Genomic DNA, 56,259 nt, shown 5'->3' with positions numbered 1-56,259 from the left:
ACAGCCCGCCGAGACCGCGATAGGTTGGCAGTCCGGAGTCGGCGGAAAGCCCGGCCCCGGTGATGAACAGCACCCGCCCGGCCCGCGCGAGCAGACCCCGGGCGCGTGCCAGGGCGTCGGTCAATGATTCACCGTCAGGGCCAGCATCACCGACAGCTGGCAGAGCGGACGCCCGCTCTGTTCCTGCCAGAGGTTGAAGGCCTCCTGCATCTTCTGCCGGTCGCGCTTGGCGGTGGGCGCCTTGTCGAGGATGTTCTGCGCCTTGAGCGCCGTCACCACATCGTCGGTCGCCAGGAAGGTGTCCTTGCCGGCCATGCGCAGGAATCGCTGCGCCGACAGGCCACCCAGCTGGTTGCCACGCTTGGTCAGCAGCTCCCACAGGCCGACGATGTCCTCTGTCGGCCATTCGGCCAGCAACTGGCCGAAGCTGCCGTGGCTGTGCTGGAAGTCGAGCACCATCTGGGCGTTGATCGGCACGCTACGCAATTTGCCCAGGTGGCGGATCAGCCGCGCATCCTGCATCAGCCGCTCCAGGCGTTCGCCGCCCATGAGCACCACCTTCTCCGGATCGAAGCCGAAGAAGACCTCCTCGAAGGCCGGCCACTTGGCATCCACCAGGCTGTGCTTGAGTCCGGCGCGAAAGATGCGGCGGGTCAGCAGCGACAGATAGCGGTCATCGCCCACCGACCTCAGGGTCGCGGCGTCCACCGGTTGTGGCAGTCGCGCTTCCAGGGCCGCGCGCGAGCCACAGCGGTTGAGGGCGTATTCGAGCAGCCAGGCGTAGTCCCGCATCAGAGATTCATCACCTGGACGAAGCGCGGCGTCGCACTGTCATCGATCTTGAGACTGGCGAAGTCGAACAGCTCGCGATCGGCCAGCTGCGAGGGCACCACGTTCTGCAGGGCGCGGAACATGATCTCGGTGCGCCCCGGCGTCTTGCGCTCCCACTCCAGCAGCATCTCCTTGACCACCTTGCGCTGCAGGTTTTCCTGGGAGCCGCAGAGGTTGCAGGGAATGATGGGGAATTCGCGCAGGACGGCGTAGGCCTCGATGTCCTTCTCGTTGCAGTAGGCGAGCGGTCGGATCACCACATTGCGGCCGTCATCGGCGCGCAACTTGGGCGGCATGGCCTTGAGGGTGCCGCCATGGAACAAATTGAGGAAGAAGGTTTCTACCATGTCGTCGCGATGATGGCCGAGCGCCATCTTCGTCGCACCGATCTCGTCGGCGAAGGTATAGAGGATGCCCCGGCGCAGGCGCGAGCACAGCGAACAGGTGGTCTTGCCCTCGGGGATCTTTTCCTTCACCACGGAATAGGTATCACGTTCCAGAATGTGGTACTCGACCCCCAGTTCCTTCAGATACTGGGGTAAAACGTGTTCAGGAAAGCCCGGCTGCTTCTGGTCGAGGTTGACCGCCACGATCTCGAAGCGAATCGGCGCGACCTTCTGCAGATGGAGCAGCATGTCGAGCAGGGTGTAGCTGTCCTTGCCACCGGACAGGCAGACCATGACCTTGTCGCCGTCCTCGATCATGTTGTAGTCGGCGATGGCTTCGCCGGTAAGACGGCGCAGGCGTTTTTGCAGCTTGTTCTGGTTGACCGAAAGGGTGCCCATGGATGAATCCGCGAAAGGAAAAAACGAAAGGCCGGCATTTTACGCGCAAAGCTTCCGCCGCCCTACCCCGAACGTCAATCCGCGGCGACCGGCAGCCATGAGCGAAACCCAGGCGCTCATGACGGCGCTCCATCAGGAACTGCTCGGGGCCCAGACCAGCCTGTCGGAGCACGAGTTGCTGCAGGCCCTGCGCCGGGCGGGTTCTCCCCTCGTGCCCCCGCGCCCGGTGACCGACAACTACGAACTCTTCCGCCTGCATTTTCGCGTCTTCAACGCCCTCTACCAGCTGCGCGACCAGTTGCGTGCCGAGCAACGCGCCGAACTGGTCATCAGCGCCCTGCGTATCGAACTGCGGCCCTATCTGCGCGCCCGGCCCGGGCTGATCGTGGCCGATCCGCTGCGCGCCTATTACCTGGACCTCACCCAGCTGGAGACCACCACGCCGGAAGACGTGGCCAATCTGCTCAATCACTTCTGGGCGCTGGTCAACGGCGAGTCCGAACTGCTGGAAGCCCTGCGCCTGCTGGGCCTGGACCGTTCGGCGGACTACGGCCAGATCCGCCGCCGCTATCGCCAGCTCGCCAGTCGTCACCATCCGGATCGTGGCGGCAGCACCGGTCGGCTGCAGACCATCAACGCGGCCATGGATACGCTGAGGCGGCACTATGGCCACCAGCCGACCGCGGACGCTAGGGCGCAGGCACGAGCTTCGGCATAATCATCCGCCTCGCCAGAGGTTGCCCATGCCTGAACAACTCCACGCCCGGGTCGAAGACTGCTATCGGCAGTCCGAGGCCTTCTTCAAACGTCGCTTCCCACGCCCGGACGTCAGCCTGGCCCTGCGCGGCCAGCGCGCCGGCGTCGCCCATCTCACCGAGAACCGATTGAGATTCAACGGGCAGCTCTATCAGGAAAATCGCGCTCACTTTCTCGAACAAACCGTGGCCCACGAGGTGGCGCATCTGGTGGCGCACCAGCTGTTTGGCGGCAGCATCAGGCCGCATGGCGAGGAGTGGCAGCTGATCATGCGTGGCGTCTATGGCTTGCCACCGGATCGCTGCCACACCTACGAATTGCCGCAACGGGCCCGCACCCTGTACCTGTATCGCTGCAACTGTCCGGACGGTCGCTTCGAATTCACCGCCCAGCGTCATGCTCTGGTGCGCAAGGGACGACGCTATCTGTGCCGACGCTGCCGCGGCCCCCTGGATTTCACCCGGGAAGTCATCCGCGGCTGACCCTGCCCTGCCGGGCCCGACCCGGGTTCCGGCAGACAGCGAAGATCATCAGCCCTGGGCGAAGACTTCGTCGAACAGGTTGTGCATCGCCAGGAAGGCACGCTTGGCCACCACCGGGTGATATTGCTGCTTGCCCGGATTGTTGGCTTCGGGATCGGTGAAGGAATGCACCGCGCCGCCATAGCTCAGCAGTTGCCAATCCACCTGGGCGGCATCCATCTCCTGGCGGAAGCCGGTGAGTTGCTCGTCCGGCACCATCGGGTCGGCGGCGCCGTGCAGCACCAGCACCGGACCGGTGATACGGGCCGCATCGGCCGGGTTGGGCGTATCCAGATTGGCGTGGAAGGTCACCACGGCGCTCAGCCGGGCCCCGTCGCGCGCCAGTTCCAGCGCCGCGCAGCCGCCAAAACAGAAGCCGATGGCCGCGATCTGGTGGACGTCCACCGCCGCTGTCTCGGCCTGGGCAAGCAGCGCCGCATGAGCCGCCTGCATGCGCTGGCGCAACAGCGCGCGATCGCCGCGGATCGGCGTCATGGCCGCCAGGGACTCGTCGGCGTTCTGCGGACGCACGTTGCGACCGTAGAAATCCACTACCAGGTAAGCCAGGCCGTCGGCCTCGGCCAGCGCCTTGGCCTGCTCGACGGCGCCATGGGACACCCCCATCCAGTTGGGCGCGAAGAGCACGCCTGGACGGGTCGGATTACTGCTGGTGGCGTACACCAGCTGGCTCTCGAACGGCTGACCATCGATTTCGTAGGCAACGGGTTTTACAGTGACATCGACCATGGGGTCCTCCAGAGGGTGGATAAGAAGAAGCCCGCCGAGGCGGGCTTCTATCTTCAAGCGGACAATTCCACCAGCAGTTTGTTTAACCGGCGGACATAGGCGGCGGGGTCCTTGAGGCTGTCGCCTGCAGCCAGCGCAGCCTGATCGAACAGGATGTGCGACAGGTCGGCGAAGCGGTCCTCGTCGGGCTCGCCATCGAGCTTCTCGATCAGCGGGTGCTGCGGATTGATCTCGAAGATCGGCTTGGAATCCGGCGCCTTCTGACCGCTGGCTTCCAGGATGCGGCGCATCTGCAAGCCAAGGTCCTGCTCGCCGATCGCCAGGATCGCCGGCGAATCGGTCAAGCGATGGGAAACGCGGACTTCGCTGACCTGGGCATCCAGGGCCTGCTTGAGGCGCTCCACCAGGCCTTCCTTGGTCTTGGCGACCTCTTCCTGGGCCTGCTTGTCTTCTTCGCTGTCCAGCTTGCCGAGATCCAGATCGCCGCGGGCGACATCGACGAAGTGCTTGCCGTCGAATTCGGTGAGATAGCTCATCAGCCACTCGTCGATGCGATCGGTCAGCAGCAGCACCTCGACACCCTTCTTGCGGAAGACTTCCAGGTGCGGGCTGTTCTTGATCTGGGCATGGCTCTCGCCAGTCAGGTAGTAGATCTTGTCCTGACCTTCCTTCATCCGGCCGATGTAGTCGGCCAGGGACACGTTCTGCGCATCGTCGCCATTGTGGGTCGAGGCGAAACGCAGCAGGCCGGCGATCTTCTCGCGGTTGGCGAAGTCTTCCGCCGGACCTTCCTTGAGCACCTGGCCGAAGTGGCCCCAGAACGACGGGTACTTCTCCGGCTCGCTCTTGGCCAGCTTCTCGAGCATGTCCAGCACGCGCTTGGTCAGTGCCGACTTCATGGAGTCGATCACCGGATCCTTCTGCAGGATCTCGCGGGACACGTTCAGCGACAGGTCGTTGGAGTCCACCACACCCTTGATGAATCTCAGGTACAGCGGCAGGAACTGGTCGGCCTGGTCCATGATGAAGACGCGCTGCACATAGAGCTTCAGGCCCTTGGGCGCTTCACGCTGGTAGAGATCGAAGGGCGCACGGGCCGGCACGTACAGCAGCGAGGTGTATTCGAGCTTGCCTTCGACCTTGTTGTGGCTCCAGGTCAGCGGATTCTCGAAGTCATGGCCGACGTGCTTGTAGAACTCCTGGTAGTCCTCGTCCTTGAGTTCGGTACGCGGACGGGTCCAGAGCGCGCTGGCACGGTTGACGGTTTCCCACTCGGCTGCGGTCGGCTGCTCGTCCTCGCCCCCCTGCTGCTCCTTGGGCAGCTCGATGGGCAGGCCGATGTGGTCGGAGTACTTCTTGACCACGTTGCGCAGGCGCCAGCCATCGGCGAATTCGGTTTCCTCGGGCTTAAGGTGCAGCACGATGCGGGTACCGCGCTCGGGCTTGTCGACGTTCGCGACCTCGAACTCCCCTTCCCCCTTCGACGACCAGTGCACGCCTTCGGCGGCGGGCTGGCCGGCACGGCGGGTGTAGACGTCGACCTGATCGGCGACGATGAAGGCCGAGTAGAAGCCCACGCCAAACTGACCGATGAGGTTGGAATCCTTCTTCTGGTCACCGCTGAGATTCTTCAGGAAATCGGCGGTACCGGACTTGGCGATGGTGCCGAGGTGGGCGATCACCTCTTCGCGGCTCATGCCGATGCCGTTGTCTTCGAGGGTGACCGTGCCGGCCTCCTTATCGAAGCTCAGGCGAATCTTCAGCGTATCCCCGCCTTCGAGCAGTTCGGGCTTGGACAAGGCCTCGAATCTGAGCTTGTCGGCCGCGTCGGAGGCGTTGGAAATCAATTCGCGCAGGAAGATTTCCTTGTTGGAATACAGCGAGTGAATCATCAGGTGAAGCAGCTGCTTCACTTCGGTCTGGAAGCCTAGGGTTTCCTTTTGAGTCTCCACACTCATGCTACGAACTCCGCTATCGATAGGTACGCACCAGATGCCTGGCGATGTCGCGGAGATGGGGGCGCCCGGTGACATTTCAACCTTGGCGCGCTCGGTTCGCGATGCAGGTAGGAATTTGCGCGATGCTTGGGCTAGACGCGGAACTTAACTTTTAACGGTGCGCTCGAACGGCTGTCGTGTAGTTCATAAGGAGAAAACACATGAAAAAGCCCTTCGCCATCGCCCTGCTCTTCACTGCCGCCTTCGGCCTCGCCGCCTGTGACAAGCCTTCCGAAAACAAGGCTCAGGATGCTGCCAAGACCGAACAGAAAGCCCAGGAAAACCTGAACAAAGCCGCTGAGCAGAGCAACAAGGCTGCTGAGCAGCGCAACGAAGCCGCCAACGAGGCTGCCAAGGAGCAATCCAAAGGCGAAGCCACCTCGGTCAGCCCGGCCACCGGTACCGCCAACGGCAATGCGCCGGCTACCCAGCCCAAGCCGTAAGCTGTCTGGATACGAAAAAAGCCCGCTTATGCGGGCTTTTTTGTGGACGGCTGATTCAGGAGCGCGAGGGATCCGGTTCGGCCTCGTCCTCTTGGACGCGTTCGCCAGGCCGCAGGCTTTCCAGCGCCAGGGCGGCAAGGCCCACCACCACGGCCGGCAACAGCCAGCCCAGACCCGAGTCGGCCAGCGGCAGCCACTGCACGGCTCCGCTCAGATAGGGCACCGTCAGGTGCGCAGCCTGCAGGCCATCGAGGATGCCAAAGGCCAGGGCCACCAGCAGCACCGGCCCGAGGATGCGCCCGGGCGCCGCCCAGCGGGCGGTGAAGAAGCTCATCACCACCAGCGCGATGCAGGGCGGATAGATGGCGGTCAGGATCGGTACCGAGATCTGGATCAGCTGGGTCAGGCCCAGGTTGGACACCAGCAGCGAGAACGCCGCCAGCAGGACCACCAGGCTGCGATAGCTGAACGGCAGGAATTCGCTGAAGAACTCCGCGCAGGCGCAGGTCAGGCCCACCGCCGTGACCAGGCAGGCCAGGGTGATCAGCACCGCAAGGAAGTCGCTGCCGACGCTGCCGAAGGTGTGCTGCACATAGGCATGCAGGACCTCGGCGCCATTGCTGGCATGGGGCACCAGCACCCCGCTGCCGGCGCCGAGCTGGAACAGACTCAGGTAGACCAGCACCAGCCCTGCCCCGGCAATCAGCCCGGCGATGATGGTGTAGCGCGTCAGCAGCTGCGGCGCTGTCACGCCACGGGCACGAATGGCGTTGACGATGACGATGCCGAATACCAGGGCGCCCAGGGTATCCATGGTCAGGTAGCCGTTGACGAAGCCCTGGGACAGCGCCCGCGAGGCGTAGTCCGGTGCCGCCGTGGCAGGACCGCCAGCCGGCCAGAACAGCGCTGCGCCGCCCAGCACCGCCAGCGCCAGGATCTTCAGCGGACCGAGAAAGCGCCCCACGGTATCGAGCAGGCGTCCCGGATAGAGCGAGACCACCAGCACCACCAGGAAATAGGCCAGGCTGTAGAGGAACAGCGGTATGGGTCCGTTGCCCAGCAGCGGCGCGACGCCGACCTCGAAGGACACCGTGGCGGTGCGCGGCGTGGCGAACAGCGGGCCCACCGACAGGTAGCAGACGATGGCCAGGGTGCGGGCGGCGGTCTGGCCGAGCGGTTTGCTCAGGGCGTCCATGCCGCCCCCGACGCGCGCCAGGGCGATCAGCGTCAGCACCGGCAGGCCGACGGCGGTCAGCAGAAAGCCCAGGGCGGCGCTCCAGACGTGCTCGCCCGCCTGCAGACCGACGATCGGGGGAAAGATGATGTTGCCCGCGCCGACGAACAACGCGAACGTCATGAATCCAAGGGCCAGGACATCCCGGCTTTGCAAAGCTTTCATGGAAGGCAGTACCAGCAATGAGGAAAACAAGGCAGCCCGCCCTCATGGGAGCAGGTCTTGGCAGGGCCACGGCGTGGCCGTTGGAGCGGAAGGTTGCCATCCTAACGAATTACCGGCGAAAAGGCAGCCGGCAGCTGATGAGGCGTCGCGGTCGCGCCCATGAAAAAGGCCGCCCGAAGGCGGCCTTTTCTGCCGTCAGTCAGGCTCAGGCCTTCTTGACTTCCCAACCGGTCAGTTCGGCCAGGGCCTTGCCGATGTCGGCCAGGGAACGCACGGTCTTCACACCGGCGTCCTGCAGGGCAGCGAACTTCTCGTCCGCAGTACCCTTGCCGCCGGAGATGATGGCGCCGGCGTGGCCCATGCGCTTGCCGGGCGGTGCGGTGACACCGGCGATGTAGGACACCACCGGCTTGGTCACGTTGGCCTTGATGTAGGCCGCGGCTTCTTCTTCAGCGCTGCCGCCGATCTCGCCGATCATCACGATGGCTTCGGTCTGCGGATCTTCCTGGAACAGCTTCAGGATATCGATGAAGTTCGAACCCGGGATGGGGTCGCCGCCGATGCCCACGCAGGTGGACTGGCCGAAGCCGGCGTCGGTGGTCTGCTTCACGGCTTCATAGGTCAGGGTGCCGGAACGCGACACGATACCGACCTTGCCCGGCAGGTGGATGTGACCGGGCATGATGCCGATCTTGCACTCGCCGGGGGTGATGACGCCGGGGCAGTTCGGGCCGATCAGGCGTACGCCCAGTTCGTCGCACTTCACCTTGGCATCCAGCATGTCGAGGGTAGGGATACCCTCGGTGATGCAGACGATCAGCTTGATGCCGCCCAGCGCCGCTTCCATGATGGAGTCTTTGCAGAAGGGAGCCGGCACATAGATCACCGAAGCGTCGGCGCCAGTGGCTTCGACGGCTTCACGCACGGTGTTGAACACCGGCAGACCCAGGTGGGTGGAGCCGCCCTTGCCGGGGGTCACGCCGCCGACCATCTGGGTGCCGTAGGCGATGGCCTGTTCGGAGTGGAAGGTACCCTGGCTACCGGTGAAGCCCTGGCAGATGACCTTGGTGTCTTTGTTGATCAGGACGCTCATTACTTACCCTCCGCGGCCTTGACGACCTGCTGGGCAGCGTCGGTCAGGCTGGTTGCCGCGATGATGTTCAGGCCGCTTTCGGCCAGGACCTTGGCACCGAGTTCGGCGTTGTTGCCTTCCAGGCGAACCACGACCGGCACCTTCACGCCAACTTCTTTCACCGCACCGATGATGCCTTCGGCGATCATGTCGCAGCGCACGATGCCGCCGAAGATGTTGACCAGAACGGCCTTCACGTTGCTGTCGGACAGGATGATCTTGAACGCCTCAGTCACGCGCTCTTTGGTCGCGCCACCGCCGACGTCCAGGAAGTTGGCCGGCTTGCCGCCGTGCAGGTTGACGATGTCCATGGTACCCATGGCCAGACCGGCACCGTTGACCATGCAGCCGATGCTGCCTTCCAGGGCCACGTAGTTCAGTTCCCACTTCTGCGCATGGGCTTCACGGGCGTCGTCCTGCGACGGGTCGTGGAAGGCGCGCAGCTTGGGCTGACGGTAGATGGCGTTGCTGTCGATGTTGATCTTGGCATCCAGGCAGTGCAGGTTGCCGTCCTTCTTGATCACCAGCGGGTTCACTTCCAGCAGCGCCAGGTCGTAGTCCTGGAACAGCTTGGCCAGACCGACGAAGATCTGGGTGAACTGCTTGATCTGGTCACCTTTCAGGCCCAGCTGGAAAGCCAGGTCGCGACCCTGGTAGGGCTGAGCGCCCACCAGCGGATCGATGGTGGCCTTCAGAATCTTTTCCGGAGTGTCGTGAGCGACCTTCTCGATGTCCACGCCACCTTCGGTGGACGCCATGAACACGATACGGCGGCTGGAACGATCGACCACGGCGCCCAGATAGAGCTCCTGATCGATGTCGGTGCAGGATTCGACCAGGATCTTGGTGACCGGCTGACCGTTGGCGTCGGTCTGGTAGGTCACCAGACGCTGGCCCAGCCACTTGGCGGCGAATTCCTTGGCTTCTTCCTTGCTCTTGACCAGCTTCACACCACCGGCCTTGCCACGGCCACCGGCATGTACCTGGGCCTTGACGACCCACTCGTCGCCGCCGATACGGCCGCAAGCCTCGTAGGCCTCCTGGGGGGTGTCGACAGCGTAGCCTTTGGAAACGGGCAGGCCGTATTCAGCGAACAGCTGCTTACCCTGATACTCGTGGAGATTCATGCTTGTCTACCGTCTTCGTTGGGTATTGCGCATTCGACGCTGTGCGTTCTCCGAGCCGTCCTCCGGACGGTCGCGGGCACCGCGCCACCTGTGACCCCTGCCCTAGTGGGGTGTCTAACACCCCACTAACAAGAGTCCGAGGTGCCTTCCTGCGGTGGAGCCCTGCGGCTCCACGGCGGTCGGCAACCCCGTGGTTCCGTAAATCCCTTACCGCTTCTTGCGATTCACTGCGTGGATCGCATGACCGTTCACCGCCAGGGCCGCTTCGTGCAGCGCCTCGGACAGCGTCGGGTGCGAGAACACCATCATGCCCAGGTCTTCGGCGCTGGAGCCGAATTCCATGGCGATGGCGCCTTGCTGCACCAGCTCCGCCGCGCTCGGGCCGACCACATGGACGCCCAGGACGCGATCGGTCTTGGCATCCGCCACGACCTTGACGAAGCCGGCGGTGTCGTTGGCCGCCAGGGCACGACCGCTGACCGCGAAGGGGAAGGTGCCGACATTGACTTCGACGCCTTCGGCCTTCAGGGCCTGCTCGGTCTTGCCGACCCACGCGATTTCCGGGTGGGTGTAGATCACCGAGGGGACCAGATCATAGTTCATCTGGGCCTTGTGACCGGCGATGCGCTCGGCAACCATCACGCCCTCTTCCGAGGCCTTGTGGGCCAGCATCAGACCGCGCACGCAGTCACCGATGGCAAACACGCCCGGCACGCTGGTAGCGCAATGGTCGTCGACGTAGATGTAGCCACGCTCGTCGCTTTCCACGCCGCTGTCGGATGCCAGCAGGTCGGTGGTGACCGGACGACGGCCCACGGCGACGATCAGACGATCGAAGGTGATCTGCTTTTCTTCACCGGCTTCGGTGTAGTTGACGGTGACTTCTTCGCCGTTGACCTGGGAGCCGGTCACGCGAGCACCCATGCGAATGTTCAGACCCTGCTTGGAGAGGATCTTGTAGGCTTCCTTGGATACCTGCTCATCGGCGGCGACCAGGAACTTGTCCAGGGCTTCCAGCACGGTGACTTCGGCACCCAGGCGGGCCCAGACCGAACCCAGTTCCAGGCCGATGACGCCGGCACCGATCACGCCCAGACGCTTGGGCACGCTCTGGAATTCCAGGGCGCCGGTGGAATCGACGATGACCTTCTGGTCCACCGGAGCCGGCGGGATGTCAATGGGACGCGAGCCGGACGCCAGGATGACGTTCTCGGCCTCGACCACCTGGACGTTGCCGTCCAGACCGGTGACTTCGACCTTCTTGCCGGACAGCAGCTTGCCGTTGCCTTCCAGCAGGGTCACGCCGTTCGCCTTGAACAGGGTGGCCACGCCGCCGGTGAGGTTCTTCACGATCTGGTCCTTGCGGCCGATCATGGTGGGCACGTCGATGGTGACGTTCGGCGCGTCGATGCCGTGGACCTTAAAGCCCTCGTGGGCCTCGTGGTACTTGTAGGAGCTGTCCAGCAGCGCCTTGGAGGGAATGCAACCCACGTTCAGGCAGGTGCCGCCCAGGGCGACCTTGCCTTCCTTGCCCTTGTAGCGCTCGACACAGGCCGTCTTCAGACCGAGCTGCGCGGCGCGGATGGCGGCCACGTAGCCACCAGGGCCTGCGCCGATCACCACTACGTCGAATTTGTCGCTCATACACTAATCCCCTTGGAGCAGCTTCAGGCAGGAAAACTTGAAGCGGTGCGTGGCCCCTGCCCCGCACCGCGAGAGCCGGATCAGATGTCCAGCAGCAGACGAGCCGGGTCTTCCAGCAGGTCCTTCATGGTGACCAGGAAGGTCACGGCTTCCTTGCCATCGATCAGGCGATGGTCGTAGGACAGCGCAAGATACATCATCGGCAGGATCACGACCTGGCCGTTCACCGCCATGGGGCGCTCCTGGATCTTGTGCATGCCCAGGATCGCGGTCTGCGGCGGGTTGACGATGGGGGTGGACAGCAGCGAACCGAAGACACCACCGTTGGAGATGGTGAAAGTACCGCCCTGCATGTCTTCCATGGTCAGCTTGCCGGCCTTGGCCTTCTTGCCGAAGTCGGCGATGGTGCCTTCCACTTCCGCCAGGCTCATGAACTCGGCGTTGCGCAGCACCGGAACCACCAGGCCGCGGTCGCTGGACACGGCCACGCCGATGTCCTGATAACCGTGGTAGACGATGTCGTTGCCGTCGATGGAGGCATTGACGCCCGGCTGGCGCTTGAGCGCCTCGGTGGCGGCTTTGACGAAGAAGGACATGAAGCCCAGGCGCACGCCATTGTGCTTCTTCTCGAACATGTCCTTGTACTTGGAGCGCAGGTCCATGATCGGCTTCATGTTGACCTCGTTGAAGGTCGTCAGCATGGCCATGCTGGACTGGGCTTCCACCAGGCGCTCGGCGACCTTGGCCCGCAGGCGGGTCATGGGGACGCGCTTCTCGGTGCGGTCGCCAGCGGCGGTCACCACCGGAGCGGCGGCGGCAGCGGGCTTGGCAGCCGGAGCGGCGGCGCCGGACTTCTTGGCCTCGACGGCGGCGACGGCGTCTTCCTTGGTGATGCGACCGCCCTTGCCGGTACCGACCAGGGTAGCCGGGTCGATGCCGTTCTCTTCGGCGATCTTGCGTGCGGCAGGAGCCAGGATCGGGTCCTCTTCACCACCGCCGGCCGGCGCGGCAGCCGGAGCGCTGGCAGCGGTCGGCTGGGCAGCCGGCGCGGCGGCAGCAGTGGCACCCTCTTCCACGCGAGCGATGACTTCTTCGCTCAGCACGGTGTCGCCTTCGTTCTTCAGGACTTCGGCCAGGACGCCATCGACAGGCGCCACGACTTCCAGCACGACCTTGTCGGTCTCGATGTCAACCAGCAGTTCGTCACGCTTGACCGCTTCGCCCGGCTTCTTGTGCCAGGTGGCGACGGTGCCGTCAGCGACCGATTCCGGGAAGGTAGGGGCTTTGATCTCGATAGCCATTCTATGAATTTCCTTAGTGATCTCTAGTAGTCGCGTGGCGAATCAAACGGAGAAAGCATCGTGCAGCAGTTTTTCCTGCTGCTCGGCGTGCATGGAGGCATAGCCGCAGGCCGGCGCGGCGGACGCATCGCGACCGGCGTATTCCAGACCCAGGCCTTGCTTGTAGGCGGACACGGCGCGACGCATGTGATGCTGGCTGCAGTACCAGGCACCCTGGTTCATCGGCTCTTCCTGGCACCAGACCACGCGCTCGAGGTTCGGGTAGCCCGCCAGTACCTCGGCCAGGTCGTCTTCCGGGAACGGATAGAGCTGTTCCAGACGCACGATGGCGATGTCCTGACGATTCTCGCTGCGGCGCTTCTCTAGCAGATCGTAGTAGACCTTGCCGCTGCACAGGACCAGGCGCTTCACCTGCTGGGCGTCGAGGGTATCCAGTTCGTTGATCACGGTCTGGAAGGAGCCATGGGCCAGGTCTTCCAGGGTCGAGATGGCCAGCTTGTGGCGCAGCAGCGACTTGGGCGTGAGCACCACCAGCGGCTTGCGCAGCGGGCGGATCACCTGGCGACGCAGCAGATGATAGATCTGCGCCGGGGTGGTCGGGACGCAGACCTGGATGTTCTGCTCGGCGCACAGTTGCAGGTAGCGCTCCAGGCGGGCCGACGAGTGCTCCGGACCCTGGCCTTCATAGCCATGGGGCAGCAGCATGGTCAGGCCGCAGAGACGACCCCACTTGATCTCGCCGCTGGTGATGAACTGGTCGATGACGACCTGGGCACCGTTGGCGAAGTCACCGAACTGGGCTTCCCAGACCACCAGCGCATTGGGCGTGGTGGTGGCGTAGCCGTATTCGAAGCCCAGCACCGCTTCCTCGGAGAGGAAGGAGTCGTAGATCTCGAACGACGGCTGGTCTTCGGCCAGGTGCTGCAGGGGCACGTAGGGGACAGCGTCCTTCTGGTTGTGCAGCACCGCGTGACGGTGCGAGAAGGTGCCACGCCCGACGTCCTGACCGGTGATGCGGATCGGATGGCCCTCGTGCAACAGGGTGGCGTAGGCCATGGTCTCGGCGAAGCCCCAGTTCAGGGGCAGGCCGCCAGCAGTCATCTTCTGGCGGTCTTCGAGGATCTTGCCGACCTGACGCTGGACCACGACGCCTTCCGGAACCTGCAGCAGCTTGTTGGCCAGGTCCTGCAGGGTCTTGAGGTCGAAGCCGGTGTCGTGCCGGGCGGTCCAGGCATGACCGAGGTAGGGTTTCCAGTCGACGAACAGGTCGCGATTGGGCTCCTTGACCAGGCTGGCCACGACGTGACGGCCCTCGTCGAGGGCGCCGCGATAGGCTTCGAACTGTGCCTGTACCTGCTCGGCAGTGACGACGCCGGCCTGGGTCAGGGCATCCGCATAGAGATCGCGGGTGGTACGCTGCTTGGCGATCTGCTGGTACATCAGTGGCTGGGTGCCGCTCGGCTCGTCGGCCTCGTTGTGGCCGCGACGGCGGTAGCACACCAGGTCGATGACGATGTCACGCTTGAACTGCATGCGGTAATCGACCGCCAGCTGGGTGACGAACAGCACCGCTTCGGGATCGTCGCCGTTCACATGGAAGATCGGCGCCTGGATCATCTTGGCGACGTCGGTGGCGTACTCGGTGGAACGCGCGTCTTCCTGGCGGTTGGTGGTGAAGCCGACCTGGTTGTTGATGACGAGGTGCAGGGTGCCGCCGGTCTTGTAGGCCCGGGTCTGCGACATCTGGAAGGTTTCCATGACCACGCCCTGGCCCGCGAAGGCCGCGTCGCCGTGGATGGCGACGGGTACGACCTTGTCGCCGGAGCGATCGCCGCGGCGATCCTGGCGGGCACGCACCGAACCTTCCACCACCGGAGAGACGATCTCCAGGTGCGAGGGGTTGAACGCCAGCGCCAGGTGGACTTCGCCGCCCTGGGTCATGACGTTGGAGGAGAAGCCCTGGTGGTACTTGACGTCACCGGAGCCCAGCTCGACCAGCTTCTTGCCTTCGAACTCGTCGAACAGGTCGCGCGGGTTCTTGCCCAGGGTGTTGACCAGCACGTTCAGGCGGCCACGGTGGGCCATGCCGATCACCAGCTCCTTGACGCCATAGGAACCGGAACGCTGGATGATCTCGTCGATCAGCGGAATCAGGCTCTCGCCACCTTCCAGGCCGAAACGCTTGGTGCCCGGGTACTTGGTGCCCAGGTACTTTTCCAGGCCCTCGGCGGCGGTCAGGCGCTCCAGCAGATGGGTGCGGACTTCAGGGGAATACTGCGGGCGGCCACGGACGCTTTCCAGGCGCTGCAGGAACCAGCGGCGCTCTTCGGAATCGACGATGTGCATGAACTCCGCACCGACCGTGCGGCAATATGTCTCTTGCAGCGCATCCCTGATTTCGCGGAGAGTTGCTTCCTCTTTGCCGATGAACAATTCACCGGTGCGGAAGGTGGTATCCAGATCGGCGTCGGTCAACCCATAGTGGTTGAGCAGCAGATCGGCAGGCGGCTGACGCTTCCACAGACCCAGGGGGTCGAGTTGGGCAGCCTGATGACCCTGCAGACGATACGCCTGGATCAGACGCAGGACTTCGACCTGCTTCTTCTCGTGTTCGGAACTGACGGTACCGGCCGAGACCGGTTGAGCTCGCCGCTGGTTCTTGCCCAACAGCACGAAATGGTCACGGATCGCGGAATGCGCGACGTCCGGCGAATTGCCAGTGACCGCGGGCAACTTCTGGAAGTAGGTGCGCCACTCTTCCGGCACAGCGTTGGCATCGTGCAGAAACAGCTCATAGAGCTCTTCCACATAGGCAGCGTTACTGCCGGACAGGTGAGCGCTGTCCCACAGTTGCTGCATCTGACTTTCGTGCATCTAGTTCACCCCTTCGGCAGAGATAGCATCAGCCGATGACCAGTCTCGACGCGAGACCTGGCCTCCCTACGGCTGCGCCAATGCCCGGATGCTGTTCCGGGTATCCCTGAATGGACATTGGTTGAATCAAGCTATCGAGGTCGCTAACGAACCCGCCCGGCACAACTGGCCGGGCGGGACGTGGATCAGGTACCGCTCTGCAGCAGCATCGCCCGCACATGGCCAATGGCCTTGGTCGGGTTCAGCCCCTTGGGACAGACCGCCACGCAGTTCATGATCGACCGGCAGCGGAACACGCTGAACGGATCGTCCATGGCCGCCAGACGCTCCTGGGTCTTGGTGTCACGGCTGTCGGCCAGGAAGCGATAGGCCTGCAGCAGCGCGGCGGGGCCGAGGAACTTGTCGGGGTTCCACCAGAAGGACGGGCAGGACGTCGAGCAGCAGGCACACAGGATGCACTCGTACAGACCATCGATCTTCTCGCGGTCTTCCGGGCTCTGCAGGCGCTCGATGGCCGGGGCCGGAGTCTCGTTCTGCAGGAACGGCTTCACCTTCTCGTACTGCTTGTAGAAGATGCTCATGTCGACGACCAGGTCACGGATGACCGGCAGGCCGGGCAGCGGGCGCACGACCAGCTTGTCGTTCTTGACCACGGCCGACAGCGGCGTGATGCACGCCAGGCCGTTCTTGCCGTTGATGTTCATGCCGTCGGAGCCGCACACGCCTTCGCGGCAGGAACGACGGTAGGAGAAGCCTTCATCCTGCTCTTTGATCAGAGCCAGGACGTCCAGCACCATGAGGTCCTTCCCACCGGTATCGACCTGGAACTCCTGCATGGACGGCAGGCCGTCCTGATCCGGGTTGTAACGATAAACGCTGACTTTCAACATGGTGGTCACCTTTAGTAAGTCCGAACCTTGGGTTCGAACATCGGTACGGTCTTGGGCGCGAAGTTGACTCCACGCTTACTGACCCGCTTTTCACCGGGGAAATAGAGGGTGTGGCACAGCCAGTTCTCGTCGTCACGCTCTTCGAAGTCTTCACGGGCGTGAGCACCACGGGACTCCTTGCGGTTCTCGGCGGCGATGGCGGTCGCTTCGGCCACTTCCAGCAGGTTCTGCAACTCGAGCGCCTCGATACGGGCGGTGTTGAAGCCCTGGCTCTTGTCGTTGATCTTGACCTTGGCGATACGCTCGCGCAGATCGGCCAGCTCGGCGATGCCCTTCTGCATGTACTCGCCGGTGCGGAACACCCCGAAGTAGTTCTGCATGCAGGTCTGCAGCTGCTTGCGCAGCGTGGCGACGTCGTCGCCAGTGGTCCGCTCGTTGACGCCGGACAGACGCTGCAGCGAGGCTTCCAGGTCGCTTTCCGAGGCACCGCGGTGCTCGATGCCGTCCTTGAGCGCCTTCTCCAGGTGCAGACCGGCCGCACGACCGAAGACCACCAGGTCCAGCAGCGAGTTGCCACCCAGACGGTTGGCGCCGTGCACGGACACGCAAGCCACTTCGCCCACGGCGAACAGGCCTTCGATGATCCTGTCGTTGCCATTGGCATCCTGAGTGATGGCCTGACCATGAATGTTGGTGGCGATGCCGCCCATCATATAGTGGCAGGTGGGGATCACGGGCACTGGTGCGACGACCGGGTCGACGTGGGCAAAGGTCTTGGATAGTTCGCAGATACCGGGCAGACGGCTGTGCAGCACGTCTTCACCCAGGTGGTCCAGCTTCAGCAGCACGTGGTCGCCATCCGGACCGCAACCGTTGCCGGCCAGCACTTCCTTGACCATGGAACGGGCGACCACGTCACGGCCGGCCAGGTCCTTGGCGTTGGGCGCATAGCGCTCCATGAAGCGCTCGCCGTGCTTGTTGATCAGATAGCCACCCTCACCGCGGCAACCCTCGGTGACCAGCACCCCGGCGCCGGCGATGCCGGTGGGGTGGAACTGCCACATCTCGATGTCCTGCACCGGCACACCGGCGCGCAGCGCCATGCCGACACCGTCACCGGTGTTGATCAGGGCGTTGGTGGTGGAGGCATAGATACGGCCCGCGCCGCCGGTGGCCAGCACGGTGGCCTTGGCCTTGACGTAGACGGTCTCGCCGGTCTCGATGCAGATGGCGATGACCCCGACGATGACGCCGTCCTGGTTCTTCACCAGATCCACGGCGTACCACTCGTTGAGGAACACCGTGTTGTTCTTCAGGTTGCCCTGATAGAGGGTGTGCAGCAGGGCGTGACCGGTACGGTCGGCCGCGGCGCAGGTCCGCGCGGCCTGGCCGCCCTTGCCGTAGTCCTTGGACTGGCCGCCGAAGGGACGCTGATAGATGCGGCCCTGCTCGGTGCGGGAGAACGGCAGACCCATGTGCTCGAGCTCGAAGACCGCTTCCGGGCCTACGGAGCACATGTACTCGATGGCGTCCTGGTCACCGATGTAGTCCGACCCCTTGACGGTGTCGTACATGTGCCAGCGCCAGTCATCGTTCGGGTCGGCCGAGGCGATGGCGCAGGTGATGCCGCCCTGGGCGGACACGGTGTGGGAACGGGTCGGAAAGACCTTGGTGATCACCGCGGTCTTGTGACCGGACTGGGCCAGCTGCAGCGCTGCGCGCATACCGGCGCCGCCGCCACCTACGATGATGGCATCAAACGAGATATGACGAATTGTGGACATAGATCAAACACCCCAGAAGATCTGCACGCCCCAGACGAAGAACGCGAACATCGCGAACCCGCATACCGCCTGGAAGAGGAAACGCACGGCGGTAGCGCCCTTGCCGATAGCCATGGTGGTCAGGTAGTCGGTGGAGATGGTCCACATACCAACCCAGGCATGAACGCAGACGGACACCAGCGCCAGCAGGCTGAAGATGCGCATCAGGGTGTGGGAGAACAGGCCGTGCCATTGCTCGAAGGTGAGCCCTGGATGAAGGATCAGGTAGCCGATGATAAAGAGGAAGTAGACCGCGAGGACGACTGCCGAGACCCGTTGAGCCATCCAGTCATAGAGACCGGAACGCGAAAGATTGGTGACGTTGGTTACCATACCCAAACCCCTGCCAGAATGATCAGAACTGCGGAAATGACCAGCACAAGCTGCGCACCCAGCTTGCCGCCCTGCAGGGTTTCGCCGGCGCCACCATCCATGATCAGGTGCCGAATGCCGGCGACCAGGTGGTAGAGCAATGCAGACAGCAGACCCCAGATCACGAGCTTGACCAGCGGATAGGCCAGAAAAGCTTTCACTTGGCCGAAGCCTTCCGGACTGCCCAGGGACAGGTGCAGGCCATAGAGCATGACTGCAATGCCGAGGAACAGGATGACGCCGGAGATACGGTGAAGAATCGAGGTATAAGCTGTGATAGGTAGTTTGATGGTCCTGAGATCTAGGTTTACAGGTCGTTTGCTATTCACGGCTTCTTTCACACTGAGGGCCCAATTGCGGTCGGGCTAGTTATAGGAGATTCCACATCTGCTACGCGCTTCCTGTTGGAAGCGTCTCGACCGCTCGGCATCAGCTCGCCGACCCGGTACGGTCGGGCGAGAATTATAGACAGTTAGCCTACTCATGACAAACGCGGATGCCCGATTCCGACGTCGCCAGCTGATATTCAGAAGCCTGCGTGTTAAGGTCTTTTCGCCGCACAATCCGCCCAGAAAGAGCCTTTAGGGTGATATTTTCGTAAATTGACTTTCAAATTTATCCCTCTATAGTGGGCGAGGCCCTGAGTGGAGGGTTTATTGATGATTTCAAAGCAAAATAAGGAGGCCTAATGGCTGACAAGAAAGCGCAGTTGATCATCTCGGGAGCGGATCCGGTTGACCTGCCCGTTATGTCCGGCACCCTTGGCCCGGACGTGATCGATGTTCGCAACCTCACCTCCACTGGTGTGTTCACCTTCGACCCGGGCTTCATGTCCACTGCCTCGTGCGAGTCCAAGATCACCTATATCGACGGTGACAAGGGCATCCTGCTGCACCGGGGCTACCCGATCGAGCAACTGGCGGAGAAATCCGACTACCTCGAGACCTGTTACCTGCTGCTCAAGGGTGAATTGCCGAACGCGCAAGAAAAGGCGCAGTTCGTTGATACCATCAAGAACCACACCATGGTTCACGAGCAACTGAAGAACTTCTTCAACGGCTTCCGCCGCGATGCGCACCCCATGGCGATCATGTGCGGTGTGGTCGGCGCCCTCTCGGCCTTCTATCACGACTCCCTGGACATCACCGATCCGCAGCACCGCGAGATTTCGGCGATGCGCCTGATCGCCAAGATGCCGACCCTGGCAGCCATGGTGCACAAGTACTCCATGGGTCAGCCGATGATGTATCCCCGCAACAACCTGGGATACGCGGAAAACTTCCTGCACATGATGTTCAACACCCCGTGCGAGGAAAAACCGATCAGCCCGGTGCTGGCCCGCGCCATGGATCGCATCTTCATCCTGCATGCCGATCACGAGCAGAACGCCTCCACCTCCACCGTCCGCCTGGCCGGTTCGTCGGGCGCCAACCCCTTCGCCTGTATCGCTGCCGGTATCGCCGCCCTCTGGGGCCCGGCGCACGGCGGTGCCAACGAAGCGGTATTGAAGATGCTGGACGAGATCGGCGATGTGGCCAACATCGACAAGTTCGTGGCCAAGGCCAAGGACAAGAACGATCCGTTCAAGCTGATGGGCTTCGGCCATCGCGTCTACAAGAACTTCGATCCGCGCGCCACGGTGATGAAGCAGACCTGCGACGAAGTCCTGGCCGAGCTCGGCATCAACGATCCGCAGCTGGAACTGGCCATGCGCCTCGAAGAACTAGCCCGCAAGGACCCCTACTTCGTCGAGCGCAACCTCTACCCGAACGTGGACTTCTACTCCGGCATCATCCTCAAGGCGATCGGCATCCCGACCAGCATGTTCACCGTGATCTTCGCCATGGCGCGGACCGTCGGCTGGATCTCGCACTGGCAGGAAATGCTGTCCGGTCCCTACAAGATCGGCCGGCCGCGCCAGCTGTACACCGGCGTTGCCCAACGCGACATCTCGGACGATCGCGGCTGATCGATCCGCCAGGAAGAACCCCGCTTCGGCGGGGTTTTTTTATGCCTGCAGGACCTGGATCGAAGTCGGACACTAGAAACGCCAGGCATGAAAAAGCCCGCACAAGGCGGGCTTTTTCGAGTCTGGATCAGGCAGCTTACTTGGCCTGAGCTTCGACTTCGGCTTCTACGCGACGGTTGACGGCGCGACCGGCTTCGGTGGCGTTGTCAGCAACCGGGCGGGATTCGCCGTAACCAACAGCGTTCACGCGGCCGCCCTGCACGCCGTACTGGTTAACCAGGACGTTACGCACGGCGTTGGCACGACGCTCGGACAGCTTCTGGTTGTAGGCGTCGGTGCCGACGGAGTCGGTGTGGCCTTCAACGGTGGTCGAGGTCTGCGGGTACTGCTGCATGAAATCAGCCAGGTTCTTGATGTCGGCGTAGCTGTTGGGCTTGACCACGGCCTTGTCGAAATCGAATTTCACGTCCAGCTCGACGCGAACGGTTTCGGCAGCAGCCGGGCAGCCGGTAGCGTCAACGGTGACGTTGGCCGGGGTGTTCGGGCACTTGTCGACGTTGTCGCAGACGCCGTCGTTGTCGGAATCGGTGCAGACGTCAGCAACGGGGGCCGGAGCCGGAGCCGGAGCGACTTCTTTCTTGGTGGAACCACCGAAGTTCAGACCAACACCTACAGCAGCGCTCCACTCGGTGTCGCCGTAGTCGATGTTGTAGTTAGCTTGCACGCCGGTACGGGCATACAGGTTCTCGGTGAAGTAGTACTTCAGGCCGGCACCTAGGTTGGCGTAGGTGGAGCGGTCACGACCACCTTCGTTGATGTCGCGGTTGCTGATGGACTGGTGAGCGAAGCCACCGGACACGTACGGACGCAGGCCGACGCCGGGCTGACCGAAGTGGTAGTAGGCATCCAGAGCGGCCAGGCTGCCCTTGATGTTCTTGTGACCCAGGTCGTGGTCGCCACGGGCGTTGTGGTACTCACCGTAGGACAACGCCAGCTCAACGTCATCGGTCAGGAAGTAGCCAACGGAACCGCCGTACAGGTCAGCGTTGGTCATGTTGCGCTGGCTGTCGGTGAACAGACGGCTGCCGAACAGCTCGGTCTCGACGGCGCCTTGACCTTGTGCCAGGGCGCTCAGCGAGGCGCTTGCCAGCAGGGAGCCGATAACGACGCCCAAGGTGCTCTTCAGTTTCATCCTTTGTATCCCCATTTTAGTGGTACTAATTCCGGCAATCTCCGGAGGCTTCGACAACAAGTTTTCGTGAAGTTCAAAAACTTACGGCTGACACATCCGGTCAGCCCTCAACTTCAGCTGCGAACTTGTCACGCAGTTTGTCGAGTGCCCGCTTGTACCGCATCTTGGTGGCACTGAGGCCCATGCGCATGATGTCGGCGATCTCCTGGAACTCCAGCTCTGCGACGAAGCGCAGCACCAGGATCTCCCGATCGACCTGACCCACATGGACCAGCCAGCGATCCATCCCTCCCTTCTCTTCCAGCTTCGGCGCCCGTTCCTCGGAGGCTTCCTCCATCGGATCCAGACTTAATGCCTCCACCAGCCGCCGCTTGCGGCGTTCCTTGCGGTACTGAGTGATGCACTCGTTGTAGGTGATGCTGTACAGCCAGGTCTTGAATTTCGATTTCCCCTCGAAATTCTTCAAACCGTAAAGCACCTTCAGCATGATCTCCTGGCAGACATCGTCTGCATCCCGGTCGTTCCCCAGGTAGCGGGCACAGACGTTGAACAGGGTGCGCTGATAACGGCGCATCAGTTCTTCGTAGGCTCGCGTCACGTGGAAGAGTTCACCATGCGCACGCTGGACCAGCTCTTCATCACTGAGCGTAGTCGGGTCGTAGGCATGAGGGGCAGGCTTGTTCAAGACGGAGTTGGCTACCAAAAAGTGGCGGGCATGATAGCCATCTCCGCGGCGCCTGTCAGCGGCTGCGCACCTGAGCCTCCAGCAATAGACGGTTCGGAACCGAAACGATATCGCCTTCCTCGGTCATGATGAGGGTCTTGGCGGTCCCGATTTCCTCGATCTCGCCTTCGACGTCCGCCAGGGTCACCCACTGGCCGACTTCGTAGAGTTCGCGCACATAGATGCCGGCCAGAATCTGCGACACCAGCCCCCGGCTGCCCAGACCCAGGGCCAGGGCGGCGGCCAGGGCGAAGGCGGTGAGCACGATGGCGATGACCAGGTTCAGCAGCTCGGTCTTGATCTCCAGCTGACCGACCGCGACCGAAATCGAAATGATGATGACCAGGCCCTGGGCCAGGCGCCCAAGCCCCGCGGCGTAGTCCAGGCCGACACCCTCGGCGGCGCCGTGGACCAGGCCACTGACCAGTTGCGCCAGCAGCACGCCAACGATGAGCACCAGGGCCGCACCAAAGATCTTGGGCACATAGAGCGCCATGACGTCCAGGGTGGAGGACACGCGCTGCAGGCCCAGGGATTCGGCGGCCGACACCAGGAACACCAGCAGGACAAACCAGTAGACGATCCGGCCGATCAGGGTGGTGACCGGGATGCGGATGCCGATCTTGGCCAGTTGCTTGGTCACACCGGCACCGGCAAGGATGCGATCCAGGCCGAGCTTGGCGAGTACCTTCGACAGCACGGTGTCGAGAATCTTGGCGACGGCGAAGCCGGCGAGGATCACCACCAGGGCGCCGAAGACGTTGGGAATGAAACCGGCCACCTTGCTCCACAGGGTGGTCATGGCGGACAGCAGACTCTGGGTCCAGATATCGAATTCCATCTACTTCAGGATCTCCGGGGAAGATTCGCTACGCCGGGTGCGACGGGAGCGCGGCTTCAGATGAGGGGCACCGTTGCCCAGCGCCAGCAGCAGCACCGATACCCAGTGCCGCCCGATCAGATCGAACAGCGCACCCGCGCCCACCTGACGGTTGGCGGTCTTGAGCACCCGGTGCAAGCGCGCCTGGTCATCGCCCTCCTCGTCCTGAGCGTTGGCCGGGGTATTGAGGAGCGCCTTGAGGGACGCTTCGAAAGGATCGTGCATAAGCACCTCGCTGGTCGTTTCCTCTTGACGCAACGAGGTGGAGGCGGGTCACAGCCAGCGCAGTCGGCGAAACAGCCAGACCTGGAAGATCGACACCGCCGCGATCAGCAGGCAGGCGGCCACGAAGCCGAAGGGAGACGACGAACCCGGCAGGCCGCCCATGTTCATCCCCAGCAGACCGGTGATGAAGCTGATGGGCAGGAAGAAGCCGGTGATGATGGCCAACAGATAGAGGGTGCGATTGGTCTTTTCCGTGGTCGCCCGCTGTTCGGCGTCCTGTAGCAGCGCCACCCGCTCGCGCATCACCTCGAGCTCTTCCAGGTTGCGCACCAGGCTGTTGTGCAATTCGCTCCAGTAGCCCTGACTGGCCGCCTCGACGAACCAGGCGGGCTTGCCACGGGCCAGATCGCCATAGATGTCGCGCTGCGGGGCCAGGTAACGGCGCAGCCCGGTCGCACGACGCCTGAGGGTGAGCACCTGGGCATGGTCGGGCAGGCTGTTCTCGTCCTGGTCGACCTGCTCTTCGAGACCATCGAGCTGGTCGGACAGACCGCGCACCAGGTCATCGACCCGGCTGGTCATGTAGCTGGCGAGATAGAGCACCAGTTCCTCGGCGCTCTGGGCGCCGATGCCCGCTTCCAGGTCTTCCTGGACCTCGGCGGCAGCCTTCATGGGTCTCATGCGCAGCGAGATCACCCGGCGCTTGTCGACGAATACCCGCAGCGACACCATGTCTTCGGGCACGGCGCCGGGATTGAGGTTCACCCCGCGCAGGAACAGCAGCAGGCTGTCGTCGGGCTGATTGACCAGCCGCGGGCGGGTCGCCTCTTCCAGCAGCAGGTCGCAGGCGAATTCGCTCAGGCCGCTGGATTGCCGGAGCCAGGCCTGGGCTTCGGGAACGCTGCGATCCCAGTGCAGCCAGAGCACTTCGCCGGGGCCCGGCTCGGCCTCGGCCAGCTCCCGGCGACTCAGGCGTCTTCCGCCGCCACGGCCATCGAGGAGATAGCCATAGATGAGGCCCTGTTCCACATCGCTGTCGTACTGCTGCATCTGAGATCTCGTGCAGGGATCGCGACCGCTTCCGGTCAAGCAATCCGGCAAAGGCGGCCCTGGGCAGGGCGCAGGCGCCACCTTCGTGGGGAATGAGGGAATTAATCCTGGAAAGGCTCACCCCGCCGTTGCCCGGCGGGGTGAGCCCCGGGATCAGGCGTTGCCTTCAGCCAGGAAGAACCAGGTGTCGAGCACGGAGTCGGGGTTGAGCGAGACGCTCTCGATGCCCTGCTCCATCAGCCACTTGGCCAGGTCTGGGTGATCCGAGGGACCCTGACCGCAGATGCCGATGTACTTGCCGGCCCGGTTGCAGGCGGCGATGGCATTGGCCAGCAGCTTCTTGACCGCCGGATTACGCTCGTCAAACAGGTGGGCGATGATGCCGGAGTCGCGATCCAGGCCCAGGGTGAGCTGGGTCAGGTCGTTGGAGCCGATGGAGAAGCCGTCGAAGTGCTCGAGGAACTCGTCCGCCAACAGGGCGTTGGAGGGCAGCTCGCACATCATGATCACGCGCAGGTCGTTCTCGCCGCGCTTGAGGCCGTTCTCGCCGAGCAGCTCGACCACGCGCGCCGCCTCGTCCAGGGTGCGCACGAAGGGCACCATGAGCTCGACGTTGGTCAGGCCCATCTCTTCACGCACCTTCTTCATGGCGCGACATTCCAGCTCGAAGCAGTCGCGGAAGTTCTCGCTGATGTAGCGGGAAGCGCCGCGGAAGCCCAGCATGGGGTTCTCTTCCTCGGGTTCGTAGAGCTTGCCGCCGATCAGGTTGGCGTACTCGTTGGACTTGAAGTCCGACAGGCGCACGATGACCTTTTTCGGCCAGAAGGCGGCGGCCAGGGTAGAGACCCCTTCCACCAGCTTCTCGACATAGAAGCCGACCGGATCCGAGTACCCGGCGATGCGCTTGTCGACGCTTTCCTTCACCTCGAAGGGCAGGCTGTCGTAGTTCAGCAGCGCCTTGGGGTGCACGCCGATCATGCGATTGATGATGAATTCGAGGCGCGCCAGACCCACGCCGGCGTTGGGCAGCTGGGCGAAATCGAAGGCACGGTCGGGGTTGCCGACGTTCATCATGATCTTGAACGGCAACTCGGGCATGGCATCCACCGAGCTCTTGCGGATGTCGAAATCCAGCTCACCTTCGTAGATCAGGCCGGTATCGCCCTCGGCGCAGGAGACGGTGACGGTCTGGCCTTCCTTGAGCAGGCTGGTGGCATTGCCGCAGCCGACCACCGCCGGGATACCCAGCTCGCGGGCGATGATGGCGGCGTGGCAGGTACGACCGCCACGGTTGGTGACGATGGCACTGGCGCGCTTCATCACCGGCTCCCAGTCGGGATCGGTCATGTCGGAGACCAGGACATCGCCGGGCTGGACACGGTCCATCTCGCTGACGTCGCGGATGATCTTGACCTTGCCGGCGCCGATGCGCTGGCCGATGGCACGGCCTTCCACCAGCACCTGGCCCTTGTCCTTGAGCAGGTAGCGCTCCATGACGGTGGCGCTGGCCCGGCTCTTCACCGTTTCAGGGCGGGCCTGGACGATGTAGAGCTTGCCGTCGTCGCCGTCCTTGGCCCATTCGATGTCCATCGGCCGACCATAGTGGCGCTCGATGATCAGCGCCTGCTTGGACAGTTCGGTGACCTCGGCGTCGGTGATGGAGAAACGCGCGCGATCCGCGGGCTCGACATCGACGGTACGGACGGAGCGGCCGGCCTTGGCTTCTTCGCCATAGACCATCTTGATCGCCTTGCTGCCCAGGTTGCGCCTGAGGATGGCCGGGCGACCGGCTTCCAGGGTGGGCTTGTGTACATAGAATTCGTCCGGGTTCACCGCGCCCTGCACCACGGTCTCGCCGAGACCATAGGCGGCGGTGACGAAGACCGCATCGCGGAAACCGGATTCGGTATCCAGGGTGAAGAGCACGCCGGCGGCGCCGGTCTCGGAACGCACCATGCGCTGCACGCCGGCGGACAGGGCGACCAGCTTGTGATCGAAGCCCTGGTGGACGCGGTAGGCGATGGCGCGGTCATTGAAGAGGGAGGCGAAGACTTCCTTGGCCGCGCGAATGACGTTGTCGACGCCGCGGATGTTGAGGAAGGTTTCCTGCTGGCCGGCAAAGGAGGCGTCCGGCAGGTCTTCGGCGGTCGCCGAGGAGCGCACGGCCATGGCGAGATTGGGGTTGCCGGCCGAGATCTCGGCGAAGGCCCGGCGAATCTCGGCATCCAGGCGCTCGGGGAAAGGTGCGTCCATGACCCACTGGCGGATCTGGGCGCCGGTCCTGGCCAGGGCGACGACGTCGTCGACATCCAGGGCATCGAGGGCGGCGTGGATACGCTCGTTCAGCCCACTCTGCTCAAGGAAATCGCGATAGGCCTGGGCCGTGGTGGCGAACCCGCCCGGCACGGAGACGCCCGCGTTGGCCAGGTTGGCGATCATCTCGCCGAGAGATGCGTTCTTGCCGCCCACGCGCTCGACGTCGTGCACGCCAAGCTGCTCCAGTGAAATTACATACTCGTCCAAGGTCTTCTCTCCATCTTGTGTCTTTGTGGGAAAGCAGTACGCCTCGGCGCCCGCCCCATGGACAGTGGACGGCGGTAGGTTACAGTGCAGCGATCCCTGCCCCGTACGCCACCAGGACGTCCCTCCATGCAACGAACCGCCTTTTTCATTTCCGACGGTACCGGCATCACGGCCGAAACCCTCGGTCAGAGCCTCCTGGCCCAGTTCGGGGACATCACCTTCAGAAAGATCACGCGCCCCTACGTGGATACGCTGGACAAGGCCAGGGCGATGGTACAGCAGATCAATGCCGCCGCCGTCCAGGACGGTGCGCGACCCATCATCTTCGATACCATCGTCAACCGTGACATCCGGGCCATTCTGGACCAGTCGAACGGGTTCATGATCGACATCTTCTCCACGTTTTTATCCCCGCTCGAACGGGAACTTTCCGCCGAATCTTCGTATTCGGTAGGGAAGTCACATTCGATCATGCACAATAGTCACTACATGGAGCGGATCGAGGCCGTCAATTTCGCACTCGAAAACGACGACGGCGCCCGCACGACCCACTATGCGCAGGCCGATCTGATCCTGGTGGGGGTCTCGCGCTGCGGCAAGACGCCGACCTGCCTCTACATGGCGCTGCAATACGGCATCCGTGCGGCGAACTATCCGCTGACCGAAGAGGACATGGAGCGCCTGCAGCTGCCCGCCTCGCTCAAGACCTACAAGGACAAGCTGTTCGGCCTGACCATCGACGCCGAGCGCCTGGCGGCGATCCGCCACGAGCGCCGGCCCAACAGTCGCTATGCGAGCTTCGCCCAGTGCGAATTCGAACTGCGCGAGGTGGAGAGTCTGTTCCGTCGCGAGAACATCTCCTTCATCAACACCACGCATTTTTCCGTGGAGGAGATCTCGGCGAAGATTCTGGTGGAGAAAGGCGTGGAAAGACGGTTTAAATAGCCGACCACCCTCCTCTTCAGCGCCTGCGTGGCGCGCCAGGCGACCGCCATGAACCTCGTCGATGCCCTGCTGTTCTTTCCGGTCGCCCTGCTCATCGCCCTGACCCCCGGCCCCAACAACTTCTGCTCGCTCGGCAACGGCATCCGCCATGGCGCGGTGACCGCGGGCTTGGCGGCCCTGGGTCGCGATGTGGCCTTCGTGATCTTCCTGGTGATCTCGGCGGTGGGCCTGGGCGCCATGCTGCTGGCTTCGGAGACGGCCTTCACCGTCATCAAGTGGATCGGCGCGCTCTACCTGCTCTACCTCGGCGTGAAGAGCTGGCGCAGCCGGGCCTTCGACGGGCTGGACCTGACCGAGACCGGCGCGGCGCAACCGCGGGCGCTGCACCGACTTATGCTGCAGGAATTCCTCATTGGCATCAGCAATCCCAAGGCGATCCTGTTGTTCGCCGCGGTCTTTCCGCAATTCATCGACCCCAGCCAGCCGACGACCCAGCAGTTCGTCTACCTGGGGGGCACCCATCTGTTCGCGGAAATGGTCGCGGCCTTCGTCTACGGCCTGTTCGGTCGGCAGATCCGCCGCTTCATCCGCGGCCCCCGCGGGGTCCGCCGCCTCAACCAGGCCACCGGGGCCTTCTTTGCCGGCGCCGGCGGTCTGCTGCTGACCGCCCACCGCTGATTCAGGACGACACCAGCCCGGACTGGGCGGCGCCCAGCTTGGCCAGGGCCGCCTCGATCGCCGACCAGGGCTGTTCCCTGGGCGCTACCGGCTTGTCCACGGCTGCCTGGCGAGCGGTCCGCACCAGAGCGTTGAATTCGGCTGTCAGAGCAGCGGCCCGGGCCGTGTCGGCATCCCCGGAAAAGACCGCGGGCGACAGCCAGAGGCGCTCCTGCAGGCGTTCGCCGACCTGGCGGGCGAAGTGCAGCCGCCGCTGCTGGCCGATCTGCCCGGCCGCGGTATCCTCGACCAGGCCCAGCGACAGCGTCTTGTAGGCAGGCAGCCGATCGAGCAGCCCCTGCTGGGCCTGGACCGAACGCGGCCAGTCGACATGCAGCCCCTCCACCGGTAGAGCGACAGCCAGTCCCAGATTGTCGATCAACTCCCCGTGACGCACGCCCAGCAGCTTCTTCAGCGGCTCGCGCTGCAGCAGGTTGTAGGCCCTTTCGAAGGCGGTACGCCAGGCCAGCGGCAGCTCCAGCGCCAGCAGCGGCTCGTCGAGCTGGATCCATTCCACGCCCTGGGCGGCCAACCGCGCGAAGATTTCGCCATAGACCGGCAGCAGCGACTCCAGCAGCTCGAGGCGGTCGAAGGCGGGATCCAGCGAGCGACCGAGCCACAGATAGCTCAGCGGCCCGAGGATTACCGGCTTGACGGCCAGACCAAGCGCCTGGGCCTCGGCGACCTCGTCGAACAGCTGCTCCCAGCCGATGGCAAAGGACTGATCTGAGGTGAATACGGGAACCTGGCAGGTGCCGGCGAACCCGTGATCGTCCGCCGCCTCGATATGGGCGGCAGCGCCTACCAGATAGGAGTGCGCCAGCACCCGATCGCCCCAGCCAGAGTCGCCTACCGCGAGCCACTCACAACCCGCAGCCTGCTGAGCACGCCACGCCTGCCGACGCTGCTGGCGTCCCTGGGCGATCAGGGCGGCACGGTCGCAATCGTAGCGAGACGCCAGGGACGCGTCACCCTGTTGCTCGCTCCGCGCGGAACCCTGGGAATGAATCTTGACCATTGCACACCTCCACCTGACAGGGTGGAGATTGTCTGCTCGCACGACGCATGAAACAAACTCAGGTTTCTTGTGATGAACTCAAGTTTCTCTCATACACCTGGATCAGGGTTTGAAGCGCGCCATGCTGTAGACGTCGGTGAACACCCCATCGCGCAGGGCATAGCGGCGCAGCAGACCTTCTTGTTCGAAACCGAGCTTGCGATAGAGCGCCAGGGCCGGCTCGTTGTCGCTGAAGACGGTCAGCTCGACCCGTTGCAGATTCATCCAGTTGTCGGCGAGGTCGAGCAGGGCCGTCAGCAGCTGGGTGCCGATGCCCTGCCCCTGACAATCGCGGGCTACCCCCATGCCGAGGGCCCCGCAGTGCTGGCGGCGAATGCGCGGCTGCTGTTCGAGACTGGCGCTGCCCACGACCCGCCCCTGCTGCAGGGCGACCAGCGCCACCCGGCCCTCGCGCTCGGCACTCTGCCGTTGCCGCCATTGCTCGGCGGTCTGATAGGGCAATTGCAGCACCTGTCGCGCCACCGCCGGATCGCCATAGAGGGCGGCCAGGCCCTCGGCGTGACGATCGGCATAGCGTTCCAGATGGACGAGCGAGCTGGACATGGGCGGCACTCCTTCGCGGAAGTCCGCAGCTTCGCCCAGGTCCGGGGGATCGGACAAGGGCGAAGCGCAAGCTCGCTAACCGCGTCGCGGGATCAGAGGGTCCACTTCAGGCTGAGCATGACGTTGCGGGGATCGCCGTAGGTGCCACTTCCGGTACCCGTCGGGATGCCCTGCCAGTACTTCTCGTCGAAGATGTTGTTGAAGTTGACCCGGCCATCCCAGTGCTCGTTGAAGCGGTAGCCGGCCATCAGACCCACCAGGGCATAGCTATCCTGCTTGGCTTCGCCGGTGCCGACGCGCTCGAAGGTCTCGCTTTGAGCCTGCAGATCGGCACCGATACGCCAGTTGCTCAGGCTACCCGCGAGTTGATAGCTGGTGGCGGCCTTGAACAGGTGCTTGGGCTGCTCGGGCGCGAAGCGGCGATCCTCGTAGGTGACATCCTTGGTGTATTGGCTGAGTACCAGGGTATAGGCCGCAGACGCCTGCCAGTTTGGCGTCAGCTGGCCGGAGATTTCCGCGTCGATACCGCGACTGCGGACCTCGCCCGCAGCGCTGTAACAGCTCTGCGCGGGGTAGCCAGGGCAGAAGGTGGCCTGGTTGGCTGGCAGGTAGGCACGATTCTCCTGGATGGTGTCGAACAGCGCCACGGAGGCATTCAGCGCGCCATCGAAATAGGCGCCCTTGAGACCGATCTCGTAGCTTCTGCCAGTCATGGGTTCCAGGACCGAACCTCCGGTGTTCTGCTCGCTTTGCGGCTTGAAGATCTCGGTATAGCTGGCATAGACCGAATAGGTGTCGTTCAGGTCGTAGATGATGCCGGCATAGGGCGTGACTTCGCGGGTGGCCTTGTAGTCGTTGTCACTGTAAAGGTTGTCGAAGTCATACCAGCTGACTCGTCCCCCGACGATGACGTGCAGCGGGTCCACCGGATTGAAGCGCGCTGCCGCATACACCGCCTCTTCGGTGGTGGTGTTCTTGCTGGCATAGGGCGTCAGCGTGTCCTTGGCCGGTTTGACGATGCTGCTGGGGCGGAAGTTGTAGATATCCACCGGAGTGGCACCCGAGTAGCCGCCACGCTGATAGAACTTATCCTGCCGCCGACTGATCCCGGCCATCAGTTCGTGCTCGCGACCCAGCAACTGGAAGGGCCCGCTCACCGAAGCATCAAGGTTGAGCTGATCGGAATCGGTGCGATAGGCGCCGGAGGCGGTACCAAAGTCACTGACCGAACTGTAGCTAAAGTCCGCGGCCGTGGACGTCAGGTAGTTGGAGTAGGTATCGGAATTGGCCCAGACCTGCTGCGCCGCCAGCTTGGCCTTCCAGCCGTTGTCGAAGGTGTGGGTGATGTCGGAGAACAGGGTGTAGTTGTCCTGATCCCAGTAGGCCCAGTCGCCGCTCAGGAAGGTGGAACGTGAGAGGTGCAGGTTTTCACCATTGGGACCGCTGGGCAGGCTGCCCCAGTCGGAGGTCTTGTCCTCGCGCTGCTTGGAGGCGCCGATGGTCCAGGTGGTGGCGTCGCTGAGATCCGCCTCGAGGACGCCATAGAAGGTCTGGCGCTTGCGCTCGCGCACGTCCTGGAAGCTGTGGCCGTCCTCGTAGGCGGCCACGGCGCGACCGCGCAGGGTGCCGGCCTCGTTGAGCTTGTTGGAGGCGTCGACCTCGGTACGGTAGCGGTCCCAGCTGCCGGCGCTGGTGGTGACGCTGACCTGCGGGAAGGCGGTCGGGCGCTTGCGCACCAGATTCAGGGTGGCCGAGGGATCGCCGGCGCCGGTCATCAGGCCGGTGGCGCCGCGGACCACCTCGACACGGTCGTAGATGGACAGATCGGCCGAGGACAGGCTGTCGAGGGTGAAGGTCCCGGCCGTGGTGGGCAGGCCGTCGTACATGACGTTGTCGATACGGAAGCCGCGGGAGAGGAATTCCTGGCGGTCGCCGCCGAATTTGCGCAGCGTTACGCCCGGGGCATATCTGACCACATCATTGAGATCGGTCATGCCCTGGTCTTCCATGCGCTGCCGGGTGATGACGCTCACCGACTGGGGCGTCTCCCGGATCGACAGCGGCAGGCCGGTGGAGGTGCTCATGGCGCCGGTGGTGTAGGAGCGCGTCCCTTCGGTGGTCGTCCGGCCCGTCAGGGAGCCATCGTCCGCGCTGATGGTGGTGGCCTCCAGCGCCACGCTGCCGGCCGCCGCCTGGGTGGCCACCGGGGCGACGGTCGCGACCGAGCCGCTGACCGAGGCCGCCAGGCCACTGCCCGCCAACAGGCGCTGCAGGGCGACATCCGGCTCCATCCGCCCCGCCAGTGCCGGCGCTCGCTTGCCCACCAGGGCAGCAGGATCGTAGTTCACCTGGAAGCCACTCGCGCGCGCGAAGCTCTGCAAGGCATCGGCCAGCGGCTGCGCCGGTTGCGACAGCGCCACGGGGGCGGCCTGGGCGAGCGTCGCCACGCCCAGGGAGACGGAAAGCGCGATGAGGCGAAGGGAGAAGAGCTGCATGTCGTTGGTCGTCCTCTAGGGAAACACCGACCCGTCCGTACCCCACGTAAGGACTCGCTGGAGGCTTTCCAGGGACCGGTATCCGTTGCCGTCTTGCGCGGCGGAACGCAGGCTATGCAACCTGGATGCATCTGTAAATGCAAATTAATATCATAAGCGAACGCAAAGCAGCCGATTGCACTTAGGAAGCGCTCAAGGACGCGCCTCTGCAGGTGTCGGCCTTCCATCGCCCTGCCTGGACTATTTTCGAGGAAATGTTTCAAGGAAACAGGGACTGCCCTGCCTAGTTTGCGCGGCAGTGGGCAAAGCTGTTGCGCGAGCGGCGGTCTGTCGGTGGTGTGAAGGCGGGCTTGGAAACAGAGCGCGGCGACTGGGGAAAGCTGCAGACGGCGGCGGGCCGGTTCAGACCAGCCGCCTGGAGCCACCCACCCCCTCATCATGAAAGCGCTGGGCGATGGCGCAGATCTGCGGCTCGATGGCCAGGAAGGCGTCGAGCACCAGGGGATCGAAGGTGCTGCCGCGCATCTCGCGCATCATCTGCAGCGAATCCGCATGGCTGAACGGCTCCTTGTAGCAGCGCCGACTGATCAGGGCATCGTAGATATCGGCCACCGCCATGATCCGGCCGGCCAGCGGGATGCCGGTACCGGACAGTCCGTTGGGATAGCCGCTGCCATCCCACTTCTCGTGGTGGGTGCTGGCGATCTCGGCGGCCAGGGCAAGGAAATTGTCATCCTCCAGATGGCTGGCCGTGCTGAGGATGATCTGCCGACCGAATTCGGCATGCCGCTGCATCACCTGCATCTCCTCCGGCGTCAGCCGGCCGGGCTTGAGCAGGATGGCATCCGGCACGCCGACCTTGCCGATGTCGTGCAGGGGCGCGGACAGGAACAGCAGCTTGATGTAGTCGGGCGTGAGTTGCTCCGGCGCGTGGCCGGACTGCCGCAACTGCTCGGCGATAGCGCGAACGTAGTACTGGGTGCGCTTGATATGGGCACCGGTCTCGGGATCCCGGGTCTCGGCGACCGCCGCCATGGACTCGATGGTGACCTGCCGCGAGCGTTCCAGCTGCCGGCGCCAGCGCTCTTCGTGCTGGCGCGCCAGGATGATCCGGGTGATCAGCGCCAGCGCCGAGAGCATCGCCACCAGCAACAAGGGTGCGGCCAGCGGCAGGAAGACGTCATGGCGAACGAACAGCCAGGCGCCCAGCAGCTGCGGCAGGACGACCAAGGCGGCCGCCAACAGGGCGAAGCGACGCTGACTGCGATTGAAGAGAAAGCCAACGGCAAGCAGCAGGCCGCCTGTCAGGCAGAGCACCAGTTGCAGCACGCCGGCGAACTGGGGAATTCGTACCAGGGCATCGTCCAGCAGGTCCTGGGTCAGGGCGGCCTGCAGCCTGACGCCGGAAAAGATCTGGCCCAGCGCCGTCGTGTGCAGGTCGTTGAAGCCCGCGGCCGAGACGCCGACGAAGACGACCTTGCCCTTGAGGGTGGCCGGGGCCACCGCGCCGCTGAGCACCGCCAGGGCCGAGACTTCCGGATAGTGCTCGGCCCCGCTGTGCAGCCGCAGCAGCGCCTGGCCTTCGCGATCGAGTGGCAACCGATGATCACCGAGTCGCAGCGTCGGCCCGGCAAGGCCGCTCTCCACCACGCCCTCGTTCAGCCCCAGGGCGCGCAGGGTGGCGGCCAGCGCCAGACTCGGATGGAGGATGCCCTGATGACTGAGCAGCAGGGGGACGCGCCGCAGGATGCCATCGCTGTCACGCTGGCTGTTGATGAAGCCACTGAAGCGCGTCTGGCTGGCGATGGGGGCCACATTGTCCAGCGCGCCTCTGGCTTCGGGCAGCTGTAGGGCGTCGAGGGCGCCCGTGAAGCCGACCCCTGGCCGTAGCCCGCCGGAGACGGGTTGCTGCAGATCGAGAAAGAAGAAACGGGCACCGACGGCCCCCGTCTGGCCCATGACGTAGCCGAGATAACCGTCATTGTCCTGCAATTCCGCAGGCACCCCGGAAAAGCTCAGGTCTACACCGAAGTCGTCGCGGAAACTCTGCTGCAAGGCCTTGAGCGAGGTCCGGTCCGGCTCGCTGAACAGGACATCCACGGCGATCGCCGCCGGCTCGGCCTCGGCGATGCGCGAGAGCAGCTGAGCGACCCGGTAGCGGGGCCAGGGCCACTGCCCGAGCGCGGCCAGACTCGCCTCGTCGATGCTGACCACCTGGACATCCGTGGCATCCTCGGTGCTGGCCGCAAGGCGGCTGAGCTGGTCGTAGGCCAGGCGGTCGAGATACTGCAGCGGCGACAACTGCGCCAGGGCAGCGAGGCCGAAGGCCAGCGATAGTCCCAGGCTGACCAGGAACATCCAGGGCGCGCGCCGGCGCAGCAGGGTCGCAACGGGGTTCATGCCCGCGATCCTAGAGAATCAGGACTTCGACACGCCGGTTGCGTGGCTCGGACTTGCCGGGACGGGTCGGTACCAGGGGCACGGTATCGCCGAAAAACTCGACATTGATGCGCAACTTGGGATCGAGCCGCTGCAGCAGACCGGCCACCTTGCGGGCACGCTGCCCCGAGAGGTCGAGGTTGTAGGAAGGCGCTCCCGAGCCATCCGCATGGCCGAATACCGAAATTTCCGTGGGGATGCGCTGCCGTGCCGTTTCCAGCACCTCGGGCAGGAGCGCCTTGGACTGCGGCGTGAGCTCCATGCTGTCGGAGAGGAAGTTGAGCATGTAGGTCTTCGGCGGCGACGGCTGAGCCGCCAGCACCTGTCGATGCTGCTGCTCGAAAAGGGGTTGGGCCACCGCCTGCACAGCGGTCGGCGCCTGCCCCGGTGCGCCCACCGTGACCTCGCCGAAGCCCTGGTCGATGGCCTGGCGACCCGCCGGGCTGGTCACCGAAACGGCGCCGACATGGCCGTCTTCATCGGGCATCAGGATGACCCGTGTCTGCGGTGGCGGCGGGCTGGCACAGCCGCCCAGCAGCAGCGCGGACAACAGCACGCTCAGCAGCAGACGACCAGGGGATGCGACAGCGACCAGCGCGTTCATTGGGCCTGGACCAGGAAACGGGTGCCGCGCACGCCGATGGTCGCGGTCGGCGTTTCGATCTTGACCGTGTCGGGGGCGACCTTGCCGATCTTGCCGGACGAGTAGATGGCGGAGCCCTTGGTCAGGTACAGCGAGAAGCCATAGCGACTGCGCTTGGGTTCGAACAGATAGTCACGCAATTGCACATCGGCGTCGCTGCCCAGGGTGAGCAGGGTGCCGTCGAGGAAGACGATGGCTGCGGTGGCGTCCGGGCCGGCCTGCAGGCGATCGGCCACCTCCAGGGTGGTACCGGCCTGAGCGTCCAGGGTGGCGTTCTGGCGCAGTACCCTGACGTTGCCCGAGACGCTCTTGATCAGCGCCACATGCGCCTCTTCCGCGGCCGTGACCTGCGCAGATCCCAGCAATTGCAGCCCGAGCAGCGCCAATGCGAACAGTGTTGTCTTCATGCTTTCCTGTTCCCTGGATGGAAGGGCGTGGCCGCCGCAGGGCGACGGATTGCCGGCAGGACCTCGGATGGCACCTTGAAGCAGCCTGCTGCGCAGCGGTGAGGGCTCCAGACTCGTGAACCCAGTCACCTTCTACCAGATAAACAAGCCAAGCGGCACGCAAAGTAGTACGAATGGCACCTGGCCACTACTCATGCCATCACGACCCCGCGAGACGAACGGCACCGGCAGCGGTCTAGTGAGCAATCTTTCCCAGGTTACCTTTCATGCAGATCATTCTGGTCCGTCACGGCAAGCCCGATCTATCCAGCAAGGCCCGCTGCACCCCAAGGGAGATGAAGGATTGGGTCGCGCGCTACCAGAAGGCGCCGGTGCCCGCAGGCCAGGAGCCCGCGGAGACGCGGCGGCTGGCGCAAGAGGCGGGTTACGTGGTGAGCAGTCCCCTGAGTCGCTGCGTGCGCTCGCTCGAGTACCTGATGGGACGCCCCGGCAGCCCGGTGGACGACCGCTATGCCGAAGCCCATCTGCCCTATCTGGAGCTGGAGACACCGCGACTGCCGGTCAAGGCCTGGCGCCTGCTGTTCAGATCCGCCTGGTTCCTGGGCTTTGCCGCCCATACCGAATCCATCGGCAGTTCCTCGGTCCGCGCCGGCCAGGCGGCCGATCACCTCATCGAACTGGCGGAACGCCACGGTTCGGTACTGCTGCTGGGGCACGGCATCATGAACGTGCTGATCGCCTGGCAGTTGCGCAAGCGCGGCTGGCGCGGCCCCCTGCACCTGCTGCTCAAGGACTACTGGAAGCCAAGCATCTATCGCAAGGAGCCGCGCTGAGATCGCTCAGCGGCTCGCCCTGGCACGAGCCTCTTCCAGTTCACGGCGCGCCTCGGCCAGCTTTCGGGTTCGCACCCGGATCTTGTCGGCGTCGCCCTTGGCCTGGGCGCTGCGCAGATCCCGTTCTCGCTCGGCCACGTCGCGGCTCCGGGCCTGGATGACATCCAGCCGCTGCTGGCGCAGGCCGGCGTCGGTGCAGTGCGCCTGAACCGCGCCGAGTGCCCGCCGCAACCCCGCCAGCCGCCCTGCATCGCCTTGTGTCTGCGCCTGGGCGATCTGCCGTTCCAGCGTCAGGCGTTTCGCCGCGCAGCCTCCGTCGGCTGCGACAGCCAGGCCGGGTAGCCACAAGGTGGCCGCGAACAGCACTGCCCTGGTTCGGTCTTTCATCGGCATTCCTCCAGGCGTTGAAAGGCGAGAGCTTCCGGGTCGCTCCGCTCAACCGTCCAGCGACGGCCCGACCAGCGCGGCGAGCTGATCATAGACGCCTGGCGCTGCCACCAGCAGGGGATTGCCATTGACCAGGCCGTCGTTGCGCAGGAAGGCGTTGTGGCGACCGCCGGCCTCCTGGATCAGGACCAGGCCCGCCAGGCAGTCCCAGCCATGGATCAGGGTCTCGTAATAGCCGATCAGCCGGCCGGCGGCGACATAGGCCGTCATCAGGGCACCCGAGCCATTGCGGAAGAATTGCCCACCCTCGGCGAGCAGACCGGTCACGAACGGCAGGAAGTGTTCCTTGCCGCGTCGGTGGGTGGTACCCAGCCCGGTCAGGCCCTGGCGGATCTCGGTGGCCGCATGGACGCGCAGCGGCTGGTCGTTGACGAAGGCGCCGTGCCCGCGCAGGCCATGGAAGAGTTCGGCGTGATTCGGATCCATGATGGCGCCGAGCAAGGGCTCGCCCTCGTGCATCAGGCCGATGGACACGCACCAGTTGTGCAGGCCGTTGAGAAAGGGCGCGGTGCCGTCGATGGGGTCTATGACCCAGAGGTAGGGCGCGGACAGGTCGGTGGCGCCGCCCTCCTCGCCCAGCAGGCCATCCTCTGGAAAGCGCTCGATCAGGCGTTGGCGGATGAGATCCTCCAGCGTCTTGTCGGCGATGCTCACCACGTCCTGCAGGTCGCTGCCCTTGTGGTCCACCTGCAGCGCACCGCGCCGGCGATAGAAATCGAGGCCGAGCTGCGCCGCTTCCCGGGCGATGTCCTGGACAGCGCGGTAGCGTTCGGCGATGGCGGGGGCGATAGCGGTCATGGGCGCTCCTGGAACGGGAAAAGGCGTCAGGGTGCCAGTTCCACCGGTGGAAAAGAATAGTCGCGATCCTGCCCGTCACCGCCGTTGCCACTGGCCCCGGTCAGACCGCGGCCGTGCACTGGCGAAATTCTGCCAATGTCGGCAAAGGTCCGACTAGAAACCCCTGGTCATGGCCGTGTCATCTCGGCGGCGCAGGCTGTCGGGTATTGGCACTCAGGACGGCGAAATGCAGCGACGGACCGCACCAAATCCGCCCGCCGCCGTCAGAACAGTTGAGTGCTCGTTGTACCGGGAGGACGCCATGACCGCACAAACTTCGCTATTCCACGGCAATGGTCAGCTGCAGCAGTTGCGGCGACTGATTCCCAGACAGCATTTCGAAGGTCTGGAACGCCACCTCGAGTTGCTGTCGCAAGAATTTCCGCTCTTCGACCATCCGCCGTTGAGCATCGACTGCGCCGTTGCCGAAACCCTGGAGAACCTTGGCATTCGTGCCTTCCAGTGGCAGGGCAGCTGCAACCTGCCGCAACGGATGGCCCTGGGCAGCGCCCTGATGGGCGAAGGATTCATGGCCCAGTCCAGCACGCCGGAATACACCCTCTACCTCAACGTGCGAGGCGAGAAGGTGCTGCTGCGGCAAGAGCCCGCAGGTGGCCAGACCCTGGTCAGCCTGGTGTCGGATTGCCCGCCGCTCTTCGCCTACCTGGCGGCCAAGCATCAAGAGGCGCTGCCTGTCGCCTGAGTGGCTCGACGTCGACCCGTCGAGGGCGTGACCCACGGGTCAAGCGGATAACGAACAGGGTCACAATTACGCATTAACGTCAGACTAACCAGGAACCAAATGGGCAGTGGAGTGGTAGATTCGCGCTTCGGATCTACCAGGAGACCCAAGGAATGGGAATTCGTATTCTGGCCAGCGTCATCGTAACCTTTGCCGCCTTCAATGGCGAAGCTGCTTCCCTCCCCGCGATACCCCCGCTCAAGCTGGCGGACCTCGTTCTGCAGGTTCCGACTTCAGCCACCAACAGCCTCCCCTCCAGCAGCGAGACCTCGTTTCGCGATACGCGTCAGCCGATCAACGCCGCGCGCTGGCTGAACGAACGTCAGACGCTGGTCCAGGAACAGCGCTGGGTCTTCTAGATCGCCACCCGATGATCTGACAACCGTCTGTCTTTTTGCTGCCATCCAGGGAATGAATCCGCTTTTCGCGGGTCCGTCTGGTTCTACGGGCAGCTCATTTGTCTGCCCATTTGACGTACCCGCGGAGCTGCCATGAAACGCTTATTCCCTCTTTTGCTGGCCGCCCTGTCGGCGTGCAGCTCGGCGCCAAGCTCTCCCCCGGCCGATCCGTCGCAATTCGGCGGCCGTACCCAGGAACAACTCCGGCAGAGTTTCGGCTCGCCGCAGCGAGTCGCGCAGCTCGATCGCCTGGTGGTCTACGAATATCGCAACCTGCGCGCCCCGGGCAGCGCGACGCCGGTCTATTCCTTTCTCATCGAAAACGAGCGGGTGATCGAATCCACCCCCGGAACCTTGCAGCTTTATCGCGAGGACGGCATCACCAAGGTCAAGGCGGAAAGTCTCTAGACAGAGCCGTTGGCCGGATCGCGCGTCCCGCGCAGCCTTGCGGGGATGTGCAAAAAAATACTGATTTTGGTGTCTTCCAGCATTTGTTTCCCAGGCGGCAACGGGCTGTAATCGGTCCGTGGCTTCCGCTGCAAAGGCCGTCACAGCCGGCCGCGTGGTGGGTTACAACAACAAGAAAAGCGTCTGCTGCCATTGCACAGGACGCGGAGTGCAAGATGAAAACAACACCAAAAGCGCTTTTATTGTCCGCTGTTACCCTCTCTGCAGGCCTGACCTTCTCGCTGGCCCTCCAGGCCGCCGAAACGGTCACCATCGCCACCGTCAACAACAGTGACATGATCCGCATGCAGCGGCTGTCCAAGACCTTCGAAGAACAGCACCCCGACATCAAGCTCAACTGGGTGGTGCTCGAGGAGAACGTGCTGCGGCAGCGGCTGACCACCGACATCGCCACCCAGGGCGGTCAGTTCGACGTCCTGACCATCGGCATGTACGAGACCGGCCTCTGGGGCGCCCAGAACTGGCTGGAGCCCATGAAGGACCTGCCCGCCAACTACGACCTGGACGACCTCTTCCCGTCGGTTCGCGAAGGCCTTTCGGTCAAGGGCACCCTCTATGCGCTGCCCTTCTACGCCGAAAGCTCCATCACCTATTACCGCAAGGACCTGTTCCAGCAGGCTGGCCTGACCATGCCCGCCCAGCCCACCTGGACGCAGATCGCCGAATTCGCCGGCAAGCTGCACCAGCCGGACAAGGACCAGTACGGTCTCTGCCTGAGAGGCAAGGCCGGCTGGGGCGAGAACATGGCCCTGGTCACCACCATGGCCAACGCCTTCGGCGCGCGCTGGTTCGACGAGAAGTGGCAGCCTGAATTCACCGGTCCGGAATGGACCGCGGCGGCCAACTACTACGTCACCAACATGAAGAAGTACGGCCCGCCCGGTGCCTCCAGCAACGGCTTCAACGAGAACCTGGCGCTGTTCAACAGCGGCAAGTGCGCCATCTGGGTCGATGCCAGCGTCGCCGGCTCCTTCACCATGGACAAGAGCCAGAGCAAGGTCGCCGACAGCGTCGGCTTCGCCGGCTCGCCGCGCGAGGTCACCGACAAGGGCTCCTCCTGGCTGTACGCCTGGTCCTTGGGTATCCCGACCTCCTCCAAGCACAAGGATGCCGCCAAGACCTTCGTGACCTGGGCCACCTCCAAGGACTACGCCAAGCTGGTCGCGGACAAGGACGGCATCGCCAACGTGCCGCCGGGCACCCGCAAGTCCACCTACAGCCAGGCCTACATGGACGCGGCGCCCTTCGCCAAGGTCTCGCTGGACATGCTGCAGCACGCCGACCCGGCCCATCCCTCGGCCAAGCCGGTGCCCTATGTGGGCATCCAGTACGTGACCATCCCCGAGTTCCAGGCCATCGGCACCTCGGTGGGCAAGCTGTTCGCCGCGGCCCTCACCGGGCAGATGTCGGTCGAGCAGGCCCTGCAGGCGGCGCAGCAGTCCACCGCCCGGGAAATGAAGCGCGCCGGCTATCCCAAGTAGCGCTGGAGCCCTGGGTCCGCGCCCCGCGGACCCAGGCCTAGCGGCTTTTCCTGCCTGATCCGTCGCTGGCGTCGCGAGACGCCAGCGCCTCGTCACGGCCCACTGCCTTGCGGAGCATCGCCATGCAGACCTCCACCCTCAAGACGCCCGCCGTCGAAACCCCTGCCGCTCCCGCCCGTCGTCAACGCCATCGTGCCGGTCCCGGCTGGTTCCTGATCAGTCCTTCGGTGGCTCTGCTGCTGGTGTGGATGCTGGTGCCCCTGGGCATGACCATCTGGTTCTCGCTGATCCGCTACAACCTGCTCTATCCGGGCGAGCACGCCTTCGTCGGCCTGGAGAACTTCGAATACTTCGTCACCGATGCCGGCTTCTGGCCCGGCATGAGCAACACCCTGCTGCTGGTGGGCAGCGTGCTGCTGATCAGCGTGGTCTTCGGCGTGCTGATCTCGGCGCTGCTGGAGGCCAGCGAGTTCCTTGGCCGCGGCATCGTCCGCGTCCTGCTGATCTCGCCGTTCTTCATCATGCCCACGGTCAGCGCCCTGATCTGGAAGAACCTGATCTTCCATCCGGTCTCCGGCATTCTCGCCGCGGTCTGGAAACTCTTCGGCGCCACCCCGGTGGACTGGCTGGCCACCCATCCGCTGCTGTCGATCATCCTGATCGTGTCCTGGCAGTGGCTGCCCTTCGCCATTCTCATCCTGATGACCGCCATGCAGTCGCTGGACCAGGAGCAGAAGGAAGCGGCCCGCCTGGATGGCGCCGGCCCGCTCGCCATCTTCTGGCACCTGACCCTGCCGCACCTGGCGCGGCCCATCGCCGTGGTGGTGATGATCGAGACGATCTTCCTGCTCTCGGTGTTCGCCGAGATCTACACCACCACCAGTGGCGGCCCGGGCTTCGCCTCCACCAACCTCGCCTACCTGATCTACAACCAGGCCCTGCTGCAGTTCGACGTCGGCCTGGCCTCCGCCGGTGGCCTGATCGCCGTGCTCATCGCCAACATCGCCGCCATCATCCTGGTGCGGATGCTCGGCAAGAACCTGACCCAACAGTGAGGACCCTGACATGCTGACGCTCAAGCAATCCCGGCGCCTGCAGAGCCTGCTGCTGGGCCTGCTCGCCTGGCTGGTGGCCCTGGTGCTGTTCTTCCCGATCTTCTGGATGGTGCTGACCAGCTTCAAGACCGAGATCGACGCCTTCGCCACGCCGCCGCAGTTCTTCTTCACGCCCACGCTGGAGAACTACCTGACCATCCAGGCGCGCAGCGACTACTTCCACTTCGCACTGAACTCGGTGGTGATCTCCTTCGGCGCCACCCTGCTCAGCCTGCTGCTGGCGCTGCCGGCGGCCTATTCCATGGCCTTCCACGAGACCAAGAACACCCAGCGCCTGCTGCTGTGGATGCTCTCCACCAAGATGCTGCCGGCCGTCGGCGTGCTGGTGCCCATCTACCTGCTGGCCAAGCAGTTCGAACTGCTCGACAGCCGGCTGCTGCTGATCGCCGTCTACACCCTGATCAACCTGCCGATCGTGGTCTGGATGGTCTACACCTATTTCAAGGACATCCCCAAGGACATCCTTGAGGCCGCGCGCCTGGATGGCGCCACCACCTACCAGGAAATCGTCCGGGTACTGCTGCCGATCGCCAAGGGCGGCATCGCCTCGACCATGCTGCTGTCGCTGATCCTCTGCTGGAACGAGGCCTTCTGGTCGCTGAACCTGACCTCGTCCAACGCCGCCCCGCTGACCGCGCTGATCGCTTCCTACTCCAGTCCGCAGGGACTGTTCTGGGCCAAGCTGTCGGCCGTCTCGACGCTGGCCTGCGCACCCATCCTGATCTTTGGCTGGATCAGCCAGAAACAACTCGTCCGCGGCCTGTCGTTCGGCGCGGTGAAATAAGAACAAGAGGACTCCTGTCATGGCCAATCTGAAAATCCGCAGCCTGCGCAAGGGCTTCGACTCGCTGGAAATCATCAAGGGCGTCGACCTCGATATCAACGACCGCGAATTCGTGGTCTTCGTCGGCCCGTCCGGGTGCGGCAAGTCCACCCTGCTGCGCCTCATCGCCGGCCTGGAAGAGGTCAGCAGCGGCACCCTGGAACTGGACGGCCGCGACATCACCGAGGTGTCGCCGGCCAAGCGTGACCTCGCCATGGTGTTCCAGACCTATGCCCTCTACCCGCACATGAGCGTGCGCAAGAATCTGTCCTTCGCCCTCGACCTGGCCAAGATCGACAAGCAGGAAGTGGAGCGCAAGGTCACCGATGCCGCCCGCATCCTCGAGCTGACACCGCTGCTGGAGCGCAAGCCGCGCCAGCTCTCCGGTGGCCAGCGCCAGCGGGTGGCCATCGGCCGCGCCATCGTCCGCCAGCCGAAGATCTTTCTGTTCGACGAACCCCTGTCCAACCTGGACGCCGCCCTGCGTGTGCAGATGCGCCTGGAACTGGCGCGTCTGCACCAGGAATTGCAGGCCACCATGATCTACGTGACCCACGACCAGGTGGAAGCCATGACCCTGGCGACCAAGGTGGTGGTGCTCAACGGCGGCCGCGTCGAGCAGGTCGGTTCGCCCCTGGAGCTCTATCACCATCCGGCCAACCTCTTCGTCGCCGGCTTCCTGGGCACGCCGAAGATGGCCTTCTTCAAGGGGAAGGTGGTGGCCACCGACGCCCAGGGCGTGGAGGTGGAGCTGGCAGCCGGTCCGCGCCTGCACCTGCCACGCCGTGGTGACGACCTCGCGATCGGCAGCCCGGTAACCCTGGGCATTCGCCCGGAACACCTGCGCCTGGCCGCCGACGGCCAGTTGCCGGTGATCAGCGATGTGGCCGAGCGCCTGGGCAGCGACACCTATTGCCACATGGTCACCGAGGCCGAGGAGCCGCTGACCGTGCGCGTGCCGGGTGACTGCGCCGTCGCCTACGGCGAACGCCAGCGCCTGGCCCTGGACGTCGACTTCTGCCACCTGTTCGACGAACAGGGCCGCGCCGTGGCGCCGCTGCTGCGCAACGCTGCCTGACCCCTCTCCCCCCTTCCGGCCCCGGCGCCCTGCGCGCGCCCGGGGCACCGCCTTGCAGGATCGCCATCGTGAAACTCAATCGCCAGCACCTCGAACAACTTCCCGACTACATCGCCAAGCCCGGCTACGCCGCCTGCCAGTTGCGCCAGGGCATCGTCCACATCGGCGTCGGCGGCTTCCACCGCGCGCACCAGGCCATCTACACCGAGGCCCTGCTGAATCAGGGGCGCGACCTGGACTGGAGCATCTGCGGCGTCGGCCTGCGCGCCGAAGACCGCGCCATGCGTGATGCCCTGGCCGGCCAGGATTACCTCTACACCCAGGTAGTGCTGGCCGACGAGCCGGACACCGAGGTGCGCGTCGTCGGCGCCATCAGCGGCATGCTGCTGGCCGAGGACGGCACCCAGACGCTGATCGACAAGCTGGCCCATCCCAGCACCCGCATCGTCTCCCTCACCATCACCGAGGGCGGCTACTGCATGGATGACAGCACCGGCGAATTCAACTTCAAGCTGCCGCTGATCCAGCATGACCTGCAGCATCCGGGCGATCCGCGCAGCGTCTTCGGCTTCCTGCTGGCGGCCCTGGCCAAGCGCCGCGCCGAGGGCACCGGGCCCTTCACCGTGATGTCCTGCGACAACCTTCCGCACAATGGCCAAGTCACCCGCAAGGCCCTGCTGGCCTATGCCGCCCTGGTGGACGAAGAGCTGCACGGCTGGATCGCCGAGCACGTCAGCTTCCCCAACGCCATGGTCGATCGCATCACCCCCATGACCAGCACCGCCCATCGCGAGGCGCTGCTGGCCGAACACGGGGTCGAGGACGCCTGGCCGGTGGTCTGCGAGCCCTTCCTGCAGTGGGTGCTGGAAGACAGGTTCGTCGCCGGCCGTCCGGCCTGGGAAGACGTCGGCGTCCAGTTCACCGATGACGTCACCCCCTATGAAGAGATGAAGATCAAGCTGCTCAACGGCAGCCACCTGGCGCTGACCTACCTGGGCTTCCTCAAGGGTTACCGCTTCGTCCACGAGACCATGGCCGATCCGCTGTTCGTGCGCTACATCCGCGCCTATATGGACGAGGACGTGACCCCGCAGCTGGCTCCGGTGCCCGGCATCGATCTCGACCAGTACAAGGACACCCTGATCGAACGCTTCTCCAATCGCGCCATCGCCGATCAGCTGGAGCGGGTCTGCTCCGATGGTTCGTCGAAGTTTCCCAAGTTCACCGTACCGACCATCAACCGCCTGATCGAAGACGACCAGGCCCTGGATCGCGCCGCGCTGGTGGTGGCCGCCTGGGCGGTCTACCTGCGTGGCGTGGACGAGACCGGGGCGACCTATCGCATCCCCGATCCGCGCGTCAACTACTGCGAGGAACTGGTGCAGGACCAGAAGAACGTCACCGAGCGCCTGCTGGGCGCCGAGGAAATCTTCGGTAAGCACATCCCGAAATCCGCGGCCTTCGTTGCCGCCTTCGAGCGGCAGCTGTACAACTTGCGTACCCATGGGGTCAGCGCCACCTTGCAGACCCTGCTCGGCGACTAGCCTTGGCAGAAAACTGCCTGGGCAGCGTCGATAGTTCATACAAGCCCTAACAACAACAAGGAGCGGCCAGGCATGAAGTTTCTCGGGATCGACTGCGGCACCCAGGGCACCAAGGCGGTGATCCTGGATGTCGAGCGCGGGGTGGTACTGGGCGAAGGCAGTGCGCCTCACCCCTTGACCGAGGCAGCCAACGGCCGCCGCGAGCAGAATCCGGCGGACTGGGTCCGGGCGCTGGTGGCGGCCACCCGCGCCGCCCTGGCGCAGGCCGGCAGCGATGGGCAGGACATCCTCGGCGTCGGCGTCTCGGGCCAGCAGCATGGTCTGGTACTGCTCGACGACAGCGGCAAGGTGCTGCGTCCGGCCAAGCTCTGGTGCGACACCGAATCCACCCCGGAAAACCAGCGTCTGCTGGAACACCTGGGCGGCGTGGAGGGCTCCATCGAGCGCCTGGGCCTGGCCATCGCGCCGGGCTACACCGTCTCCAAGCTGCTCTGGACCAAGGAGCAGCACCCGGAGGTGTTCGACCAGATCGCCCGGGTGCTGCTGCCCCACGATTACCTGAACTTCTGGCTGACCGGACGCGCCGTGGCCGAATACGGCGATGCCTCGGGCACCGGCTATTTCAATGTGCGCACCCGCCAGTACGACCTGGAACTGCTGCGCCACATCGACCCCAGCGGTCGCCTGGAGCGCGCGCTGCCGGAGTTGATCGAGGCCGATCAGCCGGTCGGGCGGCTGCGGCCGGAGGTCGCCAGCCAACTGGGCATCAACGCCCAGGCGCTGGTCTCCAGCGGCGGCGGCGACAACATGATGGGCGCCCTGGGCACCGGCAACAGCCGCGCCGGCCAGATCACCCTGAGCCTGGGCACCTCGGGCACCCTCTATGGCTATTCCGACGAACCCCGCATCAGCGAGCATCCCGCCGTGGCGGGCTTCTGCTCGTCCAACGGCGGCTGGCTGCCGCTGATCTGCACCATGAACCTGACCAATGCCAGCGGCCAGATCCGCGAGTTGCTCGGCCTGGATCTCGCCGAATTCACCCGTCTGGTGGCGAAGTCGCCCATCGGCGCGGAGGGAGTGCTGATGCTGCCCTTCCTCAATGGCGAACGGGTGCCGGCGCTGCCGACCGCCACCGCCAGCCTGCATGGCCTCACCGCCACCAACCTGACCCGCGCCAACCTGTGCCGGGCGGTGGTCGAGGGGGTGAGCTTCGCCTTGAGATACGGCTTCGACCTGCTACGCGACCTGGGCATGCCCGGCGACACCCTGAGACTCATCGGCGGCGGCGCCAGGAGCCCGGTGTGGCGCCAGCTGATCGCCGACCTGATGAACACCCCGGTGGTCTGCCCGGTCCACGGCGAAGCCGCGGCCCTGGGTGGCGCGCTGCAGGCCGCCTGGTGCTGGAGTCACGAACAGGGTCGCCCGGAGTCGCTGGACAGCCTCACCGAACGCTGCGTGCACCTGGACCCGGCCAGCCGCGCCGAACCGGATCCCGCGAAGGTCGCCGAGTATGAAGCGGCCTACCAGCGCTACCGGCAGCAGCTGCGTGAGAGCTACGGGATAGCCTAGCGGGCGGATGGGGTGGAAAACGCCAGGCGGTTTTCCACCCTACTAAATTTCGGCAACCAACCCATCGTAGGGTGGACAACGGCGCAGCCTTGTCCACCACCAGCCTGATGGCGCGTGGAAAACGCTACGCGGTTTTCCACCCTACCCGATAGGCTACGGATGTACCGCTTCTCAGGTCTTGCCAATCGGTACGAAGGGCGCATCCAGCAAGCGGGCGAGGTCCGCCGGTGCCAGGGCCACTTCCAGCCCCCGGCGTCCGGCGCTGACATGGATGCTCGGCAACTGCGCCGCGGACTTGTCGATGTAGGTACGCAGTCGCTTCCTCTGCCCCAGCGGACTGATGCCGCCCACCAGGTAACCGGTGCTGCGCTGGGCCTGGTCGGGCTTGGCCATCTCCAGCTTCTTGACGCCGGCCGCCTGGGCCAGGGCCTTGAGATCCAGGGTCCCGGCGACCGGCACGATGGCCACCAGCAACTCCTGCTTCTCGCTCGCCGCCAGCAGGGTCTTGAACACCGTCGCCGGCGCCAGACCGAGTTTCTCGGCGGCTTCCAGGCCGTAGGAGGCGGCCTTGGGATCATGGTGGTAGCTCAGCACCTCGTGGGGCACCTGGCTTTTCTTGAGCAGTTCTATCGCCGGGGTCATGCCAGCACTCCTTGGGGATCGGCCACCTCGGCCCGCCCGCGGCCCTGCGCCTTGGCCCGGTAGAGGGCGAAGTCGGCGGCCTGCAGCCAGTGGGCAACGTCATCGTAGGCCCGGTCGAACCCGGCGATGCCGCAGCTCATCCCGACGCGCACGTTCTGGCGATCGCCGGGGCCGCCCGCCTGCATCTCGTGCAAACGCTCCTGCAGCCGCCGAATCAGGTCCAGGGCTCGCTCGGGCGAGGTGTCGGGCAAGAGGATACCGAATTCATCGCCACCAAAACGACCGGCCAGGTCGCTGGTGCGGATGGTCCGGGCCAGCAGGCCGGAAAATTGCCGCAGCATCTCGTCACCGGCCTGGTGACCGAAGCGATCGTTGACCAGCTTGAAGTTGTCCAGATCGATCATCACCAGGCTGGCCGCGGCGCCGCTGCGCTTGCAGCGGGCGAATTCGCGCTGCAGCAGCTGATCCCAGTGGGTGCGGTTATGCAGACCGGTCATGCCGTCCTGCTTGCTGATCAGCTCCAGTTCCTGCTGGCGCCGTGACAGCTGCTGCGCCAGGCGAAAGCTCACCAGGCCCAGGGCCCAGGGATAGGCGACGATCATCGGCAGGCAGGCATAGATCTGCGCGGTGGAGGTCTCGAGGGCGACCGGATGGCGCAGCACCACGAGACCGACCAGGATGCCCGCCAGCTGCGCGAGCAGCCCCCGGCGCCAGAACGCCAGGCCGCCGGCGCCGAGCATGTTCATACCGGTCATGGCGAGCAGGGTCACGCTGGGCAGGAGATTGAAGCCCATGCTCGCCGCCCAGAAGCCGGCCGAGCCGCAATCCAGCAGCAGATTGCCCAGCTCGGCGCGATAGGGATCGCGCGCGCGGATGGCGCGCCAGTAGGCGAGCGGAGACCAGCACAGCGCATTGGCCAGCAGCAGGAGCCACAGGCCGATGGACACCGGCTGGGTGATCTGCACCGAGACGATGCAACTGAGGCTGAGCAACAGACCTATCGCACGGGGTAGCCAGAGCCGCCGGGCAAAACTGCGGCCACGCGTGAGCACATCTGGCATTGACGATCCCCACTGCGACGGACGATGAGAGGTCGCGCATTATCAGTGGATAAGGGCAAAACGCCAGCGACCCGCGACTTGAGCGTCGTTTTTCGAAAGTTGCGACGCGCCTCAACACTGCCAGAAGGAAACATCGGGTGACACGCACACCGGACGAACAGCCTTGAACCTCGGCCTGACCGGCCTCATCCAATGGTCAGGCCCGTCAAAAAGAGGAAGCCGCATGCAAGTCCAAGTCAACAGTGATCACAACATCGAAAGCAGTGCCGGTTTGCAGAATTGGGTGGCGTCCGTGGTGGAAGACCGCCTGGATCGCTTCGACGAACTCCTGACCCGCGTCGAGGTGCACCTCAACGACGAGAACGCCAGCAAATCGGGCGCTCAGGACAAGCGGTGCCAGATGGAGGCCCGGATCAAGGGGCACCAGCCGCTTTCGGTAACCCACAAGGCCGACTCCCTCGACCTGGCAGTGGAAGGCGCGGCGGACAAGCTGCTGCGAGCCATTACCCACCTGTCCGGCAAACTGGAGAAGAAGCGTCTTTCCAGCGGCGAACTCAATGACCCCCTGGCCCTGGAGGACTCCGAGGAATTCAAGGACTCCCTGCGGCAGGACGAATTTCTCGAAAGAGAGCAACTGGCTCACGATCACGAGTTGAAATAGGGCAACCTCTTGTTTCCGCGTTCAACCGAGGCCGCTCCCTGAGCGGCCTCGCTCTTTTCCATCCCGGCACAAGGATGCCTCATGCCCTCGCCCTTTCGCGTCGCCCTGATCGGTTACGGCTTCGTCGGCCAGACCTTCCATGGCCCCCTGCTGGGCTCGATTCCCGGACTCAGCCTGGAGCTGGTGGCCTCACGGGATGCCGCACGCGTGCAGGCCGACCTGCCCGGGGTACGCGTCACCGCGGACTACCTGGCCGCCGTGCAGGATCCGGCCATCGACCTGGTGGTGATCGCCTCGCCCAATCAGACCCATGCGCCCCTCGCCAGCGCTGCCCTGGCCGCCGGCAAGCACGTGGTGGTCGACAAGCCCTTTACCGTTACCCTGGCCGAAGCCCGGCAACTGGCTGGGGAAGCCGAACAGGCCGGCCGGTTGCTGTCGGTGTTCCAGAATCGCCGCTGGGACAGTGATTTCATCGGGCTGCAGGCGGTGCTCGCCAGTGGCGCCCTGGGCGAGCTGACCAGCCTGGAATCGCGCATCGAGCGCTTTCGTCCCGAGGTGCGCACGCGCTGGCGCGAAGCGGCGCTCCCCGGCAGTGGACTCTGGTTCGACCTCGGCCCCCACCTGCTGGATCAGGCGCTCTGCCTGTTCGGCCTGCCCGAGCGCCTACAGGCGCAGCTGGTGCGGCAACGCGCCGGCGCCCTCACCGACGACTGGTTCCAGGTGCAACTGGACTACGGTACCCGCCAGGTGACCCTGAGAGCGGGGATGCTGGCCGCTGGCGGTGTGCCGCGCTTTCTTGCCCAGGGTACCGCGGGCAGCTGGATCAAGCAGGGAGCGGATCGTCAGGAAGACGCGCTCAAGGCCGGCGTGCGCCCCGGTGGGCCCGACTGGGGCCAGGATCCGGATTCCGGCTGGCTCATCACGGGCGCTGGCGAACGCCAGGCGTTGCCGACGCCAGCGGGCGATCACCGCCGCTACTACCTCGCCCTGGTCGAGGCCCTCGCCGGGCGCGCCGCCAATCCCGTCCCTCCCGCCCAGGCCTGCGCGCTGATGGCCCTGCTGGAAATCGCCCAGCGCTCCTCGGCGGAAGGTCGGGCCCTGCTGCCCGAACTCACCGCCGCCGAACGCGCGTCCTACTGACCGGCCACCCACTGCGGACGCCGTCCCGCCAGGCGTTCGCCCAGCTGGCGCAAGGTGCGGGAGAGGCGTCGCTCGATCCATTCATAGCTCCCCCAGGCCAGCAGCAGGATCACCGGCAGACAGACCGCCAGGGTCTGGTAGGGGCTGAAGCCCCACTGCTGGTGCAGCCAGTAGTCGCCCAGCCAGAGCACGATGACGTGCACCAGATAGACCGAATAGGACCAGTCCCCCAGCGCCTGGCACAGGCGCGAGCCGGCGAACCAGGGTTCGAGGATCACGCAGGCGCCCACCAGGACCGCACTGGGCACGCCCCAGGTCAGCAGGCGCCAGGGATGGTCGGCCGGAAAGGCCACCAGGCAGGTCAGGGCCGCCAGGGCCGCCGCCAGCGCCAGCGGCCTGGGTCCGCGCAGGGCGCCACGGCGATGGAGCGCGGCCAGGCTCACGCCCAGCAGGAACTCGAAGATGATCGGATTGCGATAGAAGCTGCTGACAAAGGACTCGCGGGCCAGCACCAGGCTGACCAGGATCACCAGCAGGCTGACCACGCCGATGCGCCAGCGCTCGGCCACGCCAAAGGACAGGGCGAACAGCAGGTAGAACAGCATCTCGAAGTTGAGCGTCCAGCCCACCGGCAGGATCGGATAATGGCCGAAGCCCGCGGGATTCTCGCTGGGAATGAAGAACAGCGAGAGCAGCAATTCACGCGCGGCGACGCCATAGATGGGCATCACGTCGCTGGCCAGATAGAGGATCAGCGCCGTCACCGCGGTGTACAGCCAATAGGCCGGGACGATGCGGGCGATGCGGTGCCAGAGGAAGGTGCTGCGTTTGAGCGATCGGCCGGCGGTGGACAGGTGGATCACGAAGCCGCTGAGCACGAAGAAGATGTCGACCCCGACCTGTCCCCGGGTGGAGAGCAGATGGCCGCCGAGGCTGTCGGCGTGGAAGTCGAAGAACACCTGCATGAAGTGATGAAAGACCACCAGCCAGGCGGCCAGGGCCCTTAAAGCCTGCAGTGAAACCAGCATTGTAGAACCTTTCCCTCCTCGTCCCGCCAGGCACGACCCAGCGCCGCGCCGTCATTGTGGACGGCATGGGCGGGTCGGGTGTTGCCGGGAAAAGGCTGGATTGCGCCGGATCACAGGCTGAACGGCTCGATGCCCGACCCGTTCAGCGGCAGTTCAGGCGGCGGGCCTCATTGCAGACTGAATCGCCAGGCGCGATGGATCTTGGGATTGCGCGCGAAATCCGGGTCCAGGGTGCTGGCACTGATCTCCTCGACGCGATAGCGCTCGCCCAGACCTGCGTCCAGTTCGAACTTGCGGAAGTTGTTGGAGAAGTACAGCACGCCATTGCGACTCAGGTGGGCCATGGCCGAGTCGATCAGGGCGACGTGATCGCGCTGGACATCGAACACTCCCTCCAGCCGCTTGGAGTTGGAGAAGGTCGGCGGATCGACGAAGATCAGATCATATTCGCCACGATCGTTTTCCAGCCAGTGCAGCACATCGCCCTGCTCCAGGCGATGCCGCTCGGAGAAGCCGTTGAGGGCCAGGTTGCGCCGGGCCCAGTCCAGGTAGGTTCGCGACAGGTCGACGCTGGTGGTGCTGCGCGCCCCGCCTACCGCAGCCTGCACCGTAGCGGCGCCGGTATAGCAGAACAGGTTGAGGAAGCGCTTGCCCTGGGCTTCCTGGCGCAGCCGCAGGCGCAGAGGACGGTGATCGAGGAACAGACCGGTATCCAGGTAATCGGTGAGATTGACCAGCAGCTTGGCACCCGCCTCTTCCACCTGCAGGAATTCGCCCTGGGCGGCCTGGCGTTCGTACTGCTTGGTACCACTCTGCCGCTCGCGCCGCTTGACCACCACCCGCGACGGATCGATGTCCAGCGCCTGGGGAATGGCCGCCAGGGCATCGAGCAGACGCGCCTGGGCCTTGTCCGGATCGATGGAGCGTGGCGGCGCGTATTCCTGCACGTGCACCCGATCGCCATAGAGATCCACGGCCACCGCATACTCGGGCATGTCGGCGTCATAGAGGCGATAGCACTGCACGCCCTGGTTGCGCGCCCACTTGCCGAGCTGCTTGAGATTCTTCTGCAGGCGATTGGCGAACATCTGTCCGCCTTCGCTGAGCTTGGCCGGTTCCGCCGCCTGGTCGGTGGCCGAACGCTCGCCGTTGCGGCTGCCGGTGACGAACTGACGGGTCTCGACCTCGAACATCAGTAGCTTGCAGGGCAAGGCGCCGTTCCAGAAGGCGTATTGCTTGTGGCTGCGGATGCCCATGCGCTTGCCCAGCTCGGGCGCGCCGGTAAAGACCCCCGCGCGCCAGCCCAGGCAGGCCTGTCGCAGCCGCTCGCCGAGATTCTGATAGAGGTACAGCAGGCTGGCTTCATCGCCCAGGCGCTCGCCGTAGGGCGGGTTGCAGATCACCAGGCCGGTCTGGCCCTTGTCCGGACGCGGCTCGAAGTTGGCGACCTCGCCCTGGTAGACCTTGATCCACTCGGACAGCCCGGCCCGCTCGATGTTGTTGCGCGCCGGCTGGATCAGTCGCGGATCGGCTTCGTAGCCACGGATCCAGGTCGGTGCCTTGGCCAGACCGGCGGCGGCTCGCGCCTCAGCCTCCTGGTGCAGCTGCTGCCAGAGCGCGGGCACGTGGCCCAGCCAGGCGGAGAAGCCCCAGCGCTCGCGGCGCAGGTTGGGGGCGATGTCCGCCGCCATCAGGCCAGCCTCGACCAGAAAGGTACCCACCCCGCACATGGGGTCGGCCAGCGCGCCGCCGGCCGCGGCCAGGGCCGGCCAGCCGGCGCGGATCAGCACCGCGGCCGCGAGGTTTTCCTTGAGCGGCGCGGCGCCCTGCTGCAGGCGATAGCCACGCTGGTGCAGACTCTGCCCGGAAAGATCCAGCGAGAGGATGGCCTGGCCCCGCTCCAGGTGCAGGTGGACACGCAGGTCCGGGGCGATCTTGTCGACCGTGGGCCGCTGCCCGGTGCGCTCGCGCAGGCGATCGACGATGGCGTCCTTGACCTTGAGGGCACCGAAATGGGTGTTGTCGATGCCGGCGCCCTGGCCGCTGAAACCCACCGCCAGGGTACCGTCGGGGGCCAGGTGTTCTTCCCATTCCACACCGTGCACGCCCAGGTACAGCCCCTGGGGATCCTCCACCGGGAAACGGGCCAGCACCAGCAGCACCCGGTTGGCCAGACGCGACCAGAGGCACAGGCGGTAGGCGTCCGCGAGACTCGCCTCGCCGCGCACCGCCGCGGTCTGGCTGCGGGCTTCCTGCAGGCCGAGGCCCTGGGCCTCTTCCAGCAGCAGGGTCTCGAGCCCCTTGGGACAGGTGAGGATGAGTTGTTGCATCGCGGACATCATTGAATCCATAGGTTAGCGCAAGGAACTTTCTGCCTTTGGTCGGATTGACCGCCAAGGACAGCTCCTCGCGAGAAGGTTTGACTGCGTCTCAACAAGCCGCAGTGACGGCATTCCAGCGGCGGTTTATCGCCATTTCATTTCGATTTGATTACGGCTTATAGCTAAAAGGTCGTTCCCAGCCAGAGCCCCTTTGGTTAGTAATTGACCACCCGCAGCGCGAAGGTGCGGGGCGGATGCCGGGACGCCGGCTCTGGCATCCAGGCCTGCAACGGGCCATGGACAATCTGCAAGTCAACCTACGAGGGCACTACCCTATGAGAAGACTCAAGCGTGATCCAATGGAACGAGCTTTCCAGCGTGGTTATCAGCACGGCATCGTGGGCAAATCGCGGGACCTCTGCCCCTTCACCCAGGACGCCGTCCGGCAGGCCTGGCTCAATGGCTGGCGTGAGGGCCGTAGCGACCAATGGGACGGCTACGTAGGCACCGCCGGTCTTCAACGCATGAATCAACTTCAAGCCGTAGGCTAATTCGATTTCACTAGCGGAAGCCCTGGGCTTCCACAGCGTTCTGGTTTCTTTCCAGTCAGATCCTCTCCCGGGATCAGGGACCCGGTCCCACGGGGGCTCCCAGCGAGCCCCCTCCCCTCAGGGGCGCGCCGCGGCGATCGCATCCACGGCTTCCCGGATCAACGCCGGTCCGCGATAGATGAAGCCGCTGTAGAGCTGCACCAGGCTGGCGCCCGCCGCGATCTTTTCCGCCGCATCTTCCCCGGACAGGATCCCACCCGCAGCGATGATCGGCAGCCGGCCACCCAGCTCAGCGGCCAGCACCCGTATCACATGGGTGCTCTTCTCCCGCACTGGAGCACCCGACAGGCCACCGGCCTCGGCGGCATAGGGCAGATTCTCCACCCCTTCCCGGCCCAGCGTGGTGTTGGTGGCGATGATGGCGTCCATCCCGGCATCGCGGATCGCCTGGGCGGTCAGCACGATCTCTTCATCGGTCAGGTCCGGGGCGATCTTGATGGCGATGGGCACCCGCCGGCCATGACGCACCGCCAGGTCTTCCTGACGCTGGCGCAGGGCTTCCAGCAGGCTCTTGAGCGCATCGCCGAATTGCAGGCTGCGCAGGCCGGGCGTGTTGGGCGAACTCACGTTCACCGTGACGTAGCTGGCGTGGGCATAGACCCGCTCCAGACCGATCAGGTAGTCGTCCACCGCCCGTTCCACCGGGGTACTGGCGTTCTTGCCGATGTTGATTCCCAGCACGCCCTGGAAGCGGGCAGCCTTGACCCGTTCGATCAGGGCATCCACGCCCGCATTGTTGAAACCCATGCGGTTGATGATGGCGTCGGCCTGCTCCAGGCGGAACAGCCGCGGCTTGGGATTGCCCGGCTGCGGCCGTGGCGTCACGGTACCGATCTCGATGAAGCCGAAGCCCAGGCCGGCAAAGCCGTCGATGGCGGCGCCGTTCTTGTCGAGTCCGGCGGCCAGGCCCACCGGATTGGGAAACTCCAGACCCATGACCTGCACCGGCAGCCGGCCCGGCCGCCGACCGAGGCCCGTCAGGCCCAGA

At 64.6% G+C, this 56,259-nt stretch carries 53 protein-coding genes (2 of these 53 cut by a window edge); 19 read left to right on the top strand and 34 right to left on the bottom strand.

Annotated features, from left to right (window positions below; all coding sequences use genetic code 11):
• The 3 genes in view from PVZ77_RS14585 to ttcA are tightly spaced (each overlapping or abutting the next) and all read right to left on the bottom strand, a layout consistent with a single transcriptional unit that may run on beyond the window.
• Positions 1–124: the beginning of an SIR2 family NAD-dependent protein deacylase gene (locus tag PVZ77_RS14585; RefSeq protein WP_273809124.1), read on the bottom strand. It extends 641 nt beyond the left edge of the window; 124 of the gene's 765 nt are visible here — the first part of the coding sequence; its start codon is at positions 122–124; its stop codon lies off the left edge, out of view.
• Positions 121–792 (bottom strand): DNA-3-methyladenine glycosylase I, encoded by a 672-nt coding sequence (locus tag PVZ77_RS14580; RefSeq protein ID WP_273809123.1) that lies wholly within the window; start codon positions 790–792, stop codon positions 121–123. Before PVZ77_RS14580 ends, PVZ77_RS14585 begins: the two co-directional genes overlap by 4 nt.
• Entirely contained in the window at positions 792–1,616 is an 825-nt protein-coding gene (ttcA, locus tag PVZ77_RS14575; protein ID WP_273809122.1) for a tRNA 2-thiocytidine(32) synthetase TtcA, read from the bottom strand. The genes PVZ77_RS14580 and ttcA overlap by 1 nt, the downstream gene beginning before the upstream one ends.
• A gap of 97 nt (positions 1,617–1,713) precedes the next feature.
• Here ttcA and PVZ77_RS14570 point away from each other — a divergent pair, with 97 nt between their 5' ends.
• Complete coding sequence (locus tag PVZ77_RS14570; RefSeq protein WP_273809121.1) at positions 1,714–2,334, top strand: DNA-J related domain-containing protein; 621 nt, start codon at positions 1,714–1,716, stop codon at positions 2,332–2,334.
• Entirely contained in the window at positions 2,282–2,854 is a 573-nt protein-coding gene (locus PVZ77_RS14565) for a SprT family zinc-dependent metalloprotease (RefSeq protein WP_273809120.1), read from the top strand. Before PVZ77_RS14570 ends, PVZ77_RS14565 begins: the two co-directional genes overlap by 53 nt.
• A gap of 48 nt (positions 2,855–2,902) precedes the next feature.
• Here the strand turns inward: PVZ77_RS14565 and PVZ77_RS14560 are convergent, their stop codons facing one another.
• Both PVZ77_RS14560 and htpG read right to left on the bottom strand, forming a co-directional pair.
• A complete protein-coding gene (locus PVZ77_RS14560; RefSeq protein WP_273809119.1) occupies positions 2,903–3,640 on the bottom strand; it encodes a dienelactone hydrolase family protein in 738 nt (245 codons plus the stop codon).
• Between the two features lie 53 nt (positions 3,641–3,693).
• Positions 3,694–5,598, bottom strand: coding sequence for a molecular chaperone HtpG (gene htpG, locus PVZ77_RS14555; RefSeq protein ID WP_273809118.1), 1,905 nt, complete (start codon positions 5,596–5,598; stop codon positions 3,694–3,696).
• Positions 5,599–5,798: 200 nt separating this feature from the next.
• Between htpG and PVZ77_RS14550 the strand changes: the two genes are divergently transcribed.
• Entirely contained in the window at positions 5,799–6,080 is a 282-nt protein-coding gene (locus PVZ77_RS14550; protein ID WP_007159246.1) for a hypothetical protein, read from the top strand.
• Between the two features lie 55 nt (positions 6,081–6,135).
• On the opposite strand, the gene brnQ is transcribed toward PVZ77_RS14550, so the two are convergent.
• The 10 genes from brnQ to sdhC all read right to left on the bottom strand — a co-directional run bounded on the left by brnQ (position 6,136) and on the right by sdhC (position 18,983).
• Positions 6,136–7,479 carry a branched-chain amino acid transport system II carrier protein gene (gene brnQ / locus PVZ77_RS14545; RefSeq protein WP_273809117.1) on the bottom strand — a complete coding sequence of 448 codons (1,344 nt, stop codon included), beginning with the start codon at positions 7,477–7,479 and terminating at the stop codon, positions 6,136–6,138.
• 205 nt (positions 7,480–7,684) lie between these two features.
• Entirely contained in the window at positions 7,685–8,572 is an 888-nt protein-coding gene (sucD, locus tag PVZ77_RS14540; RefSeq protein WP_133859671.1) for a succinate--CoA ligase subunit alpha, read from the bottom strand.
• On the bottom strand, positions 8,572–9,738 hold the full coding sequence (gene sucC / locus PVZ77_RS14535) for an ADP-forming succinate--CoA ligase subunit beta (RefSeq protein ID WP_064306646.1): 1,167 nt from the start codon (positions 9,736–9,738) through the stop codon (positions 8,572–8,574). Before sucC ends, sucD begins: the two co-directional genes overlap by 1 nt.
• A gap of 207 nt (positions 9,739–9,945) precedes the next feature.
• On the bottom strand, positions 9,946–11,382 hold the full coding sequence (gene lpdA, locus PVZ77_RS14530) for a dihydrolipoyl dehydrogenase (protein ID WP_133859672.1): 1,437 nt from the start codon (positions 11,380–11,382) through the stop codon (positions 9,946–9,948).
• Positions 11,383–11,462: 80 nt separating this feature from the next.
• Positions 11,463–12,683: a 2-oxoglutarate dehydrogenase complex dihydrolipoyllysine-residue succinyltransferase gene (odhB, locus tag PVZ77_RS14525; RefSeq protein WP_273809116.1), complete on the bottom strand. Its 1,221-nt coding sequence runs from the start codon at positions 12,681–12,683 to the stop codon at positions 11,463–11,465.
• Between the two features lie 42 nt (positions 12,684–12,725).
• Entirely contained in the window at positions 12,726–15,557 is a 2,832-nt protein-coding gene (locus PVZ77_RS14520; RefSeq protein ID WP_273809115.1) for a 2-oxoglutarate dehydrogenase E1 component, read from the bottom strand.
• Between the two features lie 185 nt (positions 15,558–15,742).
• Positions 15,743–16,447 carry a succinate dehydrogenase iron-sulfur subunit gene (locus PVZ77_RS14515; RefSeq protein ID WP_007159253.1) on the bottom strand — a complete coding sequence of 235 codons (705 nt, stop codon included), beginning with the start codon at positions 16,445–16,447 and terminating at the stop codon, positions 15,743–15,745.
• 11 nt (positions 16,448–16,458) lie between these two features.
• Positions 16,459–18,231: a succinate dehydrogenase flavoprotein subunit gene (gene sdhA, locus PVZ77_RS14510; RefSeq protein ID WP_133859675.1), complete on the bottom strand. Its 1,773-nt coding sequence runs from the start codon at positions 18,229–18,231 to the stop codon at positions 16,459–16,461.
• A gap of 3 nt (positions 18,232–18,234) precedes the next feature.
• Complete coding sequence (gene sdhD, locus PVZ77_RS14505) at positions 18,235–18,603, bottom strand: succinate dehydrogenase, hydrophobic membrane anchor protein (protein ID WP_133859676.1); 369 nt, start codon at positions 18,601–18,603, stop codon at positions 18,235–18,237.
• Positions 18,597–18,983 (bottom strand): succinate dehydrogenase, cytochrome b556 subunit, encoded by a 387-nt coding sequence (gene sdhC / locus PVZ77_RS14500; protein WP_026083585.1) that lies wholly within the window; start codon positions 18,981–18,983, stop codon positions 18,597–18,599. Before sdhC ends, sdhD begins: the two co-directional genes overlap by 7 nt.
• A gap of 347 nt (positions 18,984–19,330) precedes the next feature.
• Between sdhC and gltA the strand changes: the two genes are divergently transcribed.
• A complete protein-coding gene (gltA, locus tag PVZ77_RS14495; RefSeq protein WP_017638893.1) occupies positions 19,331–20,611 on the top strand; it encodes a citrate synthase in 1,281 nt (426 codons plus the stop codon).
• 136 nt (positions 20,612–20,747) lie between these two features.
• Here the strand turns inward: gltA and PVZ77_RS14490 are convergent, their stop codons facing one another.
• The 6 genes from PVZ77_RS14490 to ppsA all read right to left on the bottom strand — a co-directional run bounded on the left by PVZ77_RS14490 (position 20,748) and on the right by ppsA (position 27,205).
• The gene (locus PVZ77_RS14490) at positions 20,748–21,803 is read right to left on the bottom strand and encodes an OmpA family protein (protein WP_187978798.1); all 1,056 of its coding nucleotides are present in this window, start codon (positions 21,801–21,803) and stop codon (positions 20,748–20,750) included.
• Positions 21,804–21,903: 100 nt separating this feature from the next.
• On the bottom strand, positions 21,904–22,488 hold the full coding sequence (sigX, locus tag PVZ77_RS14485; RefSeq protein ID WP_273809114.1) for an RNA polymerase sigma factor SigX: 585 nt from the start codon (positions 22,486–22,488) through the stop codon (positions 21,904–21,906).
• Positions 22,489–22,543: 55 nt separating this feature from the next.
• A complete protein-coding gene (locus PVZ77_RS14480) occupies positions 22,544–23,368 on the bottom strand; it encodes a mechanosensitive ion channel family protein (RefSeq protein ID WP_158895487.1) in 825 nt (274 codons plus the stop codon).
• Positions 23,369–23,632, bottom strand: coding sequence for a CrfX protein (locus PVZ77_RS14475; RefSeq protein ID WP_133859679.1), 264 nt, complete (start codon positions 23,630–23,632; stop codon positions 23,369–23,371). It lies immediately after the preceding gene.
• 48 nt (positions 23,633–23,680) lie between these two features.
• Entirely contained in the window at positions 23,681–24,682 is a 1,002-nt protein-coding gene (locus PVZ77_RS14470; RefSeq protein WP_133859680.1) for a zinc transporter ZntB, read from the bottom strand.
• Positions 24,683–24,835: 153 nt separating this feature from the next.
• The gene (gene ppsA / locus PVZ77_RS14465; RefSeq protein WP_273809113.1) at positions 24,836–27,205 is read right to left on the bottom strand and encodes a phosphoenolpyruvate synthase; all 2,370 of its coding nucleotides are present in this window, start codon (positions 27,203–27,205) and stop codon (positions 24,836–24,838) included.
• Positions 27,206–27,331: 126 nt separating this feature from the next.
• Here ppsA and ppsR point away from each other — a divergent pair, with 126 nt between their 5' ends.
• A complete protein-coding gene (gene ppsR, locus PVZ77_RS14460; RefSeq protein WP_133859682.1) occupies positions 27,332–28,150 on the top strand; it encodes a posphoenolpyruvate synthetase regulatory kinase/phosphorylase PpsR in 819 nt (272 codons plus the stop codon).
• A 48-nt stretch (positions 28,151–28,198) separates the two neighbouring features.
• Complete coding sequence (locus PVZ77_RS14455; RefSeq protein WP_273809112.1) at positions 28,199–28,828, top strand: LysE family translocator; 630 nt, start codon at positions 28,199–28,201, stop codon at positions 28,826–28,828.
• A 1-nt stretch (position 28,829) separates the two neighbouring features.
• On the opposite strand, the gene PVZ77_RS14450 is transcribed toward PVZ77_RS14455, so the two are convergent.
• The 6 genes from PVZ77_RS14450 to PVZ77_RS14425 all read right to left on the bottom strand — a co-directional run bounded on the left by PVZ77_RS14450 (position 28,830) and on the right by PVZ77_RS14425 (position 36,472).
• Complete coding sequence (locus PVZ77_RS14450; protein WP_273809111.1) at positions 28,830–29,885, bottom strand: hypothetical protein; 1,056 nt, start codon at positions 29,883–29,885, stop codon at positions 28,830–28,832.
• A 102-nt stretch (positions 29,886–29,987) separates the two neighbouring features.
• A complete protein-coding gene (locus PVZ77_RS14445; protein WP_273809110.1) occupies positions 29,988–30,488 on the bottom strand; it encodes a GNAT family N-acetyltransferase in 501 nt (166 codons plus the stop codon).
• Between the two features lie 92 nt (positions 30,489–30,580).
• Entirely contained in the window at positions 30,581–32,983 is a 2,403-nt protein-coding gene (locus PVZ77_RS14440) for a TonB-dependent siderophore receptor (RefSeq protein WP_273809109.1), read from the bottom strand.
• A gap of 402 nt (positions 32,984–33,385) precedes the next feature.
• The gene (locus PVZ77_RS14435; protein ID WP_273809108.1) at positions 33,386–35,383 is read right to left on the bottom strand and encodes a CHASE2 domain-containing protein; all 1,998 of its coding nucleotides are present in this window, start codon (positions 35,381–35,383) and stop codon (positions 33,386–33,388) included.
• A 10-nt stretch (positions 35,384–35,393) separates the two neighbouring features.
• Positions 35,394–36,026: an OmpA family protein gene (locus tag PVZ77_RS14430; protein WP_273809107.1), complete on the bottom strand. Its 633-nt coding sequence runs from the start codon at positions 36,024–36,026 to the stop codon at positions 35,394–35,396.
• Positions 36,023–36,472 carry a FecR family protein gene (locus tag PVZ77_RS14425; protein ID WP_273809106.1) on the bottom strand — a complete coding sequence of 150 codons (450 nt, stop codon included), beginning with the start codon at positions 36,470–36,472 and terminating at the stop codon, positions 36,023–36,025. The genes PVZ77_RS14430 and PVZ77_RS14425 overlap by 4 nt, the downstream gene beginning before the upstream one ends.
• 266 nt (positions 36,473–36,738) lie before the next feature.
• Here PVZ77_RS14425 and PVZ77_RS14420 point away from each other — a divergent pair, with 266 nt between their 5' ends.
• On the top strand, positions 36,739–37,305 hold the full coding sequence (locus PVZ77_RS14420; protein WP_273809105.1) for a histidine phosphatase family protein: 567 nt from the start codon (positions 36,739–36,741) through the stop codon (positions 37,303–37,305).
• Positions 37,306–37,311: 6 nt separating this feature from the next.
• Here the strand turns inward: PVZ77_RS14420 and PVZ77_RS14415 are convergent, their stop codons facing one another.
• Positions 37,312–37,692 carry a DUF1090 domain-containing protein gene (locus PVZ77_RS14415; RefSeq protein ID WP_273809104.1) on the bottom strand — a complete coding sequence of 127 codons (381 nt, stop codon included), beginning with the start codon at positions 37,690–37,692 and terminating at the stop codon, positions 37,312–37,314.
• Between the two features lie 48 nt (positions 37,693–37,740).
• A complete protein-coding gene (locus PVZ77_RS14410) occupies positions 37,741–38,550 on the bottom strand; it encodes an inositol monophosphatase family protein (RefSeq protein ID WP_273809103.1) in 810 nt (269 codons plus the stop codon).
• Positions 38,551–38,851: 301 nt separating this feature from the next.
• On the opposite strand from PVZ77_RS14410, the gene PVZ77_RS14405 reads away from it, so the two are divergent.
• From PVZ77_RS14405 to xylB, 9 genes are all read left to right on the top strand, one after another.
• Positions 38,852–39,292, top strand: a complete 441-nt coding sequence (locus tag PVZ77_RS14405) for a hypothetical protein (protein WP_273809102.1) — start codon at positions 38,852–38,854, stop codon at positions 39,290–39,292.
• Positions 39,293–39,444: 152 nt separating this feature from the next.
• Positions 39,445–39,690 (top strand): hypothetical protein, encoded by a 246-nt coding sequence (locus tag PVZ77_RS14400; RefSeq protein ID WP_273809101.1) that lies wholly within the window; start codon positions 39,445–39,447, stop codon positions 39,688–39,690.
• 132 nt (positions 39,691–39,822) lie between these two features.
• Entirely contained in the window at positions 39,823–40,137 is a 315-nt protein-coding gene (locus PVZ77_RS14395; protein WP_273809100.1) for a hypothetical protein, read from the top strand.
• Between the two features lie 215 nt (positions 40,138–40,352).
• Positions 40,353–41,678, top strand: a complete 1,326-nt coding sequence (locus PVZ77_RS14390) for an ABC transporter substrate-binding protein (RefSeq protein WP_068385265.1) — start codon at positions 40,353–40,355, stop codon at positions 41,676–41,678.
• 122 nt (positions 41,679–41,800) lie between these two features.
• Positions 41,801–42,733 (top strand): carbohydrate ABC transporter permease, encoded by a 933-nt coding sequence (locus PVZ77_RS14385; RefSeq protein ID WP_273809099.1) that lies wholly within the window; start codon positions 41,801–41,803, stop codon positions 42,731–42,733.
• 10 nt (positions 42,734–42,743) lie between these two features.
• Positions 42,744–43,577 (top strand): carbohydrate ABC transporter permease, encoded by an 834-nt coding sequence (locus PVZ77_RS14380; protein WP_133859697.1) that lies wholly within the window; start codon positions 42,744–42,746, stop codon positions 43,575–43,577.
• Between the two features lie 19 nt (positions 43,578–43,596).
• The gene (locus PVZ77_RS14375) at positions 43,597–44,694 is read left to right on the top strand and encodes an ABC transporter ATP-binding protein (RefSeq protein WP_273809098.1); all 1,098 of its coding nucleotides are present in this window, start codon (positions 43,597–43,599) and stop codon (positions 44,692–44,694) included.
• A gap of 68 nt (positions 44,695–44,762) precedes the next feature.
• The gene (locus PVZ77_RS14370; protein ID WP_273809097.1) at positions 44,763–46,238 is read left to right on the top strand and encodes a mannitol dehydrogenase family protein; all 1,476 of its coding nucleotides are present in this window, start codon (positions 44,763–44,765) and stop codon (positions 46,236–46,238) included.
• A 72-nt stretch (positions 46,239–46,310) separates the two neighbouring features.
• On the top strand, positions 46,311–47,807 hold the full coding sequence (xylB, locus tag PVZ77_RS14365) for a xylulokinase (RefSeq protein WP_273809096.1): 1,497 nt from the start codon (positions 46,311–46,313) through the stop codon (positions 47,805–47,807).
• A 171-nt stretch (positions 47,808–47,978) separates the two neighbouring features.
• Here the strand turns inward: xylB and ybaK are convergent, their stop codons facing one another.
• Complete coding sequence (gene ybaK, locus PVZ77_RS14360; RefSeq protein WP_273809095.1) at positions 47,979–48,449, bottom strand: Cys-tRNA(Pro) deacylase; 471 nt, start codon at positions 48,447–48,449, stop codon at positions 47,979–47,981.
• Positions 48,446–49,510, bottom strand: coding sequence for a diguanylate cyclase (locus PVZ77_RS14355; protein ID WP_273809094.1), 1,065 nt, complete (start codon positions 49,508–49,510; stop codon positions 48,446–48,448). The genes ybaK and PVZ77_RS14355 overlap by 4 nt, the downstream gene beginning before the upstream one ends.
• 223 nt (positions 49,511–49,733) lie before the next feature.
• On the opposite strand from PVZ77_RS14355, the gene PVZ77_RS14350 reads away from it, so the two are divergent.
• Together PVZ77_RS14350 and PVZ77_RS14345 are read left to right on the top strand one after the other, a co-directional pair.
• On the top strand, positions 49,734–50,171 hold the full coding sequence (locus PVZ77_RS14350; RefSeq protein ID WP_273809093.1) for an HPF/RaiA family ribosome-associated protein: 438 nt from the start codon (positions 49,734–49,736) through the stop codon (positions 50,169–50,171).
• Positions 50,172–50,252: 81 nt separating this feature from the next.
• Complete coding sequence (locus tag PVZ77_RS14345; RefSeq protein ID WP_273809092.1) at positions 50,253–51,311, top strand: oxidoreductase; 1,059 nt, start codon at positions 50,253–50,255, stop codon at positions 51,309–51,311.
• On the opposite strand, the gene PVZ77_RS14340 is transcribed toward PVZ77_RS14345, so the two are convergent.
• Positions 51,305–52,339, bottom strand: a complete 1,035-nt coding sequence (locus tag PVZ77_RS14340) for an acyltransferase family protein (protein ID WP_273809091.1) — start codon at positions 52,337–52,339, stop codon at positions 51,305–51,307. The two genes, PVZ77_RS14345 and PVZ77_RS14340, sit on opposite strands and share 7 nt — an antisense overlap.
• Before the next feature lie 167 nt (positions 52,340–52,506).
• A complete protein-coding gene (rlmKL, locus tag PVZ77_RS14335) occupies positions 52,507–54,678 on the bottom strand; it encodes a bifunctional 23S rRNA (guanine(2069)-N(7))-methyltransferase RlmK/23S rRNA (guanine(2445)-N(2))-methyltransferase RlmL (protein WP_273809090.1) in 2,172 nt (723 codons plus the stop codon).
• Positions 54,679–54,995: 317 nt separating this feature from the next.
• On the opposite strand from rlmKL, the gene rmf reads away from it, so the two are divergent.
• Entirely contained in the window at positions 54,996–55,211 is a 216-nt protein-coding gene (gene rmf, locus PVZ77_RS14330; protein WP_007159291.1) for a ribosome modulation factor, read from the top strand.
• Positions 55,212–55,328: 117 nt separating this feature from the next.
• On the opposite strand, the gene PVZ77_RS14325 is transcribed toward rmf, so the two are convergent.
• Positions 55,329–56,259 carry the 3' portion of a quinone-dependent dihydroorotate dehydrogenase gene (locus PVZ77_RS14325; protein ID WP_273809089.1) on the bottom strand. It continues 89 nt past the right edge of the window, so only the last 931 of its 1,020 coding nucleotides appear in the window; the start codon falls outside the window, past its right edge; the stop codon is at positions 55,329–55,331.

This window comes from Pseudomonas sp. SHLD1 (assembly GCF_028640935.1).
In the GTDB taxonomy this organism is placed as follows: domain Bacteria; phylum Pseudomonadota; class Gammaproteobacteria; order Pseudomonadales; family Pseudomonadaceae; genus Chryseomonas; species Chryseomonas aestiva.
The sequence above is the reverse complement of the archived record's forward strand: the minus strand, read 5'-3'. Positions and strand labels throughout refer to the sequence as shown.

Coding starts and splice junctions, on each gene's coding strand:
- PVZ77_RS14580 (WP_273809123.1), bottom strand. CDS start 792: ATGCGGGACTACGCCTGGCTGCTCGAATACGCCCTCAACCGCTGTGGC.
- ttcA (WP_273809122.1), bottom strand. CDS start 1,616: ATGGGCACCCTTTCGGTCAACCAGAACAAGCTGCAAAAACGCCTGCGC.
- PVZ77_RS14570 (WP_273809121.1), top strand. CDS start 1,714: ATGAGCGAAACCCAGGCGCTCATGACGGCGCTCCATCAGGAACTGCTC.
- PVZ77_RS14565 (WP_273809120.1), top strand. CDS start 2,282: ATGGCCACCAGCCGACCGCGGACGCTAGGGCGCAGGCACGAGCTTCGG.
- PVZ77_RS14560 (WP_273809119.1), bottom strand. CDS start 3,640: ATGGTCGATGTCACTGTAAAACCCGTTGCCTACGAAATCGATGGTCAG.
- htpG (WP_273809118.1), bottom strand. CDS start 5,598: ATGAGTGTGGAGACTCAAAAGGAAACCCTAGGCTTCCAGACCGAAGTG.
- PVZ77_RS14550 (WP_007159246.1), top strand. CDS start 5,799: ATGAAAAAGCCCTTCGCCATCGCCCTGCTCTTCACTGCCGCCTTCGGC.
- brnQ (WP_273809117.1), bottom strand. CDS start 7,479: ATGAAAGCTTTGCAAAGCCGGGATGTCCTGGCCCTTGGATTCATGACG.
- sucD (WP_133859671.1), bottom strand. CDS start 8,572: ATGAGCGTCCTGATCAACAAAGACACCAAGGTCATCTGCCAGGGCTTC.
- sucC (WP_064306646.1), bottom strand. CDS start 9,738: ATGAATCTCCACGAGTATCAGGGTAAGCAGCTGTTCGCTGAATACGGC.
- lpdA (WP_133859672.1), bottom strand. CDS start 11,382: ATGAGCGACAAATTCGACGTAGTGGTGATCGGCGCAGGCCCTGGTGGC.
- odhB (WP_273809116.1), bottom strand. CDS start 12,683: ATGGCTATCGAGATCAAAGCCCCTACCTTCCCGGAATCGGTCGCTGAC.
- PVZ77_RS14520 (WP_273809115.1), bottom strand. CDS start 15,557: ATGCACGAAAGTCAGATGCAGCAACTGTGGGACAGCGCTCACCTGTCC.
- PVZ77_RS14515 (WP_007159253.1), bottom strand. CDS start 16,447: ATGTTGAAAGTCAGCGTTTATCGTTACAACCCGGATCAGGACGGCCTG.
- sdhA (WP_133859675.1), bottom strand. CDS start 18,231: ATGTCCACAATTCGTCATATCTCGTTTGATGCCATCATCGTAGGTGGC.
- sdhD (WP_133859676.1), bottom strand. CDS start 18,603: ATGGTAACCAACGTCACCAATCTTTCGCGTTCCGGTCTCTATGACTGG.
- gltA (WP_017638893.1), top strand. CDS start 19,331: ATGGCTGACAAGAAAGCGCAGTTGATCATCTCGGGAGCGGATCCGGTT.
- PVZ77_RS14490 (WP_187978798.1), bottom strand. CDS start 21,803: ATGAAACTGAAGAGCACCTTGGGCGTCGTTATCGGCTCCCTGCTGGCA.
- PVZ77_RS14480 (WP_158895487.1), bottom strand. CDS start 23,368: ATGGAATTCGATATCTGGACCCAGAGTCTGCTGTCCGCCATGACCACC.
- PVZ77_RS14475 (WP_133859679.1), bottom strand. CDS start 23,632: ATGCACGATCCTTTCGAAGCGTCCCTCAAGGCGCTCCTCAATACCCCG.
- PVZ77_RS14470 (WP_133859680.1), bottom strand. CDS start 24,682: ATGCAGCAGTACGACAGCGATGTGGAACAGGGCCTCATCTATGGCTAT.
- ppsR (WP_133859682.1), top strand. CDS start 27,332: ATGCAACGAACCGCCTTTTTCATTTCCGACGGTACCGGCATCACGGCC.
- PVZ77_RS14455 (WP_273809112.1), top strand. CDS start 28,199: ATGAACCTCGTCGATGCCCTGCTGTTCTTTCCGGTCGCCCTGCTCATC.
- PVZ77_RS14450 (WP_273809111.1), bottom strand. CDS start 29,885: ATGGTCAAGATTCATTCCCAGGGTTCCGCGCGGAGCGAGCAACAGGGT.
- PVZ77_RS14445 (WP_273809110.1), bottom strand. CDS start 30,488: ATGTCCAGCTCGCTCGTCCATCTGGAACGCTATGCCGATCGTCACGCC.
- PVZ77_RS14440 (WP_273809109.1), bottom strand. CDS start 32,983: ATGCAGCTCTTCTCCCTTCGCCTCATCGCGCTTTCCGTCTCCCTGGGC.
- PVZ77_RS14435 (WP_273809108.1), bottom strand. CDS start 35,383: ATGAACCCCGTTGCGACCCTGCTGCGCCGGCGCGCGCCCTGGATGTTC.
- PVZ77_RS14430 (WP_273809107.1), bottom strand. CDS start 36,026: ATGAACGCGCTGGTCGCTGTCGCATCCCCTGGTCGTCTGCTGCTGAGC.
- PVZ77_RS14425 (WP_273809106.1), bottom strand. CDS start 36,472: ATGAAGACAACACTGTTCGCATTGGCGCTGCTCGGGCTGCAATTGCTG.
- PVZ77_RS14420 (WP_273809105.1), top strand. CDS start 36,739: ATGCAGATCATTCTGGTCCGTCACGGCAAGCCCGATCTATCCAGCAAG.
- PVZ77_RS14415 (WP_273809104.1), bottom strand. CDS start 37,692: ATGAAAGACCGAACCAGGGCAGTGCTGTTCGCGGCCACCTTGTGGCTA.
- PVZ77_RS14410 (WP_273809103.1), bottom strand. CDS start 38,550: ATGACCGCTATCGCCCCCGCCATCGCCGAACGCTACCGCGCTGTCCAG.
- PVZ77_RS14405 (WP_273809102.1), top strand. CDS start 38,852: ATGACCGCACAAACTTCGCTATTCCACGGCAATGGTCAGCTGCAGCAG.
- PVZ77_RS14400 (WP_273809101.1), top strand. CDS start 39,445: ATGGGAATTCGTATTCTGGCCAGCGTCATCGTAACCTTTGCCGCCTTC.
- PVZ77_RS14395 (WP_273809100.1), top strand. CDS start 39,823: ATGAAACGCTTATTCCCTCTTTTGCTGGCCGCCCTGTCGGCGTGCAGC.
- PVZ77_RS14390 (WP_068385265.1), top strand. CDS start 40,353: ATGAAAACAACACCAAAAGCGCTTTTATTGTCCGCTGTTACCCTCTCT.
- PVZ77_RS14385 (WP_273809099.1), top strand. CDS start 41,801: ATGCAGACCTCCACCCTCAAGACGCCCGCCGTCGAAACCCCTGCCGCT.
- PVZ77_RS14380 (WP_133859697.1), top strand. CDS start 42,744: ATGCTGACGCTCAAGCAATCCCGGCGCCTGCAGAGCCTGCTGCTGGGC.
- PVZ77_RS14375 (WP_273809098.1), top strand. CDS start 43,597: ATGGCCAATCTGAAAATCCGCAGCCTGCGCAAGGGCTTCGACTCGCTG.
- xylB (WP_273809096.1), top strand. CDS start 46,311: ATGAAGTTTCTCGGGATCGACTGCGGCACCCAGGGCACCAAGGCGGTG.
- ybaK (WP_273809095.1), bottom strand. CDS start 48,449: ATGACCCCGGCGATAGAACTGCTCAAGAAAAGCCAGGTGCCCCACGAG.
- PVZ77_RS14355 (WP_273809094.1), bottom strand. CDS start 49,510: ATGCCAGATGTGCTCACGCGTGGCCGCAGTTTTGCCCGGCGGCTCTGG.
- PVZ77_RS14350 (WP_273809093.1), top strand. CDS start 49,734: ATGCAAGTCCAAGTCAACAGTGATCACAACATCGAAAGCAGTGCCGGT.
- PVZ77_RS14345 (WP_273809092.1), top strand. CDS start 50,253: ATGCCCTCGCCCTTTCGCGTCGCCCTGATCGGTTACGGCTTCGTCGGC.
- PVZ77_RS14340 (WP_273809091.1), bottom strand. CDS start 52,339: ATGCTGGTTTCACTGCAGGCTTTAAGGGCCCTGGCCGCCTGGCTGGTG.
- rlmKL (WP_273809090.1), bottom strand. CDS start 54,678: ATGTCCGCGATGCAACAACTCATCCTCACCTGTCCCAAGGGGCTCGAG.
- rmf (WP_007159291.1), top strand. CDS start 54,996: ATGAGAAGACTCAAGCGTGATCCAATGGAACGAGCTTTCCAGCGTGGT.